This window comes from Ruegeria sp. EL01, from assembly GCF_900313035.1.
Taxonomy (GTDB): Bacteria; Pseudomonadota; Alphaproteobacteria; order Rhodobacterales; family Rhodobacteraceae; genus Ruegeria.
This window is the reverse complement of the sequence record NZ_OMPS01000042.1, coordinates 1-56,764: the sequence shown is the minus strand read 5'-3', so window position 1 is coordinate 56,764 and position 56,764 is coordinate 1. Positions and strand designations below refer to the sequence as shown.

At 54.0% G+C, this 56,764-nt stretch carries 56 protein-coding genes (1 of these 56 cut by a window edge); 34 read left to right on the top strand and 22 right to left on the bottom strand.

Annotation, left to right across the window (positions count from 1 at the left end; genetic code table 11):
- Positions 1-651, top strand: the 3' portion of a protein-coding gene (locus D9K61_RS18035; protein ID WP_120634589.1) for a carbon-nitrogen hydrolase family protein. The gene continues 324 nt to the left of window position 1, outside the view; 651 of the gene's 975 nt are visible here — the last part of the coding sequence; its start codon lies beyond the left edge, outside the window; it ends in the stop codon at positions 649-651.
- A 125-nt stretch (positions 652-776) separates the two neighbouring features.
- Here the strand turns inward: D9K61_RS18035 and D9K61_RS18030 are convergent, their stop codons facing one another.
- The 6 genes from D9K61_RS18030 to D9K61_RS18005 form a co-directional block, all read right to left on the bottom strand.
- Positions 777-1,514, bottom strand: coding sequence for an SDR family NAD(P)-dependent oxidoreductase (locus D9K61_RS18030; protein ID WP_120634588.1), 738 nt, complete (start codon positions 1,512-1,514; stop codon positions 777-779).
- Between the two features lie 155 nt (positions 1,515-1,669).
- Positions 1,670-2,017, bottom strand: a complete 348-nt coding sequence (locus D9K61_RS18025; RefSeq protein WP_120634587.1) for a putative quinol monooxygenase — start codon at positions 2,015-2,017, stop codon at positions 1,670-1,672.
- A 29-nt stretch (positions 2,018-2,046) separates the two neighbouring features.
- Entirely contained in the window at positions 2,047-2,388 is a 342-nt protein-coding gene (locus tag D9K61_RS18020) for a YciI family protein (protein ID WP_216825833.1), read from the bottom strand.
- 34 nt (positions 2,389-2,422) lie between these two features.
- Positions 2,423-3,409 carry an ABC transporter permease gene (locus tag D9K61_RS18015; protein WP_120634585.1) on the bottom strand — a complete coding sequence of 329 codons (987 nt, stop codon included), beginning with the start codon at positions 3,407-3,409 and terminating at the stop codon, positions 2,423-2,425.
- Entirely contained in the window at positions 3,402-4,919 is a 1,518-nt protein-coding gene (locus D9K61_RS18010; protein WP_120634584.1) for a sugar ABC transporter ATP-binding protein, read from the bottom strand. Before D9K61_RS18010 ends, D9K61_RS18015 begins: the two co-directional genes overlap by 8 nt.
- Positions 4,920-4,989: 70 nt before the next feature.
- Entirely contained in the window at positions 4,990-6,072 is a 1,083-nt protein-coding gene (locus D9K61_RS18005) for a sugar ABC transporter substrate-binding protein (protein WP_120634583.1), read from the bottom strand.
- 60 nt (positions 6,073-6,132) lie between these two features.
- Between D9K61_RS18005 and D9K61_RS18000 the strand changes: the two genes are divergently transcribed.
- From D9K61_RS18000 to lpdA, 8 genes are all read left to right on the top strand, one after another.
- Positions 6,133-6,801 carry a TetR/AcrR family transcriptional regulator gene (locus D9K61_RS18000; protein ID WP_120634582.1) on the top strand — a complete coding sequence of 223 codons (669 nt, stop codon included), beginning with the start codon at positions 6,133-6,135 and terminating at the stop codon, positions 6,799-6,801.
- Positions 6,802-7,342: 541 nt separating this feature from the next.
- Positions 7,343-8,695 (top strand): Xaa-Pro peptidase family protein, encoded by a 1,353-nt coding sequence (locus D9K61_RS17995; protein WP_216825832.1) that lies wholly within the window; start codon positions 7,343-7,345, stop codon positions 8,693-8,695.
- A 61-nt stretch (positions 8,696-8,756) separates the two neighbouring features.
- Positions 8,757-9,764 carry a thiamine pyrophosphate-dependent dehydrogenase E1 component subunit alpha gene (locus tag D9K61_RS17990; RefSeq protein ID WP_120634581.1) on the top strand — a complete coding sequence of 336 codons (1,008 nt, stop codon included), beginning with the start codon at positions 8,757-8,759 and terminating at the stop codon, positions 9,762-9,764.
- A gap of 10 nt (positions 9,765-9,774) precedes the next feature.
- Positions 9,775-10,773: an alpha-ketoacid dehydrogenase subunit beta gene (locus D9K61_RS17985; RefSeq protein WP_120634580.1), complete on the top strand. Its 999-nt coding sequence runs from the start codon at positions 9,775-9,777 to the stop codon at positions 10,771-10,773.
- Positions 10,763-11,809: a biotin/lipoyl-containing protein gene (locus D9K61_RS17980; RefSeq protein ID WP_120634579.1), complete on the top strand. Its 1,047-nt coding sequence runs from the start codon at positions 10,763-10,765 to the stop codon at positions 11,807-11,809. Before D9K61_RS17985 ends, D9K61_RS17980 begins: the two co-directional genes overlap by 11 nt.
- Positions 11,810-11,823: 14 nt before the next feature.
- Entirely contained in the window at positions 11,824-13,254 is a 1,431-nt protein-coding gene (locus D9K61_RS17975; protein ID WP_120634578.1) for an NAD-dependent succinate-semialdehyde dehydrogenase, read from the top strand.
- 10 nt (positions 13,255-13,264) lie between these two features.
- Complete coding sequence (locus tag D9K61_RS17970) at positions 13,265-14,155, top strand: 2-oxo acid dehydrogenase subunit E2 (RefSeq protein WP_120634577.1); 891 nt, start codon at positions 13,265-13,267, stop codon at positions 14,153-14,155.
- 8 nt (positions 14,156-14,163) lie between these two features.
- Positions 14,164-15,543 (top strand): dihydrolipoyl dehydrogenase, encoded by a 1,380-nt coding sequence (lpdA, locus tag D9K61_RS17965; protein ID WP_120634576.1) that lies wholly within the window; start codon positions 14,164-14,166, stop codon positions 15,541-15,543.
- A 74-nt stretch (positions 15,544-15,617) separates the two neighbouring features.
- Here lpdA and D9K61_RS17960 read toward each other — a convergent pair whose 3' ends face one another.
- The 7 genes from D9K61_RS17960 to D9K61_RS17930 form a co-directional block, all read right to left on the bottom strand.
- Positions 15,618-16,280, bottom strand: coding sequence for an IS6 family transposase (locus tag D9K61_RS17960; protein ID WP_120634575.1), 663 nt, complete (start codon positions 16,278-16,280; stop codon positions 15,618-15,620).
- A 137-nt stretch (positions 16,281-16,417) separates the two neighbouring features.
- A complete protein-coding gene (locus D9K61_RS17955; protein WP_120634574.1) occupies positions 16,418-17,353 on the bottom strand; it encodes a nucleotidyl transferase AbiEii/AbiGii toxin family protein in 936 nt (311 codons plus the stop codon).
- Between the two features lie 111 nt (positions 17,354-17,464).
- Positions 17,465-18,877 carry an MFS transporter gene (locus D9K61_RS17950; RefSeq protein WP_162946952.1) on the bottom strand — a complete coding sequence of 471 codons (1,413 nt, stop codon included), beginning with the start codon at positions 18,875-18,877 and terminating at the stop codon, positions 17,465-17,467.
- Positions 18,878-18,983: 106 nt separating this feature from the next.
- A complete protein-coding gene (sigJ, locus tag D9K61_RS17945; protein ID WP_120634572.1) occupies positions 18,984-19,901 on the bottom strand; it encodes an RNA polymerase sigma factor SigJ in 918 nt (305 codons plus the stop codon).
- Position 19,902: 1 nt separating this feature from the next.
- Entirely contained in the window at positions 19,903-20,337 is a 435-nt protein-coding gene (locus D9K61_RS17940) for a carboxymuconolactone decarboxylase family protein (protein ID WP_120634604.1), read from the bottom strand.
- 107 nt (positions 20,338-20,444) lie between these two features.
- Complete coding sequence (locus D9K61_RS17935) at positions 20,445-20,831, bottom strand: RidA family protein (RefSeq protein ID WP_120634571.1); 387 nt, start codon at positions 20,829-20,831, stop codon at positions 20,445-20,447.
- 45 nt (positions 20,832-20,876) lie between these two features.
- Positions 20,877-21,767, bottom strand: a complete 891-nt coding sequence (locus D9K61_RS17930; RefSeq protein ID WP_120634570.1) for an alpha/beta hydrolase — start codon at positions 21,765-21,767, stop codon at positions 20,877-20,879.
- Positions 21,768-22,029: 262 nt separating this feature from the next.
- Between D9K61_RS17930 and D9K61_RS17925 the strand changes: the two genes are divergently transcribed.
- Positions 22,030-22,329 carry a DUF1330 domain-containing protein gene (locus tag D9K61_RS17925; protein WP_162946951.1) on the top strand — a complete coding sequence of 100 codons (300 nt, stop codon included), beginning with the start codon at positions 22,030-22,032 and terminating at the stop codon, positions 22,327-22,329.
- Positions 22,330-22,360: 31 nt separating this feature from the next.
- Here the strand turns inward: D9K61_RS17925 and D9K61_RS17920 are convergent, their stop codons facing one another.
- Complete coding sequence (locus D9K61_RS17920; protein WP_120634568.1) at positions 22,361-22,906, bottom strand: TetR/AcrR family transcriptional regulator; 546 nt, start codon at positions 22,904-22,906, stop codon at positions 22,361-22,363.
- 473 nt (positions 22,907-23,379) lie between these two features.
- Here D9K61_RS17920 and D9K61_RS17915 point away from each other — a divergent pair, with 473 nt between their 5' ends.
- The 3 genes from D9K61_RS17915 to D9K61_RS17905 are packed head-to-tail and all read left to right on the top strand — an operon-like array spanning position 23,380 to position 25,518.
- On the top strand, positions 23,380-24,090 hold the full coding sequence (locus D9K61_RS17915; RefSeq protein ID WP_120634567.1) for an NmrA family NAD(P)-binding protein: 711 nt from the start codon (positions 23,380-23,382) through the stop codon (positions 24,088-24,090).
- Between the two features lie 44 nt (positions 24,091-24,134).
- The gene (locus tag D9K61_RS17910; protein WP_120634566.1) at positions 24,135-24,683 is read left to right on the top strand and encodes a carbonic anhydrase; all 549 of its coding nucleotides are present in this window, start codon (positions 24,135-24,137) and stop codon (positions 24,681-24,683) included.
- Positions 24,676-25,518 (top strand): alpha/beta fold hydrolase, encoded by an 843-nt coding sequence (locus D9K61_RS17905; protein WP_120634565.1) that lies wholly within the window; start codon positions 24,676-24,678, stop codon positions 25,516-25,518. The genes D9K61_RS17910 and D9K61_RS17905 overlap by 8 nt, the downstream gene beginning before the upstream one ends.
- Positions 25,519-25,606: 88 nt before the next feature.
- Here D9K61_RS17905 and D9K61_RS17900 read toward each other — a convergent pair whose 3' ends face one another.
- Entirely contained in the window at positions 25,607-25,924 is a 318-nt protein-coding gene (locus D9K61_RS17900) for a helix-turn-helix transcriptional regulator (RefSeq protein ID WP_120634564.1), read from the bottom strand.
- Positions 25,925-25,967: 43 nt separating this feature from the next.
- On the opposite strand from D9K61_RS17900, the gene D9K61_RS17895 reads away from it, so the two are divergent.
- Positions 25,968-27,338, top strand: coding sequence for a pyridoxal-dependent decarboxylase (locus D9K61_RS17895; protein WP_216825831.1), 1,371 nt, complete (start codon positions 25,968-25,970; stop codon positions 27,336-27,338).
- Between the two features lie 145 nt (positions 27,339-27,483).
- Here the strand turns inward: D9K61_RS17895 and D9K61_RS17890 are convergent, their stop codons facing one another.
- Positions 27,484-28,164, bottom strand: a complete 681-nt coding sequence (locus D9K61_RS17890; protein ID WP_120634563.1) for an IS6 family transposase — start codon at positions 28,162-28,164, stop codon at positions 27,484-27,486.
- Between the two features lie 295 nt (positions 28,165-28,459).
- On the opposite strand from D9K61_RS17890, the gene D9K61_RS17885 reads away from it, so the two are divergent.
- Entirely contained in the window at positions 28,460-29,515 is a 1,056-nt protein-coding gene (locus tag D9K61_RS17885; RefSeq protein WP_120634562.1) for a tyrosine-type recombinase/integrase, read from the top strand.
- A 66-nt stretch (positions 29,516-29,581) separates the two neighbouring features.
- Here the strand turns inward: D9K61_RS17885 and D9K61_RS17880 are convergent, their stop codons facing one another.
- Together D9K61_RS17880 and D9K61_RS17875 are read right to left on the bottom strand one after the other, a co-directional pair.
- Positions 29,582-30,688: a ParB N-terminal domain-containing protein gene (locus D9K61_RS17880; RefSeq protein WP_120634561.1), complete on the bottom strand. Its 1,107-nt coding sequence runs from the start codon at positions 30,686-30,688 to the stop codon at positions 29,582-29,584.
- Positions 30,685-31,992, bottom strand: a complete 1,308-nt coding sequence (locus tag D9K61_RS17875; protein ID WP_120634560.1) for an AAA family ATPase — start codon at positions 31,990-31,992, stop codon at positions 30,685-30,687. Before D9K61_RS17875 ends, D9K61_RS17880 begins: the two co-directional genes overlap by 4 nt.
- Positions 31,993-32,459: 467 nt before the next feature.
- Between D9K61_RS17875 and D9K61_RS17870 the strand changes: the two genes are divergently transcribed.
- The 3 genes from D9K61_RS17870 to D9K61_RS17860 all read left to right on the top strand — a co-directional run bounded on the left by D9K61_RS17870 (position 32,460) and on the right by D9K61_RS17860 (position 36,269).
- On the top strand, positions 32,460-33,143 hold the full coding sequence (locus D9K61_RS17870; RefSeq protein WP_120634559.1) for a DnaA N-terminal domain-containing protein: 684 nt from the start codon (positions 32,460-32,462) through the stop codon (positions 33,141-33,143).
- 345 nt (positions 33,144-33,488) lie between these two features.
- Complete coding sequence (locus D9K61_RS17865; RefSeq protein ID WP_371688486.1) at positions 33,489-34,667, top strand: ATP-binding protein; 1,179 nt, start codon at positions 33,489-33,491, stop codon at positions 34,665-34,667.
- Positions 34,668-34,904: 237 nt separating this feature from the next.
- The gene (locus D9K61_RS17860) at positions 34,905-36,269 is read left to right on the top strand and encodes a hypothetical protein (protein WP_120634558.1); all 1,365 of its coding nucleotides are present in this window, start codon (positions 34,905-34,907) and stop codon (positions 36,267-36,269) included.
- A gap of 396 nt (positions 36,270-36,665) precedes the next feature.
- Here the strand turns inward: D9K61_RS17860 and D9K61_RS17855 are convergent, their stop codons facing one another.
- A complete protein-coding gene (locus D9K61_RS17855) occupies positions 36,666-36,995 on the bottom strand; it encodes a hypothetical protein (protein ID WP_216825830.1) in 330 nt (109 codons plus the stop codon).
- Positions 36,996-37,134: 139 nt separating this feature from the next.
- Here D9K61_RS17855 and D9K61_RS17850 point away from each other — a divergent pair, with 139 nt between their 5' ends.
- The 8 genes from D9K61_RS17850 to D9K61_RS17815 are packed head-to-tail and all read left to right on the top strand — an operon-like array spanning position 37,135 to position 46,820.
- On the top strand, positions 37,135-37,884 hold the full coding sequence (locus D9K61_RS17850) for a FadR/GntR family transcriptional regulator (RefSeq protein ID WP_254055819.1): 750 nt from the start codon (positions 37,135-37,137) through the stop codon (positions 37,882-37,884).
- Complete coding sequence (locus D9K61_RS17845; RefSeq protein ID WP_120634555.1) at positions 37,877-39,028, top strand: aminotransferase class I/II-fold pyridoxal phosphate-dependent enzyme; 1,152 nt, start codon at positions 37,877-37,879, stop codon at positions 39,026-39,028. Before D9K61_RS17850 ends, D9K61_RS17845 begins: the two co-directional genes overlap by 8 nt.
- 44 nt (positions 39,029-39,072) lie before the next feature.
- Positions 39,073-40,332 (top strand): sugar ABC transporter substrate-binding protein, encoded by a 1,260-nt coding sequence (locus D9K61_RS17840; RefSeq protein WP_120634554.1) that lies wholly within the window; start codon positions 39,073-39,075, stop codon positions 40,330-40,332.
- On the top strand, positions 40,314-41,264 hold the full coding sequence (locus D9K61_RS17835; RefSeq protein ID WP_120634553.1) for a carbohydrate ABC transporter permease: 951 nt from the start codon (positions 40,314-40,316) through the stop codon (positions 41,262-41,264). The genes D9K61_RS17840 and D9K61_RS17835 overlap by 19 nt, the downstream gene beginning before the upstream one ends.
- A gap of 10 nt (positions 41,265-41,274) precedes the next feature.
- Positions 41,275-42,117: a carbohydrate ABC transporter permease gene (locus tag D9K61_RS17830; protein WP_120634552.1), complete on the top strand. Its 843-nt coding sequence runs from the start codon at positions 41,275-41,277 to the stop codon at positions 42,115-42,117.
- Positions 42,118-42,128: 11 nt separating this feature from the next.
- Entirely contained in the window at positions 42,129-43,196 is a 1,068-nt protein-coding gene (locus D9K61_RS17825) for an ABC transporter ATP-binding protein (protein WP_120634551.1), read from the top strand.
- A gap of 1 nt (position 43,197) precedes the next feature.
- Positions 43,198-45,585, top strand: coding sequence for a transketolase (locus D9K61_RS17820; protein WP_120634601.1), 2,388 nt, complete (start codon positions 43,198-43,200; stop codon positions 45,583-45,585).
- 5 nt (positions 45,586-45,590) lie between these two features.
- On the top strand, positions 45,591-46,820 hold the full coding sequence (locus D9K61_RS17815) for an AGE family epimerase/isomerase (RefSeq protein ID WP_120634550.1): 1,230 nt from the start codon (positions 45,591-45,593) through the stop codon (positions 46,818-46,820).
- Positions 46,821-47,049: 229 nt separating this feature from the next.
- On the opposite strand, the gene D9K61_RS17810 is transcribed toward D9K61_RS17815, so the two are convergent.
- The gene (locus D9K61_RS17810) at positions 47,050-47,403 is read right to left on the bottom strand and encodes a putative quinol monooxygenase (RefSeq protein WP_120634549.1); all 354 of its coding nucleotides are present in this window, start codon (positions 47,401-47,403) and stop codon (positions 47,050-47,052) included.
- Between the two features lie 98 nt (positions 47,404-47,501).
- Positions 47,502-48,263, bottom strand: coding sequence for an IclR family transcriptional regulator (locus D9K61_RS17805; RefSeq protein ID WP_120634548.1), 762 nt, complete (start codon positions 48,261-48,263; stop codon positions 47,502-47,504).
- A gap of 67 nt (positions 48,264-48,330) precedes the next feature.
- Here D9K61_RS17805 and D9K61_RS17800 point away from each other — a divergent pair, with 67 nt between their 5' ends.
- Genes D9K61_RS17800 through D9K61_RS17790 form a run of 3 tightly spaced genes read left to right on the top strand, consistent with a single transcriptional unit; the run spans position 48,331 to position 50,519 of the window.
- Positions 48,331-49,689 (top strand): selenium-binding family protein, encoded by a 1,359-nt coding sequence (locus tag D9K61_RS17800; protein ID WP_120634547.1) that lies wholly within the window; start codon positions 48,331-48,333, stop codon positions 49,687-49,689.
- Positions 49,686-50,051 (top strand): 2Fe-2S iron-sulfur cluster-binding protein, encoded by a 366-nt coding sequence (locus tag D9K61_RS17795; protein ID WP_120634546.1) that lies wholly within the window; start codon positions 49,686-49,688, stop codon positions 50,049-50,051. The genes D9K61_RS17800 and D9K61_RS17795 overlap by 4 nt, the downstream gene beginning before the upstream one ends.
- Before the next feature lie 3 nt (positions 50,052-50,054).
- A complete protein-coding gene (locus tag D9K61_RS17790) occupies positions 50,055-50,519 on the top strand; it encodes a CoA-binding protein (protein ID WP_120634545.1) in 465 nt (154 codons plus the stop codon).
- A 434-nt stretch (positions 50,520-50,953) separates the two neighbouring features.
- On the opposite strand, the gene D9K61_RS17785 is transcribed toward D9K61_RS17790, so the two are convergent.
- A complete protein-coding gene (locus D9K61_RS17785) occupies positions 50,954-51,646 on the bottom strand; it encodes a GntR family transcriptional regulator (protein WP_120634544.1) in 693 nt (230 codons plus the stop codon).
- Positions 51,647-51,809: 163 nt separating this feature from the next.
- Here D9K61_RS17785 and D9K61_RS17780 point away from each other — a divergent pair, with 163 nt between their 5' ends.
- The 5 genes from D9K61_RS17780 to istA form a co-directional block, all read left to right on the top strand.
- Complete coding sequence (locus D9K61_RS17780) at positions 51,810-52,895, top strand: TRAP transporter substrate-binding protein (protein WP_120634543.1); 1,086 nt, start codon at positions 51,810-51,812, stop codon at positions 52,893-52,895.
- Between the two features lie 57 nt (positions 52,896-52,952).
- The gene (locus D9K61_RS17775; protein ID WP_254055818.1) at positions 52,953-53,453 is read left to right on the top strand and encodes a TRAP transporter small permease subunit; all 501 of its coding nucleotides are present in this window, start codon (positions 52,953-52,955) and stop codon (positions 53,451-53,453) included.
- Complete coding sequence (locus D9K61_RS17770) at positions 53,446-54,996, top strand: TRAP transporter large permease subunit (RefSeq protein ID WP_174235112.1); 1,551 nt, start codon at positions 53,446-53,448, stop codon at positions 54,994-54,996. Before D9K61_RS17775 ends, D9K61_RS17770 begins: the two co-directional genes overlap by 8 nt.
- Positions 54,997-55,009: 13 nt before the next feature.
- Positions 55,010-55,939 (top strand): DMT family transporter, encoded by a 930-nt coding sequence (locus tag D9K61_RS17765; RefSeq protein WP_120634542.1) that lies wholly within the window; start codon positions 55,010-55,012, stop codon positions 55,937-55,939.
- Between the two features lie 128 nt (positions 55,940-56,067).
- Positions 56,068-56,764, top strand: a 697-nt coding sequence (istA, locus tag D9K61_RS17760) for an IS21 family transposase (protein WP_120634598.1), incomplete at its 3' end; no start/stop codon positions are given.

Genomic DNA, 56,764 nt, shown 5'->3' with positions numbered 1-56,764 from the left:
TTCTATCACAGGACTCATCCCGAAAGCGCTGTCTACAAGGCCATGTATACGTCAGGCGGACTGGTTGATTTTGAGTACGTCGCAGGTGACGATTTCCCTGTGTTTGATCTTGGGTGGGGAAAGGTCGGTGTTTCGATATGCAGTGAAATGTTTGTACCCGAGGTAGCTCGGATTATGGCGCTAAAAGGCGCTGAGATCCTCTTGATGCCCGTCGGATGGTTTTTGGATGATTTTGGTTGGAAAGACGTTTGGCAAACACTCGTTCGGGCACGAGCTATCGAAAACATCATGTACACTGCGTCTTGTCAAAATTTGTTTGATCGCGAACTGATGGAACACTACAGCGGCCGCAAGATTCCTGCGGGAGACAGCAAGGGCCTGAACCGCGGATTAGGTATTGTCGCGGGTCCAGAGGGTGTACTGGGCGTGATGCCCAACGAAGGCATACTATATGCGGATTTGGATATGAAACGATTGCGCGCAATGCGCAAGACACCCGAGTTCCCAGATGGTTTGGAGATACCGGCCCCCTTCGGTTCAGTTCCAGGGGTATTGGGATTACGGCGACCTGAACTTACGAGGGAGCCGATGCTGAAAGAAGCACACGACTTGCCCGATTTGAATTGGTATCGGTCACAACAGTCCACTTGAACACATGGTCTTCTTCCCCAACTCGCCGCAGTCTTTGACTGCGGCGTTTTTTAAGAAAGCGAAACGCCAGCTGACTAATTAGGTCAGCTGGCGTCATTGGTTCAAAAATCAATGATTGGATTGATTCAGGCGTTGGCGCCGTTATCAATGACTAGATCAGCACCGGTGATTGAACGACCCTTTTGGGAAGCAAGAAATACAACCAGATCCGCGATCTCGCTCGTGTCCATGAAGGCTTGACGTGCTGCAGCGGCGACTTTCATGTCTGCGTCATCTGCATCCGCTGGGTTCATGTCGGTGTTGGTTGAACCAGGGTGGATTGCATTTGCCGTAATGCCGCGTGGACCCAGTTCACGTCCTAGCGCGTGGGCCAGGCCAGAAAGGGCAAGCTTGGTTGATGTGTAAGCCGCCAATCCAGGAAAGTGCGCCCTGGACGCCAAGTTGGATCCTATGAAAATGATTCTTCCGCCATCAGGGATATATTGCATTGCTTCCTTGGTGGTCACATAGGCCGACCGGAAGTTGACTGAAATACTGTCGTCAAAATCCTCGATCGACAGATCTTCAATCATACCCCATCTGAAGATCCCCGCATTGTTCACAACGATATCAATACCGCCCATGAGGTCGCCAGCAGCTTGAACTGCGGATCTTATCTGATCTGCATCACGACTGTCGGCTGATATAGCCTGCGCCTTTCGACCCAGAGCTCGAATGCTTTCGGCTACCTCCTCGGCCGGCCCTTTAGACACGCTGTATGTCACGACAACGTCTGCACCTTCTTGCGCAAGGCGTTTGGCTATCGCAGCGCCCATGCCCTTGCCGCCACCTGTGACGAGAGCTCGTTTGCCTTCCAGTTCCATTTTTTATCCTTTCGTTGGAGTTTGTTGGCAGGGAAATTCTGTAGAAGAAACGGGAGAGTTCTTCCGGATCGATACGTCTGTTGCGCAATCACGAATTTGCTTTCGGCGCTGACGATCACTTTGGATTCGACAGTTGTCGGGATCGCGTCGATTTCCTATTTCGGTAGGCTCTGAGTCCGTCCGTTTTGAAATACGAAATCACCTCGCAACGGAAAAAAGAACTCACGGTCCGGAGGTGACTCCAGAAGAACTTCGAGTTTCTTCCAGTAGTCGTCGCGATATGGTCGCGTTATTTGGTTGGCGATGAAGTCATCGTAATCCAGCCAGGTTTCGTACAGCATGATATGGTTGGGATTGTCCTTTGATGTATGGACAATCGTGTTCACAAATGTCTCCTCGGAGCGCATTGTGTTTAAGACAGGTTCAAGCGAAGCATGAAATTCATCGCTGACACCCGGCTTAAGGTTCATGGTTACAATGACAACAAACGGATCCGCATTCATCGTTTTTTCTTTCCGTCTAAAATTTTGATTTACTTGCTATTCTCTGAGAACGAGGCGTCGAAAAAATAATTCATCAATCGGCCTCGGTTAGGCTCGTCATTCAACTGAAACTCAAAGACCCAATTCTCGGTCACGCCCCCCGCGACGAGAGGGTCCGTTGCGAGCATCGCTTCCATTTCTTCAAGGTTTGCAGCCGCAAATATCTGTACGCCACCTGAACCAAGAGGAAGTTGCGCACCTGTCGCCACGACTCGACCTTCCAGGTCCCTCTCCTTCAACCAATCAACATGTGCAGGCATGTGATCTTGAATTCTGTCTGGTTTTCGAATTTGGCTGATGCAGGCGAATAAATTGTCTCCGGGGTGGGGCATGGGTTTCTCCGTCGTCTGTTGCATGGGATTGGTTCTAAGTGTGACGCCTGCTAATCGCGTCCAATGCGACCGCCGCGACAACGATTGTACCTTTGATGAGCAATTGATAATTCGCGCTGACAGCCAGGCTATCGAGCAGATTGGTGAGGACGGCGACAAGCATAAGGCCGATCGCGGTTTGCCAAACGGCGCCGCGCCCACCCGAAAGGGAGGTTCCTCCGATCACAACGACCGCGATGGAATCCAGAGCCATGTTTCGACCCATGTCTGCCTGGCCCAAATCCAGCCGCGACGCCATGATCATGCCTGCGACCGCGGCACAGCCGCTACAAATCGCGTAGGTCGAACCGCGAACGACGGCCACTCTGAGGCCAGCCAACCTGGCCGCTTCAGTGTTTCCTCCAACGGCATAAATTTGGCGTCCATAAACAGACAGGGATAAAATCAGCTGTCCGGCCAGCATGAAGGCAGCTAGTATCCAGATGGAGTAGGGCAAACCCGCAAGGGATCCCCGTCCCAGCAGGGTGAAGGATGCGGACGACGTCATATAAGGTTGTGAATTGGAATAGATAAGTGCTGCACCGGTGAACACGGACATTGTGCCAAGAGTTGCAACGAATGGATTCACATCAAGTCGCGTTACTAAAGCCCCATTCAATGATCCAGCGGCAACACCAACAAGAGTGGTTAGCAGGAAGGCTTCCAGTAATCCCATCCCTCCGACAACCAGGCTCGTATATAGCGTGGCGCCAATTGCAAACACGGAACCCACCGAGAGATCAAAACCGCCGGTGATCATGACCAAAGTCATGCCAACAGCAATAATCCCGAGGGGAGCGTTTTGCGCAAAAATGTTGACGATGTTGCTTGGGGTTAAGAAGCCTGAATACAAATACTGCGAAACACAAACCAAAAGAACCAGCGTGATGGCCAGCGTGTATCTCTTCAATATCGGAAGACCCAGTTGATGGAGCTTCTTTGGGGCGATGGTAACGGTTGATTTGTGAAGTGTGTCAGACATGAAGTTCCTCAACTTGAAAAGCGCGGTTCAGGATTGCGTTCACGGACAGGTCGTCACCATCGATTTCACCGACTGACTGACCTTGGGAAACAACTGAGACGCGATCGGCTATGGAGACCAGTTCTTCCAGTTCGGAAGAGACCATTATGATTGCGACACCATCACTGGCCATTTCGCGCAGAGAGGCCAATATCTCCGCTTTTGCACCGATGTCGATTCCACGTGTCGGTTCATCGATCAGCAAAATGTTCGGGCGGTGGTGCCACCAACGAGACAGAAGTGCTTTTTGCTGGTTTCCACCGGATAACGTGCCGACCAAATGATCCAGCCTTTTCGGATCGAGTCGAAACTTCTGACCGGCCTTTGAGGCAGCAGCCTTAAGTTTGCGGACCGACAAAACTCCGGAAGTTGTGCAGGTGGAAAGATCGCTGATCACGATGTTCTGACCGGACTTCATATGCAGAAAGAGGCCCTGCAGTTTTCGATCTTCGGGAACAATGCCGATCCCGGCGCGGCGCGCTTCTCGAACCGTGCGAGGCCATTGCCGCTTGTTCCCCATCAGAACCATGTCACCTTGTGCTGTTCGCTCTGCTCCGGCTATTGCGCGCAAAACGGTCGTTCGCCCTGATCCCACCAAGCCGCCCAAGCCCAAGATTTCTCCGCGGCGAAGGACCAATTCGATATCCTGGACAGCGCCGGGTACGGTTAAGTTTGAAACCCGTAAGACTTCCGGCTCGGAGGATAAGGACATTGGCGCTGCGCGGCGCTTGTACAAGTCGTCGACATTCTGGCCCAGCATGGCTTTTACGAGCGACCTCTTGGTCCAGCTTTTTTTCGGTTGGGTTGAAATCAAGCGACCGTTGCGAAAAACCGTTACCGCGTCCGCGATGTCGAGGACTTCATCAAGATTGTGCGAAACCAGAACCAGCGTGTGCCCGCTGGCCCGCAGGTCCCGCATTAATGCAAAAAGTGCTTTTCTCTCGGCCGGAGCCAGGGCGGCAGTGGGCTCGTCTAGAAGGATGATTTTGGCATCGAATTGAACGGCCCTCATGATTTCGAGGATCTGTTGATCAGCGACAGATAGCCGTCCAGCTTTGCTGCGCGGGTCTATATTGACGTTCAAGCGCTCAGCCAATTCGCCATATTTGGCGGCCATTTCCGAAGACATTACCGCGCCCATGAACGATGGTATTTCTCCTAGAAACACATTGTCTAGCGCCGTCATCTCCGGCACGATTGAAAGTTCCTGATAAATTCCGACTATGCCTGCCGACCGGCCTTCGCGGGGCGAGGCGAGATGCACTTGATTGCCAAAAATAAGAAGGTCACCAGCGGTCGGATGAAGCCGCCCGGAAATCATGGACAGAAAAGTCGATTTACCCGCACCATTTTCGCCGACCAGCGCGTGAATGGATCCTTCCGTTATTTCGAGATCTACAGAAGATATCGCTTCGAGCTGTCCAAAATTCTTGGACAAACCCTTGCTGCGTACTGCGACCCGTTTTCCCATGTCTCTTGCTCACATTTCAAAGTACACTGTTGCCCAGCCCCGGAGCCTTGGCCGCGGGGCTGGAAGCTGATCAGTTGTATTCTGGGGTAAAGGAAGAGACGTTGTTGGCGTCGATGATCGTATATTCGCCTTCCGCGGATCCCTCGATGGGAGGATGTCCATCATTGGCCGTGAACTTTGGAATATCAGCGCCTTTGTAGTAGACGTCGTAAAGGTTGCGCACGCCGCTCTTTCCGTTGGTTTTCAAGAAGAATGGTAGCGTGACTTTCAGCTTGCCCTCTTTGACCATGTCGGCCGACCAATTCGTGCCGCTGAACTCGTACACGTCGACAGGATTGGCATATCCATTGACCTCGATGGCCGTCAGGATACCGCGTGACATCAAGGCATGTTGCGTGATGACGATATCAAGCTCGCGGTTGGCAAGCAGCATGGGCGTGGCTTTTGCAAGCGCGTCTGTTGTGTCCCAGTTGGACTCGACCATGACCGCAACCTCAAAATTCGCGTTGCGCTCCGCTTCCTCCTCAACGGCCTGGATTAAGCCTTTAGCCACTGGGCTGACAACAAGACCATGCATGACGCCAACTTTGGTTGGGGTTGAGATATCTTCTGAAACGCGCGCCACCAATGCGCGCATGGCCGACAGTGTTTCATTGCCGCCAACAAATCCGATGGTCCCAGGGGCCCAGGTATCGATACCGTTGGACATCGGATCGACACACACATGCACGACATTTACCGAGACAAGAATATTGTTCTTAGGCGCTTCATTTGTGATCATATTGCAAACAGCGCTTGTTCCGTCGGTGGGGAAAACTATCCAAGCGTTGTAGTCCCGCAATAGTGCATTCTCCATCTGATTAACCATGGTCGCACTGTCAAAATTGGCGTTGAATACATCGACGTCAACGCCCAGTTCACTGGCCTGCTCAAGGACGCCATCAACGACAGCCGTCAGCCCAGAAACACTTTGCCCCCGCATAAAGAGCGCAATTTTCAAGGGCTTGGATCGATCAATCTGCACTGGAGTGTCTAGGCCAACATCGACCTCAACGATGTCGGCGAGTGCTACTCCGGACATCCCGCAAATAGCGAAAAAACAAGAAAGAACCCCTGCCATTGCAGTCTTTAAGGTTGAATTTACAATTTTCATATTTGTTACCTCCCCTTATTATTTAGTGATCGCTATATAATAGATAGAAGTCTTGAACTTATGCGTCAAGTTATTTATTTAGTGAAACCTACATTAATAGAGAGAGTGAAGATGGCGGGACGTGGCCGACCCAGAAAATTTGACCGCAGCGAGGCATTGAATCTGGCAATGAACCTGTTTTGGCAGCGAGGCTATGATGGGACGTCGTTGATCAACCTGGAAGAGACGCTTTCCCTCAAAGCGCCCAGTATCTATGCGGCCTTTGGGTCAAAGGAGAAGCTGTTTTGCGAGGCGGTCGAGCGCTATCTGGAAACGGACGGCGCAATTATTGCGAAGGCAATTGAAGAGGCCCCTACGGGGTTTGAGGCGGCGCAAGCACTACTTTATGTGAGCGCCAGAGTTTTTTGCCGTAAAGACAAGCCTTGGGGCTGTATGATAGCGCTGGAGGGCTTGCACGAGCACAGCTCGAATGAGGCGATTAGAGACTTGCTCGCGAATCTGCGTGACGCAAACATCCATCGACTACTTAGAAAGCTTGAGTGCGATGTTGCTAACAAGGTTCTGAGCAAGGAGCAGGATTGGCAAAAATTGGCAACTTATTTTGTTACGGTTCAACAGGGTATGGCCATTCGCGCTCGCAACGGTGCCAATCTTGAGGCCTTGATTGATGTAGCGGACTGCGCAATGCTTGCCTGGCCTTCAAGTGCAATGATATCCTCTATCAACTAAATTACTTCCCTACGGTATGGCTCGACACGGGTGCGTCTTTCCGCCTATTTCGGATTTATACGCATAACTTAACTATCAAAGACATATATTGTTCGGTTGCGTTTTTACGACCGAGCCTCGTCCCCATGGGTGGTCAAGCAACGATCAGATCTTAAAAAAGCTTCAATGGTTCAGGAATTCTGCAGGAGCTTTGGGGCAGAGAGGCTATCGCGCATTCTGTGCGGGAAAGCGCCTGGTCGTGGATCAAGGCTATCTACTCCACCTCATTCATTTTTTTAGAATATTGTAGTTATTACTAAATAATACCTTGACGTTGAAAAATTATCTGGATACCTATTATTTTAGTGTTCGCTACATAAATGGGCAGCGACGGCACTGTTGGTGAGAATGTTAAGGCTCGATGACGCTGTTTTGCGTCATTCGTGCTGGCGTCTCACACAACTTATGTCGCCATGTTCCGACTGTATCGGCTACCTGCCCCATAGATGCAGCAGCACTATTGAATTCAACGAGCTCCTCAATGAGGGGTCCACAAGCAATTATGAAGGCGCTTGCCTGTTCGAGTTGCTGTGAACAAATCACGGAGGAAATCGTGAACGTAGACGCACTCAATCCACGCATTCTACAACCCGGAGACATCGATCCGAATTGGCGATGGGATCGGCACATACCGGCGCTTGGGCATACGGCAGTCGACTTCGAGCGCCGTGTTGATCACGATCGCCTCCGGCGCTATCGCCTCAGTCGCGCAAAGGATGCGTTGAAGAAGTCTGGCTGTGGTGCGCTACTGCTGTTTGATGTGAACAACATTCGCTACGTCTCCGGTACCAAGATCGGAGAGTGGGAGCGTGACAAAATGTGCCGCTTCGCTCTGCTGGCAGGTGATGAGGAGCCGTACGTCTGGGATTTCGGCTCGGCTGCCGTTCATCACCGAGAATACTGCAACTGGCTGGATCCTGAGCGCATGCGTGCCGGTGTTGTCGGCATGCGCGGTACTATCCCACCTTCTTTCGGTCTGATGAAACGATATGCTGAGGAAGTCTACGGCTTGCTCAAGAAGGCGGGTGTAGCAGACATGCCAGTCGGCGTTGACTACGCCGAAACGGCGATGTTTTTCGCACTGCAGGAAGCTGGCGTAATTGTCGTCGATGGGCAACAGATCATGCTCGGCGCGCGTGAGATCAAGAACGTCGACGAGATACATCTCCTGAACCAGGCCGCCTCAATGGTGGACGGGGTTTATCACATGATCTGGCAAGAGCTGAAGCCGGGCGTGCGCGAGAACGATATTGTCGCGATGGCCAACAAGATGCTTTACGAGATGGGCTCGGATGATGTCGAAGCGATCAATGCGATTTCCGGCGAGCGCTGTAGTCCACACCCGCACAATTTCACCGATCGATATTTCAGGCCCGGCGATCAGGCTTTTTTTGATATTTTGCAATCCTATCAGGGATACCGCACTTGTTACTACCGCACGTTCAATATCGGACGGGCAACTTCGGCCCAGAATGATGCATACGTAAAGTGTCGCGAATGGCTAGATGCCGCAATTGCTCTTGTAAAGCCTGGCGTCACTACTGACACGGTTGCTAAGGTTTGGCCCAAAGCAGAAGAATTTGGATTCCCCGACGAACTCTCAGCGTTCGGACTACAATTCGGGCATGGCCTGGGGCTGGCACTGCATGAGCGTCCGATTATCTCGCGCGCAGTATCGCTGGATAATCCGATGGAAATTCAGACCGGCATGGTGTTTGCACTGGAGACCTATTGCCCCGCCACAGACGGGTATTCGGCCGCCAGAATCGAAGAAGAAGTGGTCGTAACCGATACTGGTTGCAAGGTCATAAGCCTCTTTCCTGCAGAAGAGTTACCTATTTCAAATCGCTACTAGTCCTCCCAGGACTGCCCGGCTCCTTTTTTGGAGGCGGGCCTTTACTATATGAGGCAATTAAATGGTTCGCCAAACCAAGCAAAACAATACCGAGGCCTATTTGCGCATATACCGGCAGATGGTTCGCATCCGGGCCTTTGAAGACAGTGCCAACCAGCTTTACCTGTCTGCCAAGATGCCGGGCTTGACGCACATGTATTCTGGGCAAGAGGCGGTTGCCGTCGGCATCTGCGAAGCGTTGGAGAACAGCGATAAGATCACGTCCACGCATCGAGGACATGGGCATTGCGTCGCAAAAGGGGCAGAATTCCGGGAGATGTTCTGCGAGTTGCTGGGCAAGCAGGAGGGCTATTGCCGCGGCAAAGGCGGCTCGATGCATATTGCAGATCAGCACCACGGGAATCTTGGCGCTAACGCAATTGTCGGTGGCTCAATGGGTATAGCGACCGGCGCTGCCTTCTCTGCCAAACGGTTGGGGACCAAAGACATCGCTGTCTGTTTTTTCGGTGACGGTGCTACCGCGCAGGGTCTTTGGTACGAAGTGATGAACATGGCCGCGCTGTGGAAGCTGCCGGTCATCTATGCCTGCGAAAACAACGGCTATTCGGAGTACACTAAAACCGATGAGATCGCCGCCGGATCGTTGACTGCGCGTGCAGAAGCCTTTGGCATCGAGGCGCATTCGGTCGATGGGCAGGATGTGCTCTCGGTCAACGAACTCGCCCAAAAACTCGTAACTCGCGCGAGAAAGGGTGAAGGACCGTTCTTCGTTGAGCTGAAGACATATCGTTACCATGGCCACCATGTCGGGGATATCAATCGAGAGTACTATCGCCCGAAGGACGAAGAAGCGGAGTGGAAAACAAATCGCGATCCAATCACGAATTTCGGAAAATGGCTGGTCACTGAAGGGATCCTTTCATCGGACGAGCTTGTCGGGATCGATGGCGAAGTCAAAGCAGATGCCGAGGCCGCGGTGCAGTATGCATTGAGCGCTCAATACCCGCCCTCGAACGAGGTCGACATGCACGTATTCTCCGGTGTTGAAAACGCGCTGGCCTATATTTGAGGAACTTTCTATGACCCGAGAAATCACCCTATCTACGGCCGTAAACGAGGCGATTGCCGAGGAGATGCGCCGGGATCCGTCCATCTTCCTGATCGGTGAAGACGTCGCCGAAGCAGGAACGCCCTTTAAGGTGCTCTCGGGTCTGGTTGAGGAATTCGGGACGGAGCGCATCGTCGACACGCCGATCTCTGAGCCGGGATTTATGGGTATGGCCGTCGGCGCGGCGATGACAGGCTCGCGTCCAATCGTCGACCTGATGTTCGGTGACTTCCTGTTTCTGGTCATGGATCAACTGTGCAACCAGGCTGCCAAAACCCACTACATGTCGGGCGGCAAGCTTAGTGTGCCGTTGGTGCTTCGGACCAATCTCGGTGCAACGCGCCGTTCAGCGGCACAGCACTCGCAATCATTGCATGCCCTTGTGGCCCATATACCGGGATTGAAGGTCGCGCTGCCCTCGTCCGCCTACGAAGCCAAAGGCCTGATGAAGACGGCAATCAGGGACGATAATCCAGTCGTTATTTTCGAAGACAAACTGATGTACAACGACAAAGCGCCAGTGCCAGAAGAGGAGTATCTAATACCCTTCGGCGAGGCCACAGTCCTGCGTGAAGGGTGTGATATCACATTGGTTGCACTCTCATCAATGGTTCAGGTCGCGTTGCAGGCAGCCGAGCTACTTGAACGCGACGGCATCTCGGTCGAAGTGATCGATCCGCGTACCATTGTCCCCTTAGATGAGGAGAAAATCCTCAATTCAGTGCGCAAGACCAGTCGGGCCATCGTCATTGATGAAGGACACCGCAACTTCGGAGTTACAGCTGAAATCGCGAGCCGTATCACTGAGAAAGCTTTCTACTATCTCGACGCGCCAGTCGTCCGGATGGGAGCGATGGATGTTCCGGTGCCTTTCTCGCCGGCTCTGGAGGATCTGACCGTGCCGACGCCCGAAGCGGTCGCAGAAAACGCCCGTTTGAGCGTGCGCGGGGAGCTCTTCAATGTCGCATGAGATCATCATGCCGGCGCTCGGCATGGCTCAGGACACCGGCCTGATCGTCACCTGGCGCAAGGCGGCGGGTGAGTTTGTGGCCGCAGACGACGTGCTGCTGGAGGTAGAGACCGACAAGTCTGTAATGGAAGTCGAAGCCGGGCATGACGGCTATATCGCAGAATTGCGCGCCGAAGCGGGTGAAGAAATCCCCGTCGGCGACGTCATTGCCGTGATCACTGCTGATAAGCCTGACGCGCCGATCCAGCGTAGATCAAGTTCTTCCAAAGAGCTGCCGTCTAATCTTGCAGTGGATGAGCAATCTGAAACTGGCACAGTTCCCAAAGCGGATTCCAGAGGCTTGGCGGTGGGTCCCGAACGGCAAACCAGGTGCGCATCAAAAGACCTTCCCGTCGCAAAAGATCGTATTTTTGCTTCGCCAAAGGCAAGGCGACTCGCGGCCGAACGAGGCCTTGATCTGGGGATGTTGGTCGCGGATGACCGGAAGCAGCCCTATCATGTTACAGATCTGGACCTGCTGGCGGCACTCGGGAAACAATCTACCGCTGACTACTCGGAGATACCCGACCGTATCGAGGCGAGTGTTACCAAGGCAGGCTTTGATGGATTTCGCAAATGGCTTGTTAGTATCAGCGAAGAACGAGTTGATGATCTGGCTGTTCTAGCTGCTTTTGCAGCGGCCAGCATGCGCGCCGGCGGTGCATTAGAAACAGTACCTCTTGTTGTCGAAGTCCAAAAGCCGCTTGCCGGCCGAACTCGTCGTTTTGCCGATCCAGATTTCACGGGTTTAGCCAAAGCGGTGGAACCAGATATCAACACAGCGCCAGCGCTTATTCTGCGCGATCTGACCGGCCTCGCTGTGACTTCAGTGCGCTTTGGAACCTCGCCTGTGCCGACCGTTACAATTTCGGACCAAGACGACGCCTACAGGATTGTACTTGAGGCCTCTGCCCGCGGCCTGGAGCAGGACGTAGCAATTAAAATTGTTCACGAGCTGTCGGCGCGGCTGCAAGAGCCCCTACGCCAACTATTGTGACAGGAATACAAGTGATGAACTACACCAACCTCTATATCGACGGCCAGTGGCGTAACGGCTCAGGGAACGAACGGTTTGATGTTCTCAATCCGGCAACCGAAAAAGTTCTGGCGAGCGTGGCATCGGCCGAGATTGCCGATGCGAACGCCGCGCTGGACGCAGCGCAAGCCGCATCTTCATACTGGGCTGGACGCAAACCACGTGAGCGCGCGGAAGTATTGCGCAATGCATTCGAACTGATGACGACGCGACTTGAGGATTTTGCCCACCTCATTACGCTTGAGAATGGCAAGGCGCGCGGCGACGCGATGGGAGAAGCAGCCTATGCCGCAGAGTTTTTCCGCTGGTTTTCCGAGGAAGCCGTTCGGGCCGATGGGTTGATTACCCAGGCACCAGCTTCAGGTGCCCGCATCATCGTCCAGCAAAAACCGGCTGGAATCGCCGTGCTGGTCACGCCCTGGAATTACCCGGCAGCCATGGGTACCCGAAAGATTGCGCCTGCCCTTGCCGCTGGGTGTCCTGTCATTATCAAGCCTGCGTCGGAAACTCCGCTGACCATGTTGGAACTAATGCCTCTTCTGAAAGAGGCGGGCGTACCGAATGGGATGGTCAATGTGTTGCCGTCGAAGAAGACCGGTGAACTGGTAGATCACATGTTGCATGATCCGCGCGTCCGTGTTGTCTCATTTACTGGCTCCACGGGTGTAGGCCGGAAATTGCTGCACGCCGCCGCTGATAACGTGGTCAAACCAGCGATGGAACTGGGCGGCAATGCTCCGCTGCTTGTTTTTGAGGACGCCGACATCGACGCCGCGGTCGATGGCGCAATGCTGGCAAAAATGCGCAATCTGGGCGAAGCCTGTACTGCCGCCAACCGCTTCTATGTCCATGAACGGATTGCCGAGGCTTTCACAGAACAATTTACTGCGCGTATGGCGGCACTGAAGGTAGGCAACGGAATCGAGGATGGCATCGATGTTGGGCCTCTGGTCAATGCCGACACCCGCGATAGGGTTGCAGCCTTTGTGGACGATGCTGTCGCCAAGGGTGCGGAATTGCGTCTCGGTGGCACGATACCGAACGGTAAAGGGTTCTTCTATCCACCGACAGTCCTATACGGCGTGCCCGAGAATGCGGACTGCGTACACGACGAAATTTTCGGGCCAGTCGCTGCGATCCAAACTTTTGCCGACGAAGCGGACGTCATCCGCCGCGCCAATGACACTGAGTACGGGCTGGTCGCCTACGTATTCACAGAAAACATGAAGCGTGGCATGAGGGTTTGCGAACAGCTCGACTACGGCATGGTCGGATTAAACCGCGGCTTGGTGTCTGATCCGGCCGCCCCTTTCGGCGGCGTTAAGCAGTCGGGACTTGGCCGCGAGGGTGGCCATGAAGGCATGCTGGAATTCATGGAAACGCAATACATTTCCGCAAATTGGTGAGGAGAGGCATATGAATTCCGTCATCGCCAGCCCTTCCACCCGAGCCCTTGCCGGACGTGAGGGAGTCGACATCAATGAGTTAGCCAGTGAACTTGGTCGCGAGACTATCGCTAAGGAAGACATTATAAGAAAGGCCAGTGGGACGCCCCTGCCCTCTTCCGCTCCGGCAGGTGCGGAGTACTGGAATGTTGATCACTCGGCCTATGGCATAATCACCGAAGAACCCATTTCTCGCATTGCGCAGGTTGCCGCCGCCAATCTGGCTGCCGCCCAGACACTCATTCCGGCCGTTACCCATCATGACCGCGCTGACATGACAATGGTCGAGCGTTTCAGACCCTCTCTCAAAGATGAAGCAGCGGCGCGAGGTGTGAAACTCACGGGGCTGGCATTTCATGTCAAGGCGCTGGCAAAGACATTGCGGGCGTTCCCTCGCTTCAATGCGTCACTGTCGAAGGATGGAGAGACGTTACTGCTCAAAGACTACGTCCACATTGGCATCGCAGTGGATACACCGCACGGGCTTCTGGTTCCCGCTATCCGTGATGCTGACAAAAAGGGGCTCTGGGCGTTAGCGTCAGAGATCGCGGATATCGCCACACGTGCAAAAAATCGAAAGATACGGCCCGAAGAAATGGGGGGTGCCTCAATGTCGATCACCAATCTTGGGGGTATCGGAGGCACCGCTTTCACTCCGATTGTCAATCCACCGGAGGTCGCCATTCTAGGGATCTCAAAGACAGAGATGGCACCGGTCTGGGATGGCCAAGCATTCGTGCCTACGCCGTTGGTGCCGCTGGACCTGAGCTACGATCACCGTGTCATCAACGGCGCAGAAGCAGCACGCTTTATGGTTCACTTTTCCAACCTTCTGGCGGATCCGCGCCGGATCATCATCTGAGGGGTAAGATGGTGGGCAAACACGCTGATTTCATCGTATTGGGCGCTGGTCCTGGGGGATACGCGTGCGCGTTTCGGGCCGCCGATCTCGGTCGCCGGGTTGTGCTGGTCGACTCACGTTCCACGCTCGGCGGGGTCTGTCTGAACGAAGGCTGCATCCCTTCCAAGACGTTGCTACATGCGGCTGAGGTGATCCGAAGCACTCATGCTATCGGCGGGTGGGGAATCGGCTATGATAATCCGAAAATAGATCTCGAGGCTTTACGCGAAAAAAAGAATAACATTGTCGGAAGACTTACAGGAGGGCTAAGCGGCATTGCTAAGCGGCGCAAAGTAGATCTCATTCGCGGCAATGCTCGATTTACGGGCGTGAACGAACTAGAAATTGACGGCGAAACATGGACCTTCGACCAGGCGGTGATTGCCGTTGGCTCTGTTCCTACCAGACTGCCTGGTTGGCCAGAAGATGACCGCATTTGGGATTCAGCTGCCGCACTGGAGCTTCGTGAAATACCCAAACGCCTGACGATCGTCGGGGGCGGTATCATCGGGTTAGAAATGGCGACCATCTATTCGGCTCTGGGCTCTAAGGTAACTGTGATCGAACTTCTCAATCAGGTCGCTCCAGGTGCGGATAACGAGGCAGTCGGCATTCTTCAGTCCGCCCTAGTCAAAGATGGGATCGACATTCACATTGCCACCAAGGTTTCTGCAGTGAAAGCAGACAAAACCTGTTTGACTTTGACTTGTGAGGGGGCTTTTGAGGGCGACATCAAGGCTGATGCCATTATCCAGTCTGTCGGACGTCAAGCCAATGGTGTGCACATCAACGCAGATGCGGCTGGCATCGGGGTTACCAATCGCGGCGTAATACCCGTGGACGCATCTTGTAGGACCAACCGTCCTCACATTTTCGCCATAGGTGATGTTACCGGTGGGCCAATGCTCGCCCACCGAGCAACCCACCAAGGCCACTTGGCCGCCGAAACAGCGTGCGGAGAAGAATCCGGATTGGACACCGTGCTTATCCCCTCGGTTGCCTATACAAAGCCTGAGCTTGCATGGGTTGGGATCTCTCAGGCCCAGGCTGTAGATCAGGGTATTGCGCACAAAGTGACCAGCTTCCCCTGGGGAGCCAGCGGGCGAAATCTTGCGTCGGGTGGCAGTGAGGGGCTAACCAAACTTGTTTACTGCCCACGCACTCAGAGAATCCTTGGCGCTTCGATTGTTGGCGCTCATGCTGGTGAGTTACTGGCGGAAGTTGTCCTGGCTATGGAAATGGGAGCGACGCTTGAGGATGTCGCACTGACAATCCACGCACATCCAACTGTTTCAGAGACTGTCGCCTTTGCCGCGGAACGTGCACTTGGAGTTTTGACCGATTTGTAGAACTTAGGTTGAAGTGTCTGACATCAGCACCTGTGGGCCTGATTGAAGGATTTGCATAACGGAAGGTTTATGGCTCATCTGAAAGCCCGACGTAGTAGTGCTAAGGAATTGCTGTTGCTGATCATGTTGGCGACTTCAATGCCGTCCAGCGTCGCCGAGGCGGATCTGAACGACTTGAACCCGCACATGTGCCGCACGCGTCGCTTGATGAACCTGTGATCCTGCTCGATCATGTTGTTTAGGTATTTGGACCTGATCGTCTGTACTTTGGCAGAGCACCCGAACCGCTTCAGGATCCGTTTCACTTCTCGAATGCCAGCTGCGTTTGCACCACTCTTGTCTATGACGATTTTGTTTGGGATTCCGTTTGACGACGGTGCTTTGGCAAAGAACCTAGTAGGTGCTGGACGATTTCGCCGCTCAGACAGCATGAAATCAAGGGTGTTTCCCACTTTGTCGACCGCTCGATAGAGATACATCCAACTCCCGCGCACACGAATGTAGGTTTCGTCCATGCACCAAGAACTCTGAGTAGGACGCTTCTTTGATTGCGCACGAGCTGCGGCGATCGGCGAGAAATTCACAACCCACCTATTCAATGTGGCGTGGTCAACTCGCACACCGCGCTCAGCCATGATCTCTTCCAAATCGCGATAAGAAACCGTGTACCGCAGGTAAAAGTAAACGGCGTACAAAACCGCATCCTTCGGAAAATGGCAGCCTTTCAAGAAAATCATGCTGAAACCTGTTGGAGAACAATGCGCGGACACCAAAAGTCGAAATCTATATGCTCGTCAATCCAGGCCCAAAGTTTGCGACACATCCTCGTCAAGGCGCCAATCCAATTGGCCACACAAAAATTGTGACCGATAGGTCAGCTGTTGATTTCGGCCTCGAAAGCTTCAATCGCACCGAGGATGTCATCGAAGCCCGGCGCGTCCCCGATGATCATCTCCCGCATGCCAGAATAATCTCGTCGCAAGGCGGCGGTAAGTTCCGCATTCGGCATCAATCTCAGCGATCCTGGTTTGGCGGCTTCGTAGTTGGCCCAGGCGGCTTTGAAGAAAACCGATTTGTGATGCGCGACATGTTCCAGCAAATCAAGGCTGCCGACAGCACGCCCCTTGGCCTCGTGGCCGATGAGACAGGCCATGTCGTAGTAGTGGCGCGACATCCGGTCGGCGAGGGGTTTGGCGGGATCCTGATGGAAGAGCATGTGCAGGATCGTGGCCTTTTCCCAGAAGGTCCGCTCGACGCCCAGCACTTTTACATCCACCTCGCCTGATCCCAGCAGATCAGGAAAGGCCTGATAAACATATGGGGATATCTCCCTAACCTCAGCCGGCAAATGCACGCCACGTGCCCCAAACTCAAACCGCACAATGGGTTTGACGTAACCACCGACACCGTCGGACAAGGATGGATAGGCGAAGAGCAGGGCTTGTGCGTCGCCTGGGTCAACTGTCAGGGAGAAACCCTGATCCAGGCTGGCATCAAACGCAGCTTGAATCTCAGCCAAAAGCGGCCCGGAGACCTCCGCTTCGGCCGCATCCTGAAGCTCTTGCAATAGTTGTTTCTGTTTCTTTCCGGATAAATCTGGGTTTTCGGGATCGCGGTCGCCTTCGAAACCAAACTGTGCCCGATCTAGGGATAGATCCACATCTTCCGAGAAGCGATGGATCACGTCATAGGCCTTGGAAAGAGACGTCCCTCCTTTGAAGATCATGTGATCGCCAAAGGAGGGCAGGGCGAAAAGCTGCTTCAGGGACCAGCAGACCCAGAAGTCTTTCTCGATGATGGCCTGGGACATCCCGAGCTGCGCTGCTGCCTCCTGGAAGGCCTCGTCTCGTTGTTCAAATGGCGTTGTTCACAGACATGTGACCCGGCAACTGGAAAAGCACGGGGCATGCCACCCTGACGATCAGCTTGATTTGTCGGTCTGCTCTGGCCGGGCCAGTCGAAAAGCGATGAAAAGGCCCAAAGCTGGCGCAATCGCGAACCATAAGAACAGCATTCGTGAGGCAGACGAGGCCCCCGCGGCACCGCCCGGATCGCTGATCCCCGCAAGGTTCACAACCATCCCGCCCAGTGCTGCGCCAATGGCGGTGGCAACAAGCTGAACTGTTGTGACCCCCCCGGCGGCGATATCTTTTTCGGCGTCCGATGCAGCCTCGTAGACCCGGGTCACGATATGTGGCCAAGTCAGGCCAATTCCAAAACCCACGCTGATCAGCGACAGACAGACAGGAACCAATACAGGCCAAGTGCCACCAGACATAGGCGGAAGTATCCAAGCCTGAGCGAGCAACCCGATAAGCCCAAAGGCAGGTGCCAGAACTATCGTGTTCGCTGCCCTTTTGCCTGTCCAAGTGGCGCTCAACATGGAACCAGCCGTCCACCCAAGCGCCATCAGCGCACCAATATACCCAGCCCAAAGCGGAGATTGCTGGTGCAATATCTGCAAGAGGTATGGAACAAAAATCTCTGGCTGCATTCCGATCAACAGCAACGCGATAATGGCATAATACATCCCCAAAGCAGATCGCATCGTTAGGGATCCAACCGGCAACAGGCGAACATTGCTTTTGTCTTCCAGCCGGTAAAGCGCGACCCAGAACAGCGCTGCAGCCCCAATTGAGGCGATTGCTTTCACCGGCGTCGCATCAATGCTTCCAACAGAGAGGATCAGCACAATAGCAACAAGGACAATGATCTGGAGCACCGGCACACCGTCGTAGGGATCAGCCTTTTTGGATTTTGCCGGCATCACCTTCAAACCGGCGACACCAATGACGCAGGCGAAGGGAACAAGGACCCAAAAAGCCATCCGCCAGGATCCTATCTCGGCAAAGATGCCGCCAAGTGCTGGGCCCGTCAGTGTGGCAATCCCCCACATCATCGTTATCAGACCTATGGCAACCGTCCAGAGGCCTGCCGGATAAACCCGTCGAATGACGGCATATGCCAGTGCGTAATATAGCCCGCCGCCAAAACCCTGAACGGCGCGTCCGGCAATCAGGGTCCAGATGTCGGGCGCTAAAGCACACAGCAAGGTTCCGACCAAAAAGACAACCGAGGCAAACAGATAGGCCAGATTCGCGCCACCAAAAGCCATCAATCGGGACGCGAGGGCGGCGCTGACAATAGAGATGACGACAAAGACAGTGGAGCTCCACGCGTAGACCTCTAATCCGCCAATGTCTTCGACCACCGATGGCATGATGGTTGCCGCAACGAATACGTTCAAGGCATGCAGGGCCACACTACAACCAAAGATGATGGAGTAGATCGCGAGCCCATTTCGGAACAGGTCGGTCCAGCTAGAAGTCTTCACGGGGGTGTAAGAGGGGGTCATGTTCGGGCCTTTGCTTATGGCGGGGCAATCAGCCGCCGCGTTTCAAAGACCTGACGAATTGAGCTGTTTTGATGTGACACCGACGTCAGTTAAGCCGTAACGCCCCAGACCGCGTTGCAACGCCCTTAGTATGCGCCATCAACGCAAGCTTTTGCGGATTTCGCATGATGTATATGTGTCGGACATTCCCGCTTTGATCATAGGAGAAGGTGATGGCCGCATGCACCACATCGTCGTCTTGCACCAGCAAGCCGCGCATTCCATTCAGCGTGCCTGACGTGACCTGCATCGACGCCCACGCCCGAGAAAGCACCGAAGACACAAAGGTGCAGACCGTTTGCTTTCCTTCAAGGACATCTCTGACGGCCACAACTCGGCCGCCGCTATCGGCCCGCAAATCGCTATCCGCGCGCAACATCTGGCCCAGATCAGTCGTATCCCCTGTCTCAAGCGCAAGACGAAAGGCTAACAGGAGTTCGTTCTGACGGTCCTCTTCAGGGACATAGCGGACATTGTTTTTTGCAACAAACCCTCGCGCCCGCGCCGCAAGTTTTCGGCAGTTTGCCGGCTGCAACTCCAAGACAGTTGCTATTTCATCAAAGGGCTTTCCAAAGATATCATGCAGCAGATACGCCGCTCGTTCTTTTGGTGTCAGCCGCTCAAGAAGCAGTAAAAACGCTGTGGTCAGGGAAGAGGCCACTTCCAAACGCTCTTCTGTACTGGCCTCGTATTCAGTTTGGATCTGATCCGGAATCCACTGACCCACGTAATCAACACGTTTCGAATGCGCCGATTTCAACCGATCAAGGCAGCAATTGGTGCAAACCCGAGACAGCCAGGCAGGGGGTGTCTCAATCTCCGCACCAGTATATGAAATCCACTTGATATAGGTATCCTGAACCGCATCCTGAGCGTCAGAAACCGATCCAAGCAAGCGATACGCGAGCCCCATAAGCTGGGGTCGCGCATCCTCAAAGATGTCAGTTTTGGCTGTTGTGTCCATATCAGTATTTAGACATCTGCACCCGGTTCCACAGGTTGATCATCCCCACATCTGCTGTGATCACTGTAATTTCATTGTCGGTGAAATGCGCCCGCAACTGAGCGCGAAGTGCTGCGAAATCGGTATCTTGCTTCAGAATGGTCAAGGCCTCGACCCACGCCAAGACAGCCCGTTCAGCGGCTGAGAACACGTCGGTATGTTGCCAGACGACAAGCTTGTCCAACTGCTCTTGCGTAACACCGGAATTGCGCGCCTGCTCAATATGCATGTTCACGCAATATGCGCATTGATTGATTTGGGACGCTCTGAGTTCGATCAGCGCAGACAAGGCGTGGGAAAGCCCTTTCTCAGCCATCATCGGGTGTACTTGCCCAAGATGGCCCATCAACTTTGGCTCGTTCTGCTCATGGGTGACTGGTGCCGTTGAAACTGTCATGGGTCCGTCCTTTGTGTTGGTTTCACACAGATGACGCGCGCGTTTGGTGCATTGTGACATTCCGATCGAAGAAAACAGGGCTTGGGCCAGATTTCTATTCGACCGCTTCAGGCCAGGGCACGCCTGGCGGTCACTTCAATTTCGATCTTCATCTTTGGGTCAGAAAGTCCCGCTGAAAACATCGTGGCCGCCGGCCGGATCTCCCCAAAACGCGCGCGCAGCACCGGCCAACATTTTGGAAAGTCATCAGCATTGGGCAGAATATAATGCACGCGAACAATGTCCTCCAACTGACTGCCCGCCTCATTCAAGGCCCATTCTATGTTGCTCAGGCATTGGCGCGCCTGTTCAACAACATCATCGGATATTTCCGTATTCTTGTAGTCATAACCCGTTGTTCCCGAGACATAGACCATCTCACCGTCAACCACGGCGCGCGAGTAGCCAATTTCTTCCTCAAACTTTGACCCTTGCGAAATCAGAACGCGGTTCATTATCACTCCTTTAAAGTGTAATCTAGCTAGATTTTTATCTCCCAATCAAAGTTCATTCGCCAAGAACTCGATCGAGTATGTTGCGGTGTGATGTGGCAAATCATGAGTGCCTTCGATCACGACGAGTTCCTTTTGATCAGAGGGAAGCCCTTCAAAAAGCTCAGTCATCTGTTCAATTGTGTAGAATGTGTCTTGGTTTGCTGCCGGCAACATGAGCGGCCTATTCACAAGACCAGGATAATACAGCGGCGGATTAGAGAAGAGCGGCGGATCTTGTGGGATGATTGGCATCGCCATAAGCAGGGCTCGATCAATTCGGTCGTCAACAGCTGCTGCAATCCAACCGCTCATAGCGCCGAGAGAGAGAAGCCAATCAAACCTATTCAAATCTGACCTTGTGTCAAGGAATTCAAGCGCCCGAACGACGTCAGAAGCGGTCTCAGACACCATCTTTGATGTAGCTTCGATATACCAATTCTCAATATAGCTGTACGGGTTCTCAAAGTCCTTGTCCGCCTCGATCCGGTCCCCATGATTTCTGGCATCAAGGGCAAGAACAGCCACACCCCTACCTAAGAGAGCTGCGGCATGATGGGCTGGAAAAGAATACGGTCCCTCAAGTCGGAACCACTGGTCGCGTGATTGGGTTGCACCGTGCAAGGCGATGACGACCGGCGGCTTTGTGACCCCATCCTGCACAGCAAGGCGCGCAGTCACCCACTCGCGGTCATGACCCCGAAAACGAAGTTCTGTTTTTGTTGCACCTTCTTCAGACGTTATTGATAGCTCTTCTGCTTCCAGCGCAATTTCGTCGCTTTGATACCAACGATCCAGAATCTCGAAAGTGTCCGTTGATGTCTGTGCCTGACCGATTGATGGTGAAAGGAACGATATGGTGGTCGATGCTAGGAAACAACGAGTGATGTTGGTTTTCATGGGCTAAGCCTTTCCTGGGTGAAATCTGTGATTACTGACGTTTGAGGCTTTCGACTTGTGACAACCAAGAAAATTATCACACACAAACAAGAACATAGAACTCAGATCTTAGAAATAGGCCTACCTAGGATCAGAAGGCGTCCATGGTCGTTCTTACATCGTCGCGACCGCGGCCATAGATTCAGGCTGCTTCATGTGACCATAGTTCGACCAGAGATGATTGCGTGAGATCCCGCAAGAAAACAGGCAAGGAGAGTTGAAGGTGACAATAGCTGTTCTCGCGATGACATCACTGAAAGCCGATGGCAACGAGGCTCTTGAAACATACCTGTCGGTTGTGGCGCCGCTCATGCAGGCCGCAGGCGCGCGGTTGATCAGCCGCTACGAAGTTTCACAGAGCCTGTCTGGTTCCGAGCTTCCACACTATGTTTCCATTGTCGAGTATCCCGATGATCAGGCCCTAAAGATGGTGTTTGAACACCCAGACTACATCGCGTTGCAAGGGGTTAAGGACAAGGCTTTTTGCCGATATGACGTTTGTGTTCTCACCCAGGCTGCTTAACCTGCAATAGAAATTGCTGCGGGGTGGTTGCCTACAGCCGATCATAGGCCACTCCCGCTGCTTTCAAAATTGCTTCTGACTGTTGACCATCCTCCGCCAAACGCGCCAGAGTGACCGCGCCAACCAATAAAGACAGCCGTACCAACCCGTCATCTGGTGCCCCAGTGTTCCCTAGCAACGACGCGACATGGCGCACGGCCTTTGCTGTTTCGTGACTGGTGTCTTCGCTGCCTCGCACAAGCTCGGATCCAAGGGCGGCCATTGGACACCCCGCTTTCCTGTTCCTGACGTGATCTAGCGATAAGTAAGTGTCGACATAGGCTTTCAGGGCTGCCTCTCGCGCCCGCGTGCTTTCCGCCGTCGCGATACCATGAACAACATCATCGACGGCCTTCCGAAAAGCCGCCCGCACCAGTTCATCCTTGTCAGCAAAATGGCGATAGAAGCCACCATGCGTCATGCCGGCCGTCTTCATCACTTCGGCAACACTGGTCGTTTCGATCCCCTTTTCCCGAATCAGGTCCGCAGCGGCAGCCAGAATCCGTTCGTGAGACTTCTGTTTCTCGGCTTCTGACATTCTGGGCACTCTGCATCTCTCCCATGGGGTTGACTTTATAGATGCTACACATCATCTAACCTTTTAGATTTCAATTGTCATCTAAAGGTTCGCTATGTCGCCCAAGTCAAAAATTCTTGTAACCTCTGCCGCGGGGCGGGTCGGCCGTGATGCGGTCAAACTTCTGTTGGAACTTGGCTACCCGGTTCGGGCCTTTGTTCACTGAAACGACACGCGGTCAGAAGTGTTTAAAACTCTCGGTGCGGAGATTTTTGTCGGCAATCTTTTCGACTATTCTGATGTGGTGAAGGCGATGACAGGCGTGTCTAGGGTATTCCACATCCCACCCTTTGCCCCGCATCTTCTGCACAACACCATGCTGACCTGCCTGGCGGCACATGAGGTAAGAATTGAGGCGCTTGTGCTGCTTTCGGGTTGGAACCCAAGCCCGCAACACCCGTTCATGCTGACCCGCGAACAATGTGGCCCGCTGGATGCCCGATGTCGGCATTATCCATCTGAACCCGGGCATCTTTGCTTTCACCTATCTGCTGACCACGCCTGTGACGCGCAAACTGGGCGTGCTGCCCCTGCCATTCGGCGATGGCAAAAACGCACCAGTGTTGGAGCGTGACATTGCCCGGTGTGCGGCGGTGCTCCTCGATGATCCGAACCAGTATTTCGGCACATCCTGGCGGCCAACCGGGCCTGAGTTGCTGAGCGGGTCGGATGTGGCGGGTATCCTGAGTAACGTCTTTGGTCGCCGCGTCAAATACCAGAATATCAGCTTCAGGATGTTCTCCAAAGCCGCCCGCGCCATGGGGTTCTCTGATTTCGATTCCTACAACCTGCGCCACTATGCCGAAGAAATCCGCAGCGGAGCCTTTGCTATTGGCGCACCCACGAACCACGTCGAAACACTGACTGGATCACCGCCTGAAAACTTCGCTGTGACAGCAGAGCGCTATGCCGCAGATGCAACTCGACTTGCGCCCAATGTTCGCGACAGATCCCTGCTTGGTTCCGTAGGCTTCCTGATCAAGATGCTTGCCACCCCTGCTCCGAACTTTCGAAGTGAACTTTCATTTGAAGGGCCAGCGCACTTGGCCGCCCCCTTGCTGGGCCACCAGAACGCTCAGTGGCAAGCCGCAGCCGCCGATGGCCGCCTTCTACTTCAACCTGGGCCTGATGAACCACGCACCTGACCCACACCCTCATCCCCAGCAACCCACCGCAAAGGAGATACCCCATGGACGGAACCACGCTGCTTCTGGACCGCAACCGCACCTTCGCTGAAACGTTCGACCAAGGCGATATGCCCGCGCCGCCCAAGCTCGGCACCTTGATCTTGACCTGTATCGACGCGCGCGTTGACCCGGCCCATGTTCTGGGCCTTGAGCTTGGCGATGCTGTGGTCTTTCGCAACAATGGCGGACGGCTCACGCCCGCCTTCATCGACGAAGTAACCTCGCTTGCCGCTTTGGTCGCAAAGATGACTGGGGCCGCGGAAGCGAGTTTCAGAATTGTCCTGATGGAACATACCAAATGCGGCGCACAGGCCTTTGCAGATCCAGAGTTTCGTGCCCACCTGCAAGACAGAACCAAGGTTGATGTGTCCAGCAACGCAATCACCAATCAGGAAGAAAACCTGATTGAAGATGTCAATCGACTGCGAGACGCGCCCTATCTGCCAAGCTCTATTTCGGTTGCGGCCATGCTCTACGATGTCGAAACCGGCCTTGTAAGAGAAATTTTACCGGACCGGACATTGGCGGACCTGCGTGACGAAGATGGCTGATTTCCGTCCCGACCCGGAGCTGTATCCGTTCCAGTCCCACGCGATGGATCTGAGCGACGGGTCGCATATTCACTATGTTGATGAGGGTAGCGGCCCTACCCTCATCCTCTTACATGGCAATCCAGCTTGGTCCTTTCTCTACCGCAATATCATTCTTGGGCTGCGCGGACATTTCAGATGCATTGCGCCCGATCCTCCGGGGTTTGGTTTGTCGCGGGCAAGGGCGGGGTTTGGGTTTACCGCGCAAGAACAAGCTGAGTTTGTCGATCAACTGGGGCTGAGAGATGCCGGGGTTATGATGCAGGATTGGGGCGGTCCGATCGGTCTATATCTGGCACAGAATCGGCCAGAGACCGTCAGCCGGCTGATCATTGGAAACACATTTGCCTGGCCTTTCACGCGGTTTGGACCCCGTGCCTTCTCGGCCATCATGGGTGGTTTGCCAGGCCGTCTGAGTGCAACTGCGTTTAATGGTGTCCTTAGGTGGTTCTTTACTTTTGGGGTTGTATCACCCCTGTCCAATGCCGTTTGGCGTATGTATCTGGCCCCATTCAAGAGTCGGGCCTCGCGGCGCCGAACACATGTTTTCCCTAAACAACTTACCGCGGCGCGTGATTTCCTGAGCGGCGTTGAGGCACGACTTCCGATGATATCGGATAGACCGGCGCTGCTTTTGTGGGGAGACAGCGACTTTGCGTTCAAAAAATATGAGCGCAACCGCTTTCGGGCTGCCTTTCCGAACCATCGCGACATCTCGCTTCCCGACGTAGGACATTTCATTCAAGAAGATGCGCCCGATGCGATTTGCGACGCCATCAGGAACTGGTATGAGTAGCAGCCTGCCAACATGAGCGGCTCGACCTTCACTCATCCCAATGTCGGTCTACCTGCTGCCAGCTTCCGCATAGCAGCAAAAGTCCGACTTACAGATTTAGATCTGCCCCTAGCTGAGAAACAGCGCGCGCGATCCGCGTGCGATCAGGTTTGTAAAAGACCCAGTTCTTTATTTGTTTGGATGTGACCAGCCCAGCCTCAGCCAGAATTTTCATGTGGGACGTCACGGTCGGCTGGCTCAAGCCAATTTTTTGCGTGATGAAACCTACACAAACGCCGTCTTCCACAAGGTCACCGTCCTTTTGCTTGAGAAAGTGATCTGTCGGCGAAAGTATCCATGTCAGGATTTGCAGCCGGTTCTCGTTCCCAAGTGCTTTGAGAATGTCCAGTGTTGACGCATCAGTCATATAGATATCTAACTATATAGATTAACTTCTATGGAGATATACTGTGTCCAACACTCTAAAGCAATCGCGCGAAACGCTGTCTTTGTCATCCGATCTGGCGAATGCCTATCTTGAGACCATCTATGATAGAAATGTTGCTCCTACGGAAATCGCCGTTGCTGGTTTGGACGATTTCGACAGGCCGATGCCGACGAGTGCCGGAGACCCAAACGAAACACTACGATTGCTTGATAGGCTCGGTTCACCCGCCACAACCGCGACGACGGGTGGGCGGTTTTTTGGGCTCGTCGTGGGGGGCACGTTACCTGCATCTTTGGGCGCGCGCATGCTGGCGAGCGCATGGGATCAGGTCGTGTTTAATAACGCGACCAGCCCGATCGGCGTCAAGCTGGAACAGGTTGTCGCCAAATGGGTTCTCGATATACTTAGCCTGCCCGACAAGAGTAGCGTCGGCTTTGTCACTGGCGCGACGATGGCGAATTTCACATGTCTGGCAGGCGCGAGACATACCATCTTGGAACGCAACGGATGGGATGTTCAAAAACAGGGCCTATGGGGCGCACCATGCATCAGAATTATCGCGGGTGCGCAAAGCCATGTCACAGTTCTAAAGGCACTCACCTTGCTGGGGATTGGTACGGAAGCGATTGAATGGGTGCCGTGTGACAGTCAAGGTCGATTAGACGTCGCTCAGATGCCCAAGCCTGACGACAGCACGATCATTTTGGCGCAGGTGGGCAATGTCAATTCAGGAGCAAGCGACCCTATCGCGGACATCGTTGCCAATTCCAATGGCGCATGGGTTCACGTTGATGGTGCGTTTGGCCTATGGGCCGCGGCATCCACCTCAACGTCAGAGCAGCTTGAAGGGTATGATGGCGCGGATAGCTGGGTCGTGGACGGTCATAAATGGCTCAACACGCCTTACGAATGCGGCTTGGCAATTTGTAAGCATCCGACTGCCGTTCATGAGGCAATGGCAACACAAGCGCCGTATCTCAAGGTAGGTGGAAAGGCTGCACCCAAGGACATGGTGCCGGAATTCTCTCGGTCGGCCCGAGTTGTGGAGGTTTGGGCCGCTCTGCATTCGTTAGGGCGTGAAGGCTTGCAAGAATTGATTGACCGGTGCTGTCGCCATGCGCGAACTTTGGCGGATGGGTTGCGAGATCAAGGGTTCGAAGTGCTCAATGATGTCGTCCTGAACCAAGTGGTTGCGACCCTGCCAAACAGCGCAGGCTGGTCGGCAAAGCTGGCGGCACATGTTCAAAAGAGCGGCAAGGCATGGTTTGGCCCGACCAACTGGCAAGGAAGAGAAGCGATCCGGTTTTCAGTGTCCTCGTGGGCAACGTCCGACCGAGACATTAAGCAAACGCTGGATGCAATTTCAGAAGCAAGGCTCAGCTTGATTGGGTAGGTAAGCCGACCTTTAAATCATATTTGGAGCGGCAGGATTGTCCCGCGTCTTTACTGTGCAAGCGCCATGTCCCGGTTTGCCGACCCCGAACCGGTTTCGTTGCAAAGTTTTAGGTCAGCCAAATAGATCTGCGATCGCTTCAGGTTCAGATTGCCAACTCGGAGAATTGACGAGACGGACAGAGTCTTGGTGTGAACTGGCCTTTACGGGTCATGTGCGCGACCTCGATGCCAGCCAGAGTCGCTGATGCCGAAGCAAAAGACTTGAAGCCGAGCATCGGGCGGGTTCGTCTTTTGATGAAACGATGGTCCTGTTCCACGATGTTGTTCAAGTATTTTCGCCTGACCATTTCAATTGGGACCGGGCAACCAAAACCTTTCAGCATCTTGTTGATGGCCTTGAGGCCAGCGGTGTTAGCTCCACTTTTGTCGATGACAATCTTTCTCGGAAGGCCGTTGAACTCCAGCATACGGGCGAAGAATTTGGTGGCCGCGGGTTTGTTTCGACGCTGCGAAAGCATGAAATCAAGCGTCTTGCCGTGCTTGTCGACAGCTCGATAGAGATAGACCCAGTTGCCTTTCACCTTGATGTAATTTTCGTCCATTCTCCAGGAGCGGTCGCACGGCCCCTTTCGACGACGCGCCGCTTCAGCGATTGCGCCAGCATACCGCGTCACCCAGCAGTTCAGCGTCGTGTGATCTACTGCAACACCTCGCTCATGCATGATCTCTTCCAGCTCGCGATATGACACACCGTATCGGACATAGAAGAACACTGCGAAGAGGATCACATTTTTCGGATACTGCGCGCCTTTGAAAGAGATCATAAAAACAAACTTTCGACTTCAATATTTCGATATCCAATCACTCGAAGCACTTATGAGCGTCAACAGTCAAAAGTTTGCAACAGATCCTGCGACAGAACCCTGAAGGCAATCTCGGACTTTCTTTAGTGCCGAATCGAGTTTTACAGTGATCTTAGGAGCCATGCCCGCTTTACGCTCATAATTCTCTACTTTTGCTCGTTACATTTGCCTTCCTCAGAAATCATCATAACATCCGATAAGTATCGCTTATTACGTATAATTGATTTTTGCCGCGAAGCGGTGCAAAATGCGCCCCATGACAGCCCCTGCACCCTATCTCCCCGCCGCCTCCCCTACCCTGTCAGACGCGGACCAGGACGCGCTCACCGATCTGTATGTGCGCGGCACACCCGCCAACACGTTGCGGGCATATGAACGGGATCTGCTTTATGTCACCGCCTGGAAGTCCGCGCGGTTCGCAGCGACGCTGGACTGGCCGGAATCTGAGGCCACCGCCCTCGCCTTCATTCTCGATCACGCCCGCGATCTGAATGACGCACCAGAAACGGATGTGGCGCGCGAAACCGCGGAAGCGCTAATTGCTCAGGGGCTGCGCCGATCCCTCGCCTGCCCTGCCCCGTCGACGCTGGATCGGCGCATCGCCTCCTGGCTGGCGTTTCACCGGATGAAGAACCTGAACAGCCCCTTCGGCGCCCCGCAAGTCAAACAAGCCCGGTCCAAGGCGCGCCGTGCCGCCGCCCGGCCCCCTGCCCCGAAATCTTCCCATCCGATCACCCGCGATGTGCTCGAGCAGTTGCTGGCCACCTGTCGGGGGTCCCGCCGGGATTGCCGCGACCGCGCCATCCTGATGCTGGGCTGGGCCAGCGGTGGCCGCCGCCGGTCGGAGATCACCGGGCTGATGCGCGAGGACCTGTCGCTGAAAGAATTCGGCGACAAAGGCCTCATCTGGCTGTCGTTGCTGGAGACCAAGACCACGAGCAAAGGCGAAACCCCACGGCTGGTGCTCAAAGGCCGCGCGGCACAGGCGCTGGTGCATTGGATCGAGGTTGGGCAGATCACGGATGGAGCGCTGTTCCGGCCGATCTCCAAAGCCGACCGGGTACTGAAACGCCGGCTCAGCCCGGATGCGATCTACCAGATCGTCAAACACAGGTTGAGGCTCGCTGGATTGCCAGCGGAGTTCGCCTCGCCCCATGGGCTACGCTCGGGCTTTCTGACCCAGGCCGCGCTGGACGGTGCCCCGATCCAGGCCGCCATGCGCCTGTCGCTGCACCGTTCCATGGCCCAGGCGCAGAAATATTATGATGATGTCGATATTGCGGATAACCCCGCAGCCCATCTGTTGGGGTGAGAAACGTGAAAGCGCCAGGGTTATGACCCGGCGCTTTGCTTGCGTGTCGGCAGTAGGGCTCAGTTCTTACCCGTGGGTAAGATCATCCTCTTCCTGCAATTTGTCGATTAGTGTTGCTATGGCCTGCTCAAGCTTTGCCCGGTCAACCCGGGTAAAATCCAAATCGTACCGCAACTCAATCCGGCCGCTTGAGGCGGAGCATTTTGCGACCCCTGCCCGCCCGGACACCTGAAATGTTGTTTTCGCACGACGCGTCTTGCTTGGGCCGCTTGTGGACGGCTTTGGCGCGGCTGCCGCCTCGGATGTTACGAAACTGCGCAACAGTGCAACCTCCCGCAGGCCGTCCCGATCCGGTTCGCTCATGAAAACGGTGCTGATTTGAGGCACCAATTCAGGGTTCGCATCAATCTTGCGCTTGAGCTCCACGCCCAAATTACGCGGGATGTCGTTGGGGTGTTTCAGCACCTTGTCCAACATCATCAACAGACTTGCAAAGGCCCGGATGTAGCTTCGTTTGGTGTAACTGGCCGACTTGAAAAGCACCGCCACCGCCTTGTCCGCATCCGGGCAGTCATTTGCCGGATCCTCGGAATAGGCCCGCGCCAGCGCCCCCATCTCGGCAAATGAGATATCCTTGCGGATCAGGTTTTCATCCACCATGCGCCGATAGCTGTTGTTCAGGTCAGTCGCGTCAGAGATACCGGCAGGAATCTGGTCATACCGAGCGTCGCCGGTATCCTCGCGCAGCGCACGATAGGCGGACAAGCGTCGCATGCCCTGAATCAGATCAAAACGACCATCAGAGCGTCGCTCAAGCCGAATAGGGTTGGATAGTCCAATATCTCGAATGGAGTCCTTCAGTTCTTCCAATTCGGGGTCGGGCCCCGCTTTACGGTCGCGGGCGAGTTTGTCTGTGACAACATCCGACAACGCAACATGCTCGGTCACAAGGCCCTCGGACCGCAGCCGAACCAGTTCATGCGCAAGGCGGTCATTTTCTTCGCGGATGGAATCTTCGGTCGATTGCTGATCCCGCAACGCATCCGCGTTTTCCGAAATCGCTGCTGCCATGGGACCACGTCGCTTTTCCAGAACCTTGTCCGGAACCTTGCCAACCGGGATGTCATCCATGGCAGGCATGTCAATGTCAAACATTCTGCGTTTGCGGCTCATGCGTCATCCTCCAACTTGTCCCAGGCCGACAACATCACGCCCCGGAATTCCTCATAAACATTGTCAAAGGTCGACCGCGCCCGGCGCCAAGTTTCCCGGGTCATCTCTCGGTAGTCCATTTCATAAACCGAGCTTAGAAACCGACCCGACTGTTCAACGGCGCGCGTCATCTCGACCGGGTGTTCAGCAACATGGTCACCAAAGACCTTGCGAAACGCCTCGAACATGGCCAGGTGCAAAGCATTGCCCGGCTCGTACCGTGTCAGCAGAAAGCGCAGCTCGCAGAAGGTCTTGGGCAGGCCGATCTTACCCGTGGGTAAGGTCTTGTCGAACCCATAGGCCAAGTCCTCAAGCGCTTCGGCAAGTTGTCCGATAAACGAGGTCGTCGAATCGTATTCCCAGTATCCCGGGCCCGAGGGAACATAGAGCATGTCGGCCGCAAACACTGCGTTCATTGACTGATACCCAATTGCGGGCGGACAGTCGAACAGGATCAGGTCATAGGCATCATCCGGGATCTGATCCAGATAGCGGGACACCGCGGCAAAGAACGACCACTCGGGGTTCATGTGCCGGTACTGGGCCGAGGCGAACTCGACAAAGGCAGCATTGGCGCAAGAGGGGATCGCATCAATGGTCGACCAGGATGTCTTCTTGATGAAATCGTTGACGCGTAGATCACCTAGACCCATCCCGGTAATCGATGACGGCAATTCGCGGCGGGGCAGGGCGGTTCCAGACTCCGCGGCTGCGGGGCGGCTGTTCATCCGCTCGGTCTCGTGGATCAGGTCGCGGGCCATAATACCCCAGACAGTGATGTCCTCGGCCACATCGGTCAGACCCATGGAATGGCTGAGGGTCGCCTGCGGATCGAAATCCACTACCAGAACCCGGTAGCCATCCAACGCAGCGGCATGGGCCAAATGTAACGCGACCGTGGATTTGCCTGCCCCGCCTTTGAAATTGGCGACCGCAGCGCGAATGGCGCGCTTGCCCGCAGGGCGCGGCGGCATCAGGGATTGCCGGTTCACCTTGAGACGCCGGCGCAGTTCATTCACCTCTTCCAGGCTGAACCAACGCTGCCGGCCATCCGGCTCGACCTCGCCGCCGGGCAGGGATGGGTCAGCCGCAAGCTTGCCCCGAAAGGTTGACTGGTTGACGCGAAATATAAGCTCGGACACTTCCCAGCTGGAAAAGCGGCGGAGTGTCTTCTCCATCTCGGGGCTAAAGGTCTGCTGACGAATCCATCCCTGCAATTTCAGGGACTGGTTTCGCAATGCGTTCAGGTCTTCGTGCGTGTACATGCCTCAGGTCTCATCTCTTGGGACGCTATTTATTGTATTTTTGTTATTTACGCTTGATTTGTGTTTTTGGCAAAAGAAAATATGGTGTAGGTGTAAACTTACCCACGGGTAAGAAAACAAGGCCAACGACAGCCAGAACTGATTCGAATGCAGCAGGGATTCGAAAGTCGTAGGGTTAGGGGCAACACCTCCAGATTTAGGGGGCCGTCTATTAAGACTCCGCCTCATATAGGGGGACACAACAGGCCAATACGGGGACAAACACGATGTCCCCCATCACCATTACTTCACCAATTTTCTTTTAGATTTTTGAGCTTGGTTTGGGCCGAAACGCAGGCCGGTTCAGACTCCGCTTGACAGAATCGTCGGTTTGGACGCTAATCAGGGCATCAAAGTGAAAAGCGTTGGCAAAAAGCGTGAAGCTGACGGCAAGACCGTCTGAGGCGGACAGAGCGGTGAGATCAAGGATGCAGGTTGCAAAACCGGTCGGGCGAAATGCGCCCGTATTAAAGTATGATATTCTTTCGGCGCTTTCGGTTCACGCGCTGTCAAGGGATAAACATCGTCAGCGTCTGGTTTTGCGCATGATGGCCCTGATTACGACTCGCTACAATTGGCGTGGAAACGAGTTGTCGATGGGGCGTGAGGAAATTGCCCGCCTCTGGTCCGTTAATGAGCGAACCGTTAAACGTGAAATGGCCAAGTTGAAAACGATGGGATGGATCGCTGTCAAACGTCCCGCTGTTCGCGGGCGCGTTGCCGTTTATGAACTGGACCTAAAGCAGATCATGATCGATACGACCGAGGTCTGGCCGTTGATCGGCCGTGATTTTCAGGCACGGATGACCGAAGAGCCTGAGGTCGAGACCAACGTTGTACCGTTTAAAACCAAACCCGCCGCTCCGGAGGACGCGGATGGAACGATCTGGTCACAAGTTCAAACGATCCTTCACGGTCGTGATCCGGAGCTTTGGAGCAGTTGGTTCCAGCATCTGAACGAAGTTGAGAGGGCAGGGGGGTGCGTTACCTTGATCGCGCCCTCGCGTTTCATGGCAGACTATATCGCTCAGAAATGGTCTGCGCGCTTATTGGCTGCCTACAGTCGGGTAGATCCAGAGGTCAGAACCTTGCGCATAGATGCGACCGAATAAACTGCTGTTAGCTTCGCGTTTGTCGGTGTGTTGGAACCGGGTGGCATGAGACTTGCATTTCATGTTGACGGTAAAGCCAAGCGATCCATGGTCTGTCACAAAAAGACGTGTGTGATGGGCTACACGCAGCTGGAAAACCAATTGGGAAGGGGATGGTTGCTTACACCGAGTCGAAAGCTGAAAGGAAAGCTGCTCTCGACAGACTATCAATCCACAACTGCATGGTGAACGTTGATACCACTCCTTCGAAACACTGGGCTGGTCTGCATTGGGTTTCTACCGCTGAGTTCAGAAGAGCATCACTGTCGAAGTTTAACCTTGTAAATCTTCTATTGAATGGAATAAATGCAAGGTATGATCGAGCGCGGTGATAGAAAATCAGTTGAAGACTCACTTGAGAACCAGGCGGGCGTCGTCCTGCTTGGGCCGCGGCAAGTCGGGAAGACAACACTCGCGCAGGACATCGCTGAAAGTCGTGACGCTGTCTATCTTGATATGGAGAGATCTGCTGATCGCCAGGTGCTCGAAGAGCCAGACCTCTATCTCGACGAACAGGTTGGACGCCTAGTGGTGATCGATGAGGTTCAGCTTATGCCGGGCCTGTTTAAGGCATTACGCGGTCAAATTGACCGACGACGAAGACAAGGGTACCGGACTGGGCAATTCCTGCTGCTGGGGTCGGCCTCGAACACGCTTCTGCACCAAAGCGCAGAATCCCTGGCCGGCCGGGTCAGCTATCACGAGCTGACGCCTTTCATCTTGTCGGAAACCGGAGCGGACTCGATCTCCGCGCTGTGGTTGCGGGGTGGGTTTCCAGATAGCTTCCTTGCGAAAAACGACAAGACCAGCCTGACATGGCGCGAGGATTTCATCCGCACCTATCTGGAACGCGATGTTCCGGCTTTTGGGTTACGCATTCCAGCGGAAACACTGCGCCGGTTTTGGACGATGCTTGCCCACGAACAGGGTGGGTTGCTCAACGCAGCAAAACTTGCGGGAAGCCTTGGCGTATCGGGCCAGAGCGTTGCGCGCTATCTTGATTTGCTGGTCGACCTGATGCTGGTGCGTCGCTTGCCGCCCTGGCATTCCAATGCCGGAAAGCGTTTGGTCAAATCTCCCAAGGTCTATATTCGCGATTCCGGGCTGGCCCATGCGCTTCTTGGGATCGAGACACAGGAAGACCTGCTTGGGCACCCGGTTGTCGGCGGCAGTTGGGAAGGATTCAGTATCGAGAACCTGATCGCCGCGGCGCCACGCGGAACTGAAGCAAGCTTCTATCGCTCTTCCGCTGGGGCTGAGGTGGATTTGATGTTGAAGCTTCCCCGGGGCACCCTCTGGGCCATTGAGATCAAACGGACGACATCGCCTAAGGTGACGCGCGGGTTTCACATCGCGACAGAAGAATTGGACGTCTCAGAACGCATACTTGTCTATGCAGACGAAAAGGAAGTGCCGGGGCAGGGTGGAGTACGGGCAATGCCCCTCATAAGTGCTATGGAGCGGCTGGCGTCCGCAAAGGCGTAATTGCGATCGGGCCGATGATGGCAGGGTCGAAAATGAACGTTGTAGCCCACCTCAGGCGCAACCCTGTTGCAATTGAAAATACCGCCACGAAGGGCGGAAACCGGACTTTAGCTGCGCGTGCGAAGAGCTTATGTTGACTGTCATGGAATCGGACATTCGGCTCCTTCCCTGTCAGCAACTTGCTCCGGTGGAAAGCTCTTCTGGCCAGGATGAAGGCTGTAGTGACAGCGTCGTCGAATGCCTCACTTTGCAATTTCAAGGGACATCAATATCGAACAGTTTCTCACTTGGTTGCAGCAAGCCTTCAACAATCGTGAATTAGCCATTGGCCTGTGGATCATCCTTGGCCTCTTGTTTTGTATTGCTAAGGTAGATCTCCGAAATAGTCTCTGGAGCGTCGCTAAGGCGCTTATTGCCCCGAGGCTGTTGCTGTTCTTCGGCATTGTTGCTCTCAATGTAGTCGCACTGTGCTGGCTATTGGCAGAAGTTAGATTGTGGTCAATGACCCAGGTGCCACCCACTGTTTTGTGGTTTGTAATGGCCGGCTGCGTTTTTGCTGGTCGTGCATTGCAATCGAAGGAAGACGATCAGTATTTCCGAAACCTGTTTCGGGGCAGTTTGAGGCTCGGAGGTATCTTTGAATTTATCGTGGTTGCCTACACCTTCAGCCTGACGACCGAGTTGGTCCTGACCCCTGTCCTCTTCTTCTTGGCAGCTACTCTGGCTTTCGCGAGCACAAAACAAGAGTACGCGAAAGCAAAGGTCTTTCTGGAGTTCATCCTGGCTGCCTTTGTCATTGTCCTAGTCTGGAACTCAGTGTCATCGATCTGGTCACAGCCAGATATCTTCTTCACGACTGATACGGGTCGCAATTTCGTTCTACCGATCCTGCTGACCGTCGGAAGCATCCCAGTGTTTTATCTGCTGTTTTGCTATTCGCACATTGAACAAGCCCGTATCCAGATTGATCAAAATGCCTTTCAGTCTGACGACCTCAAAGGATATGCACGTAAACGCTTCTTTCTGATACTCCCACTGCGCCCCTGGCTTCTGCGGCGGGCAACACGCCAATTCAATACATTCCCTGCAAAAACCAATGCAGATGTGGACCGGATCATCGCCGATATTCTGAACTACGAACGAAACGAGGAAGACCCACCGACCGTCGACAAAAGGCTGGGTTGGAGCCCTTTCGAAGCCAGAGACTTCCTTAGTGAGCAGGGATTGAGAACAAACGACTACCACAAGGGCCACGATGAATACTGGGCTAGTTCAGAATATGTCGAGCTTGATAGTCATATCCTTCCGAACAAGGCTGTCTTCTACGCCGAGGGACAAGAAGGCGTCGTTACCACGCTCAAACTAACCGGGAAGTTCATGGATGGTTTCGACAGCGGAGAAGCAATCCAGAGGTTCAAGGTGATCGGTGCATTACTTTGCGAAAAAGCTATCGGGCGCGGTGACATCGCAATTGATTCACTCATTCCAAATTCCCAAGTATTTGAAAACGAGATGATCATCGGTGGTACGACGATAAGAGCTTGGGGTAAGAGGTATCCAAGCGACAGAGGCTTTGAAGTTTTCCTGGCCTTTTCTCGTTGAGGGGCTTTGAAAGCACAGCACCTAGCCACTTTGCAAAGTATGCCTTTCAATTTTTCGGGCCACACACATGAGCTGAGCAATGAGTAACATGGTGTCGTCACCTTAGCTGTCGATCCACATCGAGAATCTGTTTCGCGTACTTCAAGGGGCTTAAGTGGAAGCATTCCAAGCGTCCAATTCCTCGAGGAAGTGATATCAGATTGTTAGGGCTGTGCAGCGGAGAGCGGGGACACTGAAGCAATTGCGGATGACCGAATGGATTTACAGTTAAGGTTACGACACACGACCAATTGAAAGCGTCCAGCTGTCATGGGCGGGAAGCCGATTTCATCACGGCAGCAAGAAAATACTAACTTGTGGACCAATGCAGTCTTAGCGACCCAATTAGCTAAATTCTCACTGAATGCCGCCAACGATGGATGAAACCACAAAAAACGTTACGAAAAAGAAAATCAGAAAGTACAGCCATGCGAATGGGCGGACAATCCGCTTAGCTTCAGCCTCTTGCAGGTTAAGATATGATCCAGTGACTCTTTGATATTCCCGATTAAATTTTTCGGGCCATCTATCTGGAAGAAAAATCTCAATCGTCTTTTTAATGACCAACGGGTTTTCTAACGTTCCACCATGATCTGTGCCAATCATTGCCACCATCTCGTCCAATTCTGAGGGAAGCTCTTTTAGCTTCGTTGCCTGAGAACCTACAACGCCTTCCAGTAAGGGCATTCTGTCCCAGTTCTGATCCACGCAACACCTTTTCGATTGCCTTGACAAAACAACGATCAAAATAATGTCCGACATTATAGTATATTTTGTCAGACATTAAATGTATTGTTGGACGCAACTTGATTCGGAGCCACCGCACGTGACAGAAAATTTTCCATCCCAGGAACAGAGAGATGACGCAGGCAATTCGCTTAAGACGTTGCCCTCCGGCAGCACCAGTCGAGATGTTCTGGATGCTCTTTCTGCGATGATTGATGCGGAAGGCCTAAGAATTGGCGACCGTCTGCCTCCCGAAATTGAAATCGCACGCCGCCTTGGAATTGGTCGGGCAAAAGTCCGCGAGGCCCTGACGAGTTGGCAGAACATGGGCATCGTCGTTCGCAACAAAAAAGCCGGGACACGTTTGGCGGCTGAAGTATCGGCCAATGCAATTCACCTTCCGCTGACACTGAAGCTTGAAGCGGAGAGCCTATTGCGAACCCACGCAGTACGTAGGCCCTTGGAAATCGAAGCGGCAAGGATGGCGGCGCTGAATTGCACTGAGGCGCAAGGACTGTTGATTACTGCCCGCGTTGCCGAGCTCATAGCCACTCATGCCGCTGATGAAGACTGGCGCCAGGCTGACTATCGGTTCCACTCATCACTGCACGACGCTTGCGGGAACCCTCTGTTCGGGCAATTGATCCGTCAGATCCAGCAAGGCTTCAATGAAGTTTACGAAGCGCCATTCGGTCAGCCGCATCTGGGTCAGGCGACAATCCCAATTCACACAAAACTTGCCGAGGCGGTTGTCTCGGGTAATGCCGACGAAGCCGGGCGGATAGTCGGTGAAATCATGGACATGGTCGAAGCAGAAATTCGCCAGATCATGGAGAACCAGAATGTCTGATCATAGAGACATCGCGACCCTGTTAGCAGCGGTACTGCCCGACTCTGATGGGGCAGTGACACCTCCGATCGTCCAAACCTCACTGTTTACGTTCGATAGCTATCAAAGTTTCGAAGACAGGATGGCAGGCCGATCGGATTCTGCAATCTACACCCGCGTGGAAAACCCAACTGTCGCTGCGTTTGAAAAGCTCGTGGCTGAAGCCGAGCAAGGCGAAGCCGCGGTCGGTTTTGCTTCCGGGATGGCAGCCATTTCCTCAACACTATTGGCATTTGTCAAACCCGGAGACCGGATCGCCTGTGTCGAGCATGTCTATCCGGATACTTTCCGGTTTCTGGAACGCATGCTGCGACCGATCGGGGTGCACATTGAATATCATGCGCCGGAACGCTTTGAGAACGACCCGGATCTTCTTGCTGATGTGACGCTGGCCTATCTGGAAAGCCCCGGATCGGTCGTTTTTGAAGCCATGGATCTGCGTCGTGTCGCTGACCATGCCAAACGTCACAATGTGTTGACGATGATCGACAATTCCTGGGCCAGCCCGGTATTCCAACGCCCCCTCACACTGGGCATCGACATCGTCATCCACTCAGCCTCGAAATACATCTCGGGGCACTCGGACACGGTTGCGGGCGTGGTGGTCGCCTCCCTGGACCATATCGCTCGCATCCGTGATCTGACCCTTCCTTTGCTCGGCGCGAAACTGGCGCCCTTTGAGGCGTTCCTGCTGACGCGAGGCCTGCGTACTTTGCATGCGCGCATGATGCAGCATCAGGCGGCGGCCAACATGTTCGTTGATCGCCTGGCCGCAATTCCACAGGTTCGGCAGGTCAATTCACCCGGTGCAAACGACACTCCCGGATTGACGGGGCGGTCTGGGCTTATGTCGATCGAGTTCGATGACAGCGTCGACATCGCAAAATTTTCCGATGCTTTGAGTCTATTCCGCCTCGGTGTGAGCTGGGGTGGCTTCGAAAGCCTGATCCTGCCGGCGCGTGTCGGACTTGCTCAAGCCGGTGAACAAAACTCGATGCAGAAGTTTGGCGTCTCGCCCAATCTTGTGCGCCTGAATCTTGGGCTCGAGTCAGCCGACGATCTCTGGGCCGATTTCACATCAGCACTCGCAAAAAGCACCGATTAAAAAATTCGACCCCAAGCAGAACTTAAAACCAACAGGAGGAAAACATGAAAAAACTACTAGCAGGACTGACAGCTGCTGCCGCGCTGATGGGATCGGCCTCGTATGCCGAAACCACACTGAAACTGGTTGAGGTGATCACAAGCCCAGAGCGTACCGAAGTGCTTCAGGGCATCGTTGATGAGTTTGAGGCCGCCAACCCTGACGTCACGGTCGAGATCGTGTCGCTGCCATGGGGCAGCGCATTCGAAAAATTGGCCACAATGGTCGCGGGCGGTGACATCCCCGATGTGGTTGAAATGCCCGACACATGGCAGGCGCTCTATGCAGGGTCTGACCAACTGGTCAGCCTTAAAGACCATGTAGCCGGATGGAACCATGGGGCAACGCTGACCGATAAGACTGTCGCGATGGGCAGCCAAGCAGGTGATCTCTATATGATCCCATATGGTTTCTACCTGCGGGCGATGTTCTACAACAAGAAATTGCTGGCCGAAGCGGGTGTCGATGCTCCTCCGGCAACGATGGAAGAGTTCAAGGCAGCTTCGTCGGCGGTATCCGAGCTTGATGGTAAATACGGGTATTGTTTGCGCGGTGGTCCCGGCGGCACCAATGGCTGGATCATGTTCGCCGCTGCTATGAACGGCACCAACGAATTCTTCACAGAAGATGGCGTCAGCCGCATCAATGAGCCCGGCTCGGTCGAAGGCATCCAGTTCATGATCGACATGTATCAGAACGGATATGCACCCAAGGACAGCGTCAGCTGGGGATTCAACGAAATCGTGGCTGGTTTCTATTCCGGCACCTGTGCATTCCTTGATCAAGACCCCGACGCTCTGATCGCCATTGCCGAGCGGATGCCCGCAGAAGACTTTGCAGTTATTCCGATGCCGGTCGGACCTTCGGGCAAAGCGTTCCCGACCATTGGTTTTGCAGGCTGGTCGATCTTCAACGCGACCGAGCACGAAGACGAAGCCTTTGATTTGGTCGCGGCTCTGTCCTCGCCAGAGGCCAATGCCACGTGGGCCAAACGGGTAGGTGTTATTCCAATCCACAAAGGTGCTGATCAGGATCCGCATTTCCAGACCGAGCAGTTCAAAGGCTGGTTCGAGGAACTGAATGGCGAGCAATATGTGCCGACCACAATGCCAACCAACCTTGAGCAGTGGGGTTATTTTGGCAGCACACTTCTGCTGGAAACCAGCCAGGAAGCTTTGCTGGGCCAGCGCAGTGCTCAGGACGTCGCGGATGAGTGGGCTGAGTTCCTCAGCGACGAGCACGCCAAATGGAAGGCAAACCAGTGATTGCTCGCGCTCAAAAAACTGTCAGGCCCGGGGACACCCGGGCAAGACGCTCGCTTTACCTGCAATACATGGTCGAGCCGTTCTTCTATCTTTCACCCGCGATCCTTCTTATCGGTGCGGTGATTATGATCCCGCTGATCATCGGAATCTCCTACTCATTCCAATCCATTGAGCTGTTGAAGCCTTTTGACTCCGGCTGGATCGGGTTGGAAAACTACGTCGATCTCTGGAGTGATCGCAAGTTCTGGATCGCGATGGAGAACACGCTGTTCTGGACTTTCTGGTCGATCACATTCCAATTCTTGCTTGGACTTGGCCTTGCCATGCTTCTGAACACACAGTTCTTTGGCAAGAAGCTGTTTCAGGCCCTTGTTTTCCTACCATGGGCCGTCCCGACCTTTCTGTCCGCGCTGACATGGGCGTGGCTGTTCAACCCGGTCATCGGTCCGTTGCCGCATTGGCTGGCAGCACTTGGCATTCTGTCAGAGCCTTACAACATCCTTGGTGATCCTAAGCTTGCGATGTGGGGCCCGATCACAGCGAATATTTGGTTCGGTGTGCCGTTCTTTGCCATCACATTGCTGGCGGCGTTGCAATCGATACCCGGTGAGCTTTACGAAGCAGCGGAAGTTGATGGCGCGAGCCCATGGCAGACTTTCACCAAGATCACTTTGCCGTTCCTTGCTCCGATGATCGCGATCACCGTGATGCTGCGAACAATCTGGATCGCCAACTTTGCTGATCTGATCTACGTGATGACCGGCGGTGGGCCTGCTAATTCGACACAAATTTTGTCGACCTACATCTTCACCACGGCCTTCCGCAAACTGGATTTTGGCTATGCGTCGACCATCGCCGTGGCACTTCTGGTAATCCTTCTGATCTACGCCGTCATCCTGCTCTGGTTTCGTAAGAAGCTGGTCAAGATCTGAGGAGTTAGCCATGTCAGTCATCCAAAAACACAACCCTGCAATGGTCTTAGGGAAGTATGCAGCGCTCGCATTCTATTTGATCTTTGCGCTGTTCCCGCTCTATTGGCTGGTCAAGATCGGGCTTACACCGGATGAGTTGGTCTACTCGGAAGGCACCAGGCTGTTTCCAAGCGAGGTCACGTTCTCGAACTTCACGACGGTCATTTTCCAGACTGATTTTGTGGTCTACTTTCGGAACTCGTTGGTTGTATCCCTTGGGGCGGCTTTCTTTACAACGCTGTTTGCAGCCGGGGCGGGCTATGCCTTTTCACGCTTCGAATTTGCGGGCAAACGGATCATCATAGCATTGATGTTGATCACCCAGATGTTCCCGCTACTGATGATCATTGCACCGATCTACAAGATCATTGCCGACCTCGGGCTGCTGAATTCGCTGACAAGTCTGATCGTTGTCTATACTGCGTTCAACATCCCTTTTGCTACATTCCTGATGCAGTCTTTCTTTGATGGCATTCCCAAAGATCTGGAAGACGCGGCAATGATGGATGGCTGTTCGCGATTTCAGGCGCTGTGCAAAGTCGTGTTTCCACTGACATTGCCCGGTCTCGGGGCGACGCTTGGATTTGTCTTTACTGCAGCATGGTCAGAGTTGCTGTTTGCACTGATGCTGATTTCGAAGAACGACGCGATGACCTTCCCGGTTGGCCTGTTGACGTTTGTTTCCAAGTTCTCGGTCGATTGGGGGCAAATGATGGCAGCTGGCGTGCTGGCGCTGATCCCAAGCTGTCTCTTCTTCATCTTCATTCAACGCTATCTCGTGCAGGGCCTCACGTCCGGCGCGGTCAAAGGATAGGAGGCCAGATCATGGCACGTATCGAACTTCGTGACGTTGCAAAACGCTATGGATCCGTTGAGGTTCTGCGCAACATCGACCTTGAGATACAGGATGGTGAGTTCATCGTTCTGGTGGGTCCATCGGGCTGCGGCAAGTCCACTTTGCTGCGTATGGTTGCTGGACTTGAGCCAATATCAAGCGGCGATTTCCTGATCGATGGCAAGCGTATGAACGATGTAAGACCAAGGGATCGGGACATCGCGATGGTGTTCCAATCCTACGCTCTTTATCCGCATATGGATGTCGCGCGGAATATGGGTTTTTCGATGGAAATCCGCAAAGATCCGGCAGCGGAACGCAAATCAAAGGTCGCCCAGGCGGCGGAAACCCTGGGCCTATCCAACCTGACGGATCGCTTGCCCAAGGCCCTTTCGGGCGGTCAACGTCAGCGGGTTGCCATGGGCAGAGCCATCATCCGTGATCCGCAGGCCTTCCTGTTTGACGAGCCTTTGTCAAATCTCGATGCGGCGCTGCGTGTTGAAATGCGGCTGGAGATTGCGCGGCTTCACCAGAAACTCAGCGCGACAATGATCTACGTGACCCATGATCAGGTTGAGGCTTTGACGCTAGCAGACAGGATCGTTGTTCTGAATGGCGGGGACATCCAACAGGTCGGCAGCCCGTTGGAACTTTACGAACGTCCGGCCAACAAGTTTGTCGCGCAGTTCATCGGCTCACCGACCATGAATGTCGTGCCTGTCATTGGAACCGATACAGGTGTGACCGCCGGAAACGGAGCCGAAATCGAACTTCATGATCAACCTCTTACTGCACAGGCGAAAGAGCTGGGGGTAAGACCAGAGCATATTGATGTCGTGGACAATGGCACAGGGGATCTTTCGGCCGTGGCTGATGTTGTTGAACATCTGGGCTCGGACACGAACATCTATGCGAACGTCGAAGGCATCGGGTCAATGATGGTGCGCAAGCATGGCAATATCCCCGTAAAGTCTGGCGAACAGCTTGGTCTGCGCATTCAGACAGAAAACGCTCATCTTTTTGCCAATGACGGCACAGCGTTGCGGCGGGTCGGCTGAGATGACGAACGAATTGGAAATTCGGGCAGCGCTTGAGAAAAAGACGCTCTGGCTGTCATCGTGGATGATCCACAATGCCAACAACATTCGCGCCAAAGGTAGGATCAAGGTGGGTGGTCATCAGGCGTCATCAGCCTCGATGAATGCGATACTGAACGCGCTATACTTTGATGTGCTGCGCCCCCAGGATCGCGTTGCAGTCAAACCGCACGCGAGCCCGGTCTTCCATGCGATCCAGTATCTTCTTGGAAACCAGAGCCTGCAGCAGATGCAGGATTTCCGTGGCCTTGGAGGCGCACAACCCTATCCATCGCGCACCAAGGACAAGGATGATGTCGACTTCTCGACCGGGTCGGTCGGGATGGGTGTTGCAATGACGGCGTTTGCCAGCCTGACGCAGGACTATCTGGCCGGTCACGAATGGCTCAACCGGCCTAAAGGCCGAATGATTGCGTTGGTTGGCGATGCTGAGCTGGACGAAGGCAATATCTATGAGGCGCTTCTCGAAGGCGCCAAACACGACCTGTGCAATTGCTGGTGGGTCATCGACTATAACCGGCAATCGCTTGATGGCGTCGTCACCGAAGGTCTGAACGCAAGGTTCCGCGACATATTCCTCGCCTGCGGGTGGGAGGTGATCGAACTGAAATACGGCTCGCTCATGCAAGCCGCTTTCAAGCGACCCGGCGGAGAGTATTTGCGCGATTGGATCGATCGCTGTGAAAACGCGCTTTATTCAGCTCTGACGTTCAGAGGTGGTGCTGCATGGCGCGCTCAGCTGGAGCAGGATTTCGCGGGCAGCAATGAAGCGTTGGCCCTGGTCGCGGATCATGATGATGACACACTGGCACAGTTGATGGGCAATCTGGCGGGGCATGATGCGGCACTGATGTCCAAGACGATGAAAGCTATCGATCACGATCGCCCGGTATGTTTTATCTGCTACACGGTGAAAGGTCACGGGCTGCCCCTTGCTGGACATAAGGACAACCACGCCGGGATCATGACCACGGCGCAGATTGAAGGTCTGCGCGATGATTTGGGGATAGATGCGGGCCATGAATGGGAACGCTTTGCGGGCATCGGTGTTGACCAAGAAGACGTTCAGGCGTTTCTGAACAATGTCCCTTTTAATGCCAAGGGGCGTCGCCGCCACATCGCTAACTCGATCCGGGTTGATGAAGTGGCCCGGCCGAGGATCAAGGACGTAGCCTCCACCCAGGAAGCGTTTGGGCAGATACTGTCGGCCATCGCCAGTGAAGCTCCGGCCCTCGCCGAGCGGATTGTTACCACATCACCTGATGTTTCGGTCTCTACCAACCTCGGTCCTTGGATCAACAAGACTGGCCTGTTTGCAAAAGCTGAGCAAAGCGATGTGTTTCGCGATCAGGAAATCCCTTCGACACAAAAGTGGCGCAGGCATAGGGACGGGCGGCATATTGAACTTGGCATCGCTGAGAACAACCTGTTCACGTTCCTAGGCGCGCTAGGTCTGTCTCATTCACTATTTGGCGAGCGGTTATTTCCGGTCGGTACGGTCTATGATCCGTTTATTTGCCGCGGGCTCGATGCATTGAACTATTCCTGTTATCAGGATGCGCGTTTCATGCTGGCTGCAACCCCCTCTGGTGTATCGCTTAGCCATGAGGGCGGAGCACACCAATCCATTTCGACACCTCTAATCGGTATGGCACAGGACGGGCTTGCAACGTTCGAGCCTGCTTATGCGGACGAACTTAACGTGATCATGCGTTGGGGGTTCGAATATATGCAACGGGATGGCGCAGCACCGCAGGCTGAACAAAACTGGCTACGCGACGAAAAGGGCGGATCTGTGTATCTGCGCTTGTCCACGGTACCGCACGAACAAATCGGGCGCGACATGACCGGTGACCTTGCGCAAGACATAATCGCGGGCGGGTATTGGATGAGACCCCCAACCGCAACAAGTGCGGTCGTGCTCGCCTACACAGGTGTTGTCGCACCCGAGGCCATTCAGGCCGCAGGACTACTATCCGATGATGTTCGGGACGTTGCTGTACTAGCTGTGACATCGGCGGATCGGCTAAACGCAGGATGGCAGGCTGCCGAACGCGCCCGACAACGTGGTGACAGCGCGGCGCTTTCACATGTCGAGAAACTGTTCGCCAATGTGCCGCGTGACGCTGGGTTGGTGACCGTTGCCGATGGCCATCCGGCGGGTCTCAGCTGGCTTGGTGGCGTGCACGGGCACCGCACTAAATCCCTGGGTGTGGAGCATTTTGGACAGGCTGCAACAGTGGAAGACACCTATCATCTGCATGGAATTGACGTGAATGCAATTCTGCATGCGGCGCGAGCGTTGATGCCGGGCCGCGGCGCACGCTACATTACACCCCTCGCCGGATAATAAAGATGATCAAAGACCAACCTCTGCCTCCCGGTGCGCATTCCGAGCCTGGGTTTTGGCTTGAAACCTCCAATCACCGCACATGGTTGATGGATGAGGCCATGCGGCAGCTTGAGTTCTTCAGCACGAGTTGCCGAAATGGGCCTGGGTTCTTCACCCTTGGTCACGATGGCAGTACACAGCCCGGCCTGCTTCAAGAATTGCACACGACAACGCGTCTGGTTCATTCCTATTCATTGGGGCATCTTGCAGGTTTTCAGGGCGCTGAACAGATCATTGATCACGGCATGGCATATCTCGAAAGCCACCACAAAGATCGGGAACATGGCGGGTATCTCTGGGCGCTGGAGGGGGATCGGATCAAGGATGATCGAAAGCTAGCCTACGGGCATGTCTTTGTTCTTCTTGCCTCTGCAAGCGCGAAACTGGCGGGCCACCCGGATGCAGACCGCCTGATGGCGGATGTTCGCGAGGTCTTGGATCAGCATTTCTGGGAGGAAGACGCGGGATTATTTTGCGACGAGTGGAATAGGGATTGGACACCTTTTTCCACCTATCGTGGAATGAACGCAAATATGCATGGTGTCGAAGCATTGCTTGCGGCGTATCAGGCGACAGGGGACGAAATCTATCTCACCCGCGCCGGTCGTATTCTGGATTTCTTCATCGCCAAGATTGCCCCCAGCGAAAACTGGCGGCTGCCCGAGCATTACACATCCGAATGGCAGATTGATCGTGACTATGCCGGCGACCCGATGTTCAGGCCTGCCGGAACAACCCCGGGTCATTCCTTTGAGCTAGGTCGGCTTCAGCTTCAGCACTGGGATCTGTCGGGACGGCCGGAGTCCGACGCTCCGGAAACATCACGCTGCTTGATCGAACAGGCCTTGAGTGATGCCTGGCTACCCGGCGGCGGCTTGGCTTACACGCTTGATTTTGATGGTCGCGTTGCCAACAACTCCCGGTTTTGTTGGCCAGTCACCGAAGCAATTGGGGCAGTTGCGGTTCTGGTTGCTTTGGACAAAATGCCGGAAGACGAGATTTGGTACAGGAAGCTCTGGACCTATGCGAGTGATACGTTCGTGGATCATAAGCATGGCGGTTGGTTTCCAGCGGCAGATGAGAATGGGAATGTCGTGACATCCATCTTTGATGGGAAGCCCGACATTTACCACTCATTGCAGGCCTGCTTCTTCCCTCTTTCTGGACGACTGTCGCGGATGATGCTTTCCTAGCTGACACGCTAACTTATATTTGGACCACCCAAATTCGCTTAATGTCGGGTTCGTTTGCAATTAGATTCCGCAAGGGCAGCGAATGGCCGGTCTGGTGACGCTGCGCTGCGGCACCAACTGGCAAGGTCAACGGCTGCTGTGGGCCGTCCGCGTGGTCAATTCTTAGCGGCCAGGCCTCACAATTCGTCATTTCTTCGGGCCGACGGCACCTTCAAACAAATCATTCATTTCACCATTGTAGTAAGCTCGGTTTTTGTGCCTTAAAGCCTTTTGCCGTTGGAAAAAGCGAGCGCATCCTTGCAATTATTTCGATTTCTCCTTCAAGCATCGTTTGGACAGTGTTCAACCAATTCTTGAATGTTTCAGATTCCCAGTGGTCCTGAACCGCTGTTTCGTCTGTGAACACTTGGTAGAAGTAGAAACGGTTGGGGTTTGCCTCATCCATCATGATCTGAAACTGAAAGATCTCAGCGTCCTCGCTGACAACGGTTTGCGCCTTGAAGATGCTGGCATCCAAAAAAGACTGCCGATGCTCAGGCTTGACATTGACAGCTAGAAATCCCCCAAGCATTGCATCTTGCATTTCCTATCCCCCCGTTGGTCCGCGAACTATTTTCAGGGCACCGACTGCGTCGGCTCAGTGTCGTGATTTGGATCGTCGACGGTAACTTGATCGACACCCTATGCAGATTTCTTGCTCATGCTCTCAACATCCCAGCCTAGCTTATCTGAAAGTTCATGCGACATTGCAGTCAGGGCTCGCCCAACTTTTTCTCGCACGGTGGGCGTGAAGACCCGAACGGACGCTGTCGCACCAATGGACAGTGTTGAGCCGATACCAGTTTTTGCCAATGTGGTTGCCACAGAACTAATGCCCCGCTCCAGCTCCTCCACACATTCGGCGTACCCCTTCGCTCGAACGGCCTCAAGTTCTGCCGCCAGATCCTCGGGTTTGGTAATCGTCCTACTAGTGTATCGTTTGAGTTGTCCCTTCAGTCGGTCACTGGACAGCAACTCCGGCGACGCAGCGACAATCGCTTTCGCGCAAGAGCAAGCATGCAATGGACGCTTGCCCACACCCGGGTGAAGATAAGACACCCCTGTCTCAGGCGTAGCTACGTGAATAATCTCGACCCAATTCCCGCGCAGCCGGGACAGGAAAAACGCGGCCCCGTAATCTCTGGCACCCTTGGCGAGGACCGGCGCGATCACTTCCAGAAGCGCGGGATCAGAATAATCACTCAACGTGATACGCTTTAATCTTGTGCCAATGGAAAATTCTCCTCGCGCAGATGTTTCCAGCAGACCGGACGCAATAAGATCCTGCACCAGCCTATAGGCCGTCGGTTTGGGGAGATCGGATTGCGCACAAATATCTGCAACGGTCGCGCGCCCTTTCTGACCAACGACTTCCAATATTAATGTTAAGCGTTCAAGATGCATTTTTCTCACTATACGATAATAGTATTTTCGATATACGATACAGAGATCGTATTCAAGGGAGGGTGCTATGATGGATGGAGCATGTTGCGGACCGGGCTACGCCAGCCCGCAAGAGGCAATCCAAGCCCCACGCGAGAAGCTTCTATATACGATTGCGATATATACAGGCACGGGTATTCAGAAGCCCGACTACCTTGCGACCGTGGATGTGGACCCGGAAAGCCCGACCTATTCTCAGGTGATCCACCGGCTGGAAATGCCGGGGATCGGGGATGAGCTTCATCACATGGGCTGGAACGCCTGTTCATCCTGTCACGACGACGGTTCTATGTCGCGAAAGTACCTGATCCTGCCGGGTGTGCGCTCCAACAACCTTCACATTGTAGACACTGCCACCGACCCGCGCGCGCCGCGGCTGCACAAGGTTGTCGACGGAGCCGAGATCAAGGCAAAGGCTGACCTGTCAGGGCCGCATACAGTGCATTGTCTGGGCTCGGAGATCATCATTTCCTTCCTTGGAAACGCCAAAGGCGAAGCTCCGGGCGGCTATCTGCATCTGGACAAGGAATTCAACATTGTCGGTCGCTGGGAAAACTCGATGGGCGGCATCAAGTTCGGGTATGACTTCTGGTATCAACCCCGCCACAACGTGATGGTGAGTTCCGAATGGGCCGCGCCCAACACCTTTATGCCGGGCTTCGACCTGGAGGAAGTGGGCCACCTGAAATACGGGCGCGAGTTGCATTTCTGGGATTTCGAAAACCGCGAACCGGTTGAAAGTTTTTATTTGGGTGAAGACGGGCTGTTGCCGTTGGAGGTCAAATTCCACCACGACCCAGACAGCACACATGGATTCTGTGGGGCGGCACTATCGACCAATGTCATCCACTGGTGGAAGGACGACGCCAATAAGTGGCACTGGGAGAAGATCATCGACGTCGATAATGAGATGCACCCAGATTGGCCGATCCCGTTGCCGGGAGTAATGTCGGCGATCCTAATCTCGATGGACGACAAATACCTCTATCTAAACAATTGGCTACATGGCGACATGCGCCAGTACGACATCACTGATCCGCATAATCCGAAGCTGACCGGCCAGGTATTCATGGGTGGGCTTTTGGGCAAAGCTCCAACCGTTAATGGGGTTGAGGTCGCCGGTGGGCCGCAGATGTTCCAGCTCTCTCTCGACGGACGAAGGCTCTATGTCACCACCTCGTTGTTCTCGACCTGGGACAATCAATTCTATCCCGAAATCCGCGAAAAGGGCGGGGTGATGGTTATGATTGATTGCGATCCTGAAAACGGCGGTATGAAGATCAACGAAGACTTCATTGTGGACTTTGGGAAAGAGCCAAATGGCCCCTCTCGCTGTCATGAGAGCCGTTATCCAGGCGGTGATTGCACAAGCGACATTTGGTTATGACGACGCATACTGTGACAATCGCCAATAGGGATGGCGCGACATATGAAGTTGACGCCCGCCGTCCACTTCTGGACACGCTGCGCGAGCAGGGCGTTGATTTGCCATATGGCTGCAAATACGGCGGGTGCATCACATGCGCGGCCAAGCTGACTGCAGGCACGGTGGATCAGCGCCGACAGGTTGCACTCAACAATCGGCAGATCACAAACGGCTACGTGATCCTGTGCGTGGCACGCGCGACGTCCAACATCACTTTGGAGATCGGGGTCGAGAGTCACGACAAGCTCTATCGCAATCCATTTCTTGATCCGCTCAGACCCAATGAACTCAAGGCGGACATTGCGACGCCAAAGGAAGGTTAACCGATGCCCGAAGCAGATATCGACCGACTGTATGATTACGACCCTAAATATCTTGCCGACATTCTGAAGTCCGTCAAAACCATTGCGATGGTCGGTGCGAGCGCTGACAAAACCAAATTCAGCTATGGCGTACTGCGGCAGCTTAGCGAAATCGGCTACGACATATTGCCGGTCAATCCGAACCCGAACGTCAAGGAAATCAGGGGCTTGAAGGTCTATCATTCTCTGGAAGAAATCGACAAACCCGTTGATATGGTGGATGTCTTCCGCCCCAAGGAAGAACTCTTTGGCTTTGCCGAGAAGGCGATCGCAATCGGGGCCAAAGTTCTTTGGGGTCAGATCGGCGTTTATGATGAAGAAGCGGCGAAACTCGCCGAAAATGCGGGTCTCAAAGTGGTAATGGACCGCTGCCCTAAAATCGAACTTTTCCGTCCATTTTGGAAGCCACGCCTTGATCTGAAGATATGACCGACATCCAGATCACAGACCCTGTCGGACAGGAGCGCTTCTAGAAAGGTCTTCGCGAGGCAGGGCTTCCAGAATAATGTAGTGTTGATCCAATCCGAAGTGCGGTTGCAGGGCGCTTCAATTTGGCAGGTCCGAGCAGCGTCTGCAATCAGCAGCTTAATCCGCACACCAGATGTTGCTACGCCATGCACGAAGGTCCGGTTCGGGGAAGGAACTTTGTCGACTAGCCGGGTATAAGAATGTCGACAATGGGCCGGCCTTGATGGGGCGGGGCAACCTGTCCAGCAAACATGCTGCGTGCGCTCCGATGGTGGCGATGAGCCCATTTTGCCGAATGCTGCAACCTGCATAAATGGCAGCTTTTTGAAAGAATGCCATCTAGCGCCACGTTCGTTTCTAGGGTCTGTGGTAAATGCTTGGGCTAAGTATGCGGCTTAACTGGCCTTCGTTACAAGCTGATATCCCGGCGCCGCGATTGCGCGGACCATCGTAATTGGTGCACTGTTTATCCATGTCGTGCGCTCCATCACAAAGAGCGCATCGTCAGTGTCTGCTGCAAGAAGCTCGGCTTCGTGAGGCGTCGCATTTTTGGCAAGGAAACGGACCTCGCAATCGCTATAGGGTCGGTTCCGAATGAGCCATTCATTCGCGCTCTCACGGCTGAGATCGACATCCAATACTTCTGGTGTGGTCGCATGGGCGATCCATCTGTCCTCAAAGATATAGGGCTTCTTGTCAGCCAGATGTAATGCAACAACGTGCAGCATTTCCATAGGCTTGGAGAGACCAAAGGATGAGGCGACATACGGTGGAGTAACAAGAATTTCACGGGACACCAGGTAGTAGCCATACTCCTTCCCGGCCGTTTCGATCTCAAGTCGCGTAATGGGAATATCGAAGGTCGTGCGCGTGATTGGATGCAGTGTAATTCTGGTTCCACCCTTGCGTCGCCGGTTGACGGTCCCGCTTAGCGCCAAATCCTGCATCGCGCGTTGAACGGTTGTCCTGGCGCAACCAAATTCCTCTGCAAGCTCCTGATCACTTGGAAGTTTTGCACCGGGCAACAATTCGCGATCCAGTACACGGCGTTTTATTTCATCTCTGATTTCACCCCAGTTGTTGCTCATCTCTGTCTTCCGTCTTTCTTGATTGTTCCATCTCCCAAAAGAGATTCTGCCATCTACGTCAGATTCAGACGGAACTGGTAGCTGATTTTCGATTGACTATTATTATGTGCATGCTTAACAATTTTAAGCAACTACCTAAAAATAACTGTAATGGGAGGAAGCTATGAAACGTAGAGAATTTGTGACGGCTGGTGTCGTTGGGGCGGCGGCCACAACGCTTGCGGCACCGTCGGTCGCGCAGGATATCCGTCAGTGGAATATGGTCACCGCTTGGCCCAAAAATCTTCCTGGGCCCGGGGTTGCAGCACAGATGCTTGCCGACCGAATAACCACGTTGTCGGGCGGGCGGCTTGAAATTAAACTGCATGCCGCCGGAGAATTGGTACCCGGTCGCGGTGTATTCGACGCGGTATCAGAAGGCACTGCGGAACTTTATCACGCGGTTCCCGCCTATTGGGGGTCAAAATCCAAGGGCATTCTGATGTTCGGTTCTCAGCCATTCGGTCTGCGTGCTGATGAGCAGTTTGGCTGGCTTTATCATGGTGGCGGCCAGGAACTGTATGATGAGATGTATGCACGTTTCAATCTGAAGCCCTTCCTGTGCGGCAACTCGGGACCGCAATGGCAGGGTTGGTTCCGCAACGAGATCAACTCTCTGGACGATCTGAAAGGTCTGAAATTCCGCACCACAGGTCTTGCCTCGCAGATGTGTTCAAAAATCGGAATGGCAGTTCAGGCCATGGGGCCGCGGGACATGTTCCAAGGCCTTCAAACCGGTGCTTTGGATGCGGGTGAGTTCATTGGCCCCTGGACCGACAGCGCTGTTGGTTTCCAACAGGTTGCCAAGAATTACTACTGGCCAGGTGTTGGCGAGCCGTCGTCAGCCGAGGAATGTGCCGTAAACGCGAGCGCTTACGCTGCTCTGCCGGATGATCTGAAACAGGCCGTCAGCTTTGCCTGCGAAAGCCTCTATAATCCGGTTTGGACCGAATATACGACCAAGCACGCACAAGCGCTGGCCCGGTTGGTTGCCGAAGAAGGGGTGCAGGTCCGCACCTTGCCGGATGATGTTATTCAGGCCATGGGTGCTGCGTCGGTCGAAATTATGGAAGAACTGTCGCAAGACGAAGATGAGCTTGTGCGCCGGATCACTGAGAACTTCTTAGTTTATCGCGACTCTGTTGGTTCCTACATGAGCTATGCAGACAATGGTCAAATGAATGCCCGAGCTGGTGTTCTGGGCTACTGATACTTGATATCTTACTCCGGCGTGCTTTTGCGCGCCGGAGTTTTTCTTGGGGCTAGCGTGCAGAAAATCATCAAAACTTTGGATGGCTTCAGCCATGTGGTTGGGTCAGTCGTTCGCTGGATCGCGTTGGCCATGGTTCTGGTCCAGTTCGTGATCGTTGTTGCCCGATACGTATTTGGGTTGAGCGACGTCGCTGCACAAGAATCGGTTCTGTACATGCATTCAACCCTTTTCATGCTCGGAGCGGGGTATACGTTGCTCGTCAACGGTCATGTGCGTGTAGACATCTTCTACAATCGCTTTGGAACTACTGGACAGCGCAGGATCGATCTGTTTGGTCACCTGTTTTTGCTGATACCCACCATGATTGCGGTGATTTACTGGTCCTGGCCTGCCGTCGTAAATTCCTGGAGCATTCTTGAAGGGCCAATTTCGGTGGGTGGAATTAAGGCTGTGTTCTTTCTGAAAACCCTCATTCCTGCCTTCTGCATTCTCCTGCTGCTGCAATCTGCATCCGAAATTCTGCGCATCGTCATCGGAGGAAAGCCGCGTGACTGAATACCTCGACCTGCTGATGTTCGCAGCCCTGATGGTGGCCGTATTATCCGGTTTTCCGGTGGCATTCAGCATTGCCGGAACAGCCATCTTCTTTGCTTTTCTCGGCTGGTCGCTGGGCGTTATGAATATCTCATTGTTGGGGGCAATGTCGCAGCGCATTTTCGGACTGCTGACAAACGGTGTTCTCATCGCAATACCGCTCTTTGTGCTGATGGGTGCAGTGTTGGAGAAAAGCCGGATCGCCGAAGAAATGCTCGATACAATGGGGCGGTCATTCGGGCAGCTGCGTGGTGGCCTGGGTATTTCGGTTATTCTGGTTGGTATGTTGCTAGCGGCATCTACGGGTATCGTAGGAGCCACCGTTGTTGCGATGGGTATGATCGCGCTGCCAACGATGTTGAGATCGGGATATGATCCGCGACTGGCTGCTGGCGTGGTTTGCGCGTCCGGTACACTGGGCCAGATCATTCCTCCATCGACCTTGCTAATCATTCTTTCCGATGTTGTGTCCAACGCTTATCAGCAGGCCCAATACGAACAGGGGAAATTCGCCATCGACACCATTTCTGTCGGCCAGATATTCGCGGCGGCTTTGCTGCCAGGCCTGACGATGGTTGTACTTTATATCCTCTATGTTCTCACCCGGGGTTTTCTGCGCCCTCAGGATGTACCTGTCATGGCTGACGATGGCGTTCGCCTGCCATTGTCAACGACGATCTCAGCGATAGCGCCTGCTATCCTTCTTATTCTAGCCGTTCTTGGCGCAATCCTCAGCGGCGTTGCTTCACCTACCGAAGCTGCATCTGTCGGCGGCCTTGGGGCGATCCTGATGGCGGCTATCAAATCGGGACACTCCCGCAGATTCTTGCTATTGGGAACGGGTTGCCTGATCCTTCTGGCCGTCGGGGCTGGTCTCTACCCCGTGCGTTTGCAGCGGAGTGACCTGAGCGTAGCGGATTACGCCTTAGGTGGTGGATACGTGGTGCTTTCAGTGATAGCCGCTGTTGCCATTTTCATCGCGGTGAAATCCCTGATCACGCAAAAAACGCTGCAACCTGCGCTCAATTCTACACTGACAATGACCTCAATGATTTTCGCCACGATCCTGGCTGCGGGCATATTCTCTCTGGTCTTTATCGGCCTGGGCGGAGAAGAGCGCGTACAAGATCTGCTATCGGATCTTCCGGGCGGGCCGACAGGCGCATTGATTTTCTGCATGGTGTTTATCTTTGTCCTGGGTTTCTTTCTGGATTTCGTCGAGATCGCCGTAATCGTTCTGCCGCTGGTTTTGCCTGCGCTTATTCTGATGGGGCATGATCCGGTGTGGCTATCGGTCCTCATTGCAATCAATCTGCAAACTTCATTCCTGACCCCCCCTTTTGGGTTTTCTCTGTTCTATCTGCGTGGTGTCGCTCCAAAAGAGCTGACGACGGGACAAATCTATGCCGGAGTGGCCCCGTTCATTCTCATTCAAATTCTCGCCGTAGCTGTCATCTGGTTCCTGCCGGAGATCGCAACCATCCTGCCCAAGCTCTTGTTCTGAGCAGTTTCATGATATGTCGGATCAATTGAAACATACTCTGAATTCGGGCCATTCTGAACCTCCATCGGAGGCCCGAAAGATACACTTGGGTGTTTTGTTTGCAATCGGTTCCGCCTTGGCACTCTCGACGATGGGCCCTATCGGCAAGCTGACAATAGGTGCGGGCGTTGATCCACTTACCTTAGTTACCTGGCGGGCGATCTTTGCGGCCATTCTGGTCGCGATTTGGGCCACGGTCAGACACCGCGATAGTTTGGGCGTGCGCGCCCGCGATTTGATGTGGTTCCTGCTGTTGGGCTTTGTTGGTATTTCACTGAACTACCTGTTTTTCTTCCGCGCCCTCGAAGTAACGACAGTCAGCACGGCGATCATCTTGGTCTACACGTACCCCATCATGGTGACTTTAGGCGCAGCGGTTTTGCTCCGAGAACCTCTCACGCGCCAAACTGTTCTTTGCGTAGGCTTGGCAACATTGGGGTGTTTTCTGATCGCCCAGGTCTATGATCCATCTGCGTTTCGTATTAATCAGACGGGCCTTCTTTTTGGCGCTAGTGCCGCCATCACCAAAACGCTCTACACATTGATCAGTAAGCACTTATTGGAGCGGTATAATCCGCAACCAATCATTCTTTATGCGTTCGGGTTTGGCGCTATTGGGTTAACGATACTTCACGGTGCTCCGCTTGAATCCGGAGCGCAACTTAGCCCACTTAACTGGTCAGGCATTATCGCCATCGCCATTGTTCCGACGCTCTTGGGATATTCCATGTTTATAATTTCAATGAAGTTCATCGAGGCCAGCCGCGCCTCAATTATCGCATTACTTGAACCTTTGGCCGCCGTAGCGCTGGCGCTGATTTTTCTCGGAGAAATGCCGGAAGTAGTGCAACTCTTGGGAGGACTATGCATTTTGGCCGCAGTTATGCGAATTAGAACCACATGACATCAAACGCACACCAACTGTGTGAATCCCGGAGACAAAATGGCCACTGAATCGGTTGGATGATCTGACCGTCGCGGAGCAAAATTCCGCAGTCTGACACCTGAGGCGAACGAGCTGAGGGTGAGGAGATGTATTCAGTGGAACTTTATAACCGGGTGCGGCGTGCGTGCCATGTTGACGGGATGAGTAATAGCGCTGCTGCGCGGCTATTTGGCATTGATCGCAAGACCGTTGCGAAGATTCTGAAGCACTCGGTTCCGCCGGGTTACCGGCGTGAAGGGCCGCCAGTTCGCCCCAAGCTTGATCCGTTCATCGCAATCATCGACCAGATCCTCGCGGACGATATGAGCCGGATCAAGAAGCAGCGTCACACGGCGAAGCGTATCCATGAGCGCCTGCGGGATGAACATGGTTTCACGGGCGGGATCACCATTGTCACGGATTATGTGCGGGAGAAGAAGCGTCGGACCCGAGAGGTGTTTGTGCCGCTGTCACATGCGCCGGGCCATGCCCAGGTGGACTTTGGCGAGACACTTGGCGTGATCGGCGGCGTTGAATGCAAACTGCATTATTTTGCGATGGCCCTGCCGCACTCAGACGCATTCTTCATCAAAGCGTATCCGGCTGAGACGACCGAGGCTTTTTGCGACGGGCACAATTCCGCGTTTGCATTCTTTGGCGGCGTGCCCCTGTCGATCCTCTATGACAACACCACAATCGCCGTTGCGAAAATTTGCGGCGGCGGAAAGCGGGAACGGACCAGAACCTTTGCCGAGTTGCAGTCGCATTACCTGTTTGATGACAAGTTTGGCCGACCAGGAAAGG

Bases quoted from the DNA above. Each gene is read 5' to 3' on its own strand.
- D9K61_RS18030 (WP_120634588.1), bottom strand. From the start codon at position 1,514: ATGGAACTGGAAGGCAAACGAGCTCTCGTCACAGGTGGCGGCAAGGGC.
- D9K61_RS18025 (WP_120634587.1), bottom strand. From the start codon at position 2,017: ATGAATGCGGATCCGTTTGTTGTCATTGTAACCATGAACCTTAAGCCG.
- D9K61_RS18020 (WP_216825833.1), bottom strand. From the start codon at position 2,388: ATGCCCCACCCCGGAGACAATTTATTCGCCTGCATCAGCCAAATTCGA.
- D9K61_RS18015 (WP_120634585.1), bottom strand. From the start codon at position 3,409: ATGTCTGACACACTTCACAAATCAACCGTTACCATCGCCCCAAAGAAG.
- D9K61_RS18010 (WP_120634584.1), bottom strand. From the start codon at position 4,919: ATGGGAAAACGGGTCGCAGTACGCAGCAAGGGTTTGTCCAAGAATTTT.
- D9K61_RS18005 (WP_120634583.1), bottom strand. From the start codon at position 6,072: ATGAAAATTGTAAATTCAACCTTAAAGACTGCAATGGCAGGGGTTCTT.
- D9K61_RS18000 (WP_120634582.1), top strand. From the start codon at position 6,133: ATGCGTCAAGTTATTTATTTAGTGAAACCTACATTAATAGAGAGAGTG.
- D9K61_RS17995 (WP_216825832.1), top strand. From the start codon at position 7,343: ATGAAGGCGCTTGCCTGTTCGAGTTGCTGTGAACAAATCACGGAGGAA.
- D9K61_RS17990 (WP_120634581.1), top strand. From the start codon at position 8,757: ATGGTTCGCCAAACCAAGCAAAACAATACCGAGGCCTATTTGCGCATA.
- D9K61_RS17985 (WP_120634580.1), top strand. From the start codon at position 9,775: ATGACCCGAGAAATCACCCTATCTACGGCCGTAAACGAGGCGATTGCC.
- D9K61_RS17980 (WP_120634579.1), top strand. From the start codon at position 10,763: ATGTCGCATGAGATCATCATGCCGGCGCTCGGCATGGCTCAGGACACC.
- D9K61_RS17975 (WP_120634578.1), top strand. From the start codon at position 11,824: ATGAACTACACCAACCTCTATATCGACGGCCAGTGGCGTAACGGCTCA.
- D9K61_RS17970 (WP_120634577.1), top strand. From the start codon at position 13,265: ATGAATTCCGTCATCGCCAGCCCTTCCACCCGAGCCCTTGCCGGACGT.
- lpdA (WP_120634576.1), top strand. From the start codon at position 14,164: ATGGTGGGCAAACACGCTGATTTCATCGTATTGGGCGCTGGTCCTGGG.
- D9K61_RS17960 (WP_120634575.1), bottom strand. From the start codon at position 16,280: ATGATTTTCTTGAAAGGCTGCCATTTTCCGAAGGATGCGGTTTTGTAC.
- D9K61_RS17955 (WP_120634574.1), bottom strand. From the start codon at position 17,353: ATGTCCCAGGCCATCATCGAGAAAGACTTCTGGGTCTGCTGGTCCCTG.
- sigJ (WP_120634572.1), bottom strand. From the start codon at position 19,901: ATGGACACAACAGCCAAAACTGACATCTTTGAGGATGCGCGACCCCAG.
- D9K61_RS17940 (WP_120634604.1), bottom strand. From the start codon at position 20,337: ATGACAGTTTCAACGGCACCAGTCACCCATGAGCAGAACGAGCCAAAG.
- D9K61_RS17935 (WP_120634571.1), bottom strand. From the start codon at position 20,831: ATGAACCGCGTTCTGATTTCGCAAGGGTCAAAGTTTGAGGAAGAAATT.
- D9K61_RS17930 (WP_120634570.1), bottom strand. From the start codon at position 21,767: ATGAAAACCAACATCACTCGTTGTTTCCTAGCATCGACCACCATATCG.
- D9K61_RS17920 (WP_120634568.1), bottom strand. From the start codon at position 22,906: ATGTCAGAAGCCGAGAAACAGAAGTCTCACGAACGGATTCTGGCTGCC.
- D9K61_RS17915 (WP_120634567.1), top strand. From the start codon at position 23,380: ATGCCCGATGTCGGCATTATCCATCTGAACCCGGGCATCTTTGCTTTC.
- D9K61_RS17910 (WP_120634566.1), top strand. From the start codon at position 24,135: ATGGACGGAACCACGCTGCTTCTGGACCGCAACCGCACCTTCGCTGAA.
- D9K61_RS17905 (WP_120634565.1), top strand. From the start codon at position 24,676: ATGGCTGATTTCCGTCCCGACCCGGAGCTGTATCCGTTCCAGTCCCAC.
- D9K61_RS17900 (WP_120634564.1), bottom strand. From the start codon at position 25,924: ATGACTGATGCGTCAACACTGGACATTCTCAAAGCACTTGGGAACGAG.
- D9K61_RS17890 (WP_120634563.1), bottom strand. From the start codon at position 28,164: ATGATCTCTTTCAAAGGCGCGCAGTATCCGAAAAATGTGATCCTCTTC.
- D9K61_RS17885 (WP_120634562.1), top strand. From the start codon at position 28,460: ATGACAGCCCCTGCACCCTATCTCCCCGCCGCCTCCCCTACCCTGTCA.
- D9K61_RS17880 (WP_120634561.1), bottom strand. From the start codon at position 30,688: ATGAGCCGCAAACGCAGAATGTTTGACATTGACATGCCTGCCATGGAT.
- D9K61_RS17875 (WP_120634560.1), bottom strand. From the start codon at position 31,992: ATGTACACGCACGAAGACCTGAACGCATTGCGAAACCAGTCCCTGAAA.
- D9K61_RS17870 (WP_120634559.1), top strand. From the start codon at position 32,460: ATGCAGGTTGCAAAACCGGTCGGGCGAAATGCGCCCGTATTAAAGTAT.
- D9K61_RS17865 (WP_371688486.1), top strand. From the start codon at position 33,489: ATGCAAGGTATGATCGAGCGCGGTGATAGAAAATCAGTTGAAGACTCA.
- D9K61_RS17860 (WP_120634558.1), top strand. From the start codon at position 34,905: ATGCCTCACTTTGCAATTTCAAGGGACATCAATATCGAACAGTTTCTC.
- D9K61_RS17855 (WP_216825830.1), bottom strand. From the start codon at position 36,995: ATGCCCTTACTGGAAGGCGTTGTAGGTTCTCAGGCAACGAAGCTAAAA.
- D9K61_RS17845 (WP_120634555.1), top strand. From the start codon at position 37,877: ATGTCTGATCATAGAGACATCGCGACCCTGTTAGCAGCGGTACTGCCC.
- D9K61_RS17840 (WP_120634554.1), top strand. From the start codon at position 39,073: ATGAAAAAACTACTAGCAGGACTGACAGCTGCTGCCGCGCTGATGGGA.
- D9K61_RS17835 (WP_120634553.1), top strand. From the start codon at position 40,314: ATGGAAGGCAAACCAGTGATTGCTCGCGCTCAAAAAACTGTCAGGCCC.
- D9K61_RS17830 (WP_120634552.1), top strand. From the start codon at position 41,275: ATGTCAGTCATCCAAAAACACAACCCTGCAATGGTCTTAGGGAAGTAT.
- D9K61_RS17825 (WP_120634551.1), top strand. From the start codon at position 42,129: ATGGCACGTATCGAACTTCGTGACGTTGCAAAACGCTATGGATCCGTT.
- D9K61_RS17820 (WP_120634601.1), top strand. From the start codon at position 43,198: ATGACGAACGAATTGGAAATTCGGGCAGCGCTTGAGAAAAAGACGCTC.
- D9K61_RS17815 (WP_120634550.1), top strand. From the start codon at position 45,591: ATGATCAAAGACCAACCTCTGCCTCCCGGTGCGCATTCCGAGCCTGGG.
- D9K61_RS17810 (WP_120634549.1), bottom strand. From the start codon at position 47,403: ATGCAAGATGCAATGCTTGGGGGATTTCTAGCTGTCAATGTCAAGCCT.
- D9K61_RS17805 (WP_120634548.1), bottom strand. From the start codon at position 48,263: ATGCATCTTGAACGCTTAACATTAATATTGGAAGTCGTTGGTCAGAAA.
- D9K61_RS17800 (WP_120634547.1), top strand. From the start codon at position 48,331: ATGATGGATGGAGCATGTTGCGGACCGGGCTACGCCAGCCCGCAAGAG.
- D9K61_RS17795 (WP_120634546.1), top strand. From the start codon at position 49,686: ATGACGACGCATACTGTGACAATCGCCAATAGGGATGGCGCGACATAT.
- D9K61_RS17790 (WP_120634545.1), top strand. From the start codon at position 50,055: ATGCCCGAAGCAGATATCGACCGACTGTATGATTACGACCCTAAATAT.
- D9K61_RS17785 (WP_120634544.1), bottom strand. From the start codon at position 51,646: ATGAGCAACAACTGGGGTGAAATCAGAGATGAAATAAAACGCCGTGTA.
- D9K61_RS17780 (WP_120634543.1), top strand. From the start codon at position 51,810: ATGAAACGTAGAGAATTTGTGACGGCTGGTGTCGTTGGGGCGGCGGCC.
- D9K61_RS17765 (WP_120634542.1), top strand. From the start codon at position 55,010: ATGTCGGATCAATTGAAACATACTCTGAATTCGGGCCATTCTGAACCT.